Source organism: Paractinoplanes brasiliensis (assembly GCF_004362215.1).
Lineage (GTDB): Bacteria > Actinomycetota > Actinomycetes > Mycobacteriales > Micromonosporaceae > Actinoplanes > Actinoplanes brasiliensis.
Genome location: NZ_SNWR01000002.1, coordinates 1 through 57,671, shown reverse-complemented (window position 1 = coordinate 57,671; position 57,671 = coordinate 1). Strand labels below are relative to the sequence as shown.

Annotated in this window: 46 protein-coding genes, 3 rRNA genes and 1 pseudogene (1 of these 50 running past the window's edge); 27 read left to right on the top strand and 23 right to left on the bottom strand. The window is 69.0% G+C overall.

Going from position 1 to position 57,671, the window contains the following annotated elements:
* Positions 1-1,153 carry the 3' portion of an XRE family transcriptional regulator gene (locus C8E87_RS32265; RefSeq protein ID WP_239080181.1) on the top strand. It extends 287 nt beyond the left edge of the window, so 1,153 of the gene's 1,440 nt are visible here — the last part of the coding sequence; its start codon lies off the left edge, out of view; its stop codon occupies positions 1,151-1,153.
* A 288-nt stretch (positions 1,154-1,441) separates the two neighbouring features.
* A complete protein-coding gene (locus C8E87_RS32260; protein WP_133877246.1) occupies positions 1,442-2,341 on the top strand; it encodes a hypothetical protein in 900 nt (299 codons plus the stop codon).
* Positions 2,342-2,990: 649 nt separating this feature from the next.
* On the opposite strand, the gene C8E87_RS32255 is transcribed toward C8E87_RS32260, so the two are convergent.
* The gene (locus C8E87_RS32255) at positions 2,991-4,247 is read right to left on the bottom strand and encodes a sensor domain-containing phosphodiesterase (protein ID WP_239080182.1); all 1,257 of its coding nucleotides are present in this window, start codon (positions 4,245-4,247) and stop codon (positions 2,991-2,993) included.
* Positions 4,248-4,317: 70 nt separating this feature from the next.
* On the opposite strand from C8E87_RS32255, the gene C8E87_RS32250 reads away from it, so the two are divergent.
* The 3 genes and pseudogenes from C8E87_RS32250 to C8E87_RS32240 all read left to right on the top strand — a co-directional run bounded on the left by C8E87_RS32250 (position 4,318) and on the right by C8E87_RS32240 (position 6,664).
* Positions 4,318-4,842: a GNAT family N-acetyltransferase gene (locus tag C8E87_RS32250; protein ID WP_133877245.1), complete on the top strand. Its 525-nt coding sequence runs from the start codon at positions 4,318-4,320 to the stop codon at positions 4,840-4,842.
* A gap of 225 nt (positions 4,843-5,067) precedes the next feature.
* Positions 5,068-6,139: pseudogene (locus C8E87_RS32245) on the top strand (IS110 family RNA-guided transposase).
* A 36-nt stretch (positions 6,140-6,175) separates the two neighbouring features.
* On the top strand, positions 6,176-6,664 hold the full coding sequence (locus tag C8E87_RS32240; RefSeq protein ID WP_243755185.1) for a type II toxin-antitoxin system VapC family toxin: 489 nt from the start codon (positions 6,176-6,178) through the stop codon (positions 6,662-6,664).
* 10 nt (positions 6,665-6,674) lie between these two features.
* Here the strand turns inward: C8E87_RS32240 and C8E87_RS32235 are convergent, their stop codons facing one another.
* Entirely contained in the window at positions 6,675-6,869 is a 195-nt protein-coding gene (locus tag C8E87_RS32235; RefSeq protein ID WP_133877244.1) for a hypothetical protein, read from the bottom strand.
* 151 nt (positions 6,870-7,020) lie between these two features.
* Between C8E87_RS32235 and C8E87_RS32230 the strand changes: the two genes are divergently transcribed.
* The 5 genes from C8E87_RS32230 to C8E87_RS32210 all read left to right on the top strand — a co-directional run bounded on the left by C8E87_RS32230 (position 7,021) and on the right by C8E87_RS32210 (position 10,533).
* On the top strand, positions 7,021-7,200 hold the full coding sequence (locus C8E87_RS32230) for a hypothetical protein (RefSeq protein ID WP_133877243.1): 180 nt from the start codon (positions 7,021-7,023) through the stop codon (positions 7,198-7,200).
* The gene (locus C8E87_RS32225) at positions 7,197-8,129 is read left to right on the top strand and encodes a hypothetical protein (RefSeq protein ID WP_133877242.1); all 933 of its coding nucleotides are present in this window, start codon (positions 7,197-7,199) and stop codon (positions 8,127-8,129) included. The genes C8E87_RS32230 and C8E87_RS32225 overlap by 4 nt, the downstream gene beginning before the upstream one ends.
* Positions 8,113-8,637 carry an RNA polymerase sigma factor gene (locus C8E87_RS32220; RefSeq protein WP_133877241.1) on the top strand — a complete coding sequence of 175 codons (525 nt, stop codon included), beginning with the start codon at positions 8,113-8,115 and terminating at the stop codon, positions 8,635-8,637. Before C8E87_RS32225 ends, C8E87_RS32220 begins: the two co-directional genes overlap by 17 nt.
* Positions 8,634-8,852: a hypothetical protein gene (locus tag C8E87_RS32215; protein WP_133877240.1), complete on the top strand. Its 219-nt coding sequence runs from the start codon at positions 8,634-8,636 to the stop codon at positions 8,850-8,852. The genes C8E87_RS32220 and C8E87_RS32215 overlap by 4 nt, the downstream gene beginning before the upstream one ends.
* Positions 8,853-9,051: 199 nt before the next feature.
* Positions 9,052-10,533 (top strand): mannitol dehydrogenase family protein, encoded by a 1,482-nt coding sequence (locus tag C8E87_RS32210; RefSeq protein ID WP_133877239.1) that lies wholly within the window; start codon positions 9,052-9,054, stop codon positions 10,531-10,533.
* On the opposite strand, the gene C8E87_RS32205 is transcribed toward C8E87_RS32210, so the two are convergent.
* From C8E87_RS32205 to C8E87_RS32160, 10 genes are all read right to left on the bottom strand, one after another.
* A complete protein-coding gene (locus C8E87_RS32205) occupies positions 10,519-11,214 on the bottom strand; it encodes a phosphatase PAP2 family protein (protein WP_133877238.1) in 696 nt (231 codons plus the stop codon). The genes C8E87_RS32210 and C8E87_RS32205 overlap by 15 nt on opposite strands.
* 30 nt (positions 11,215-11,244) lie before the next feature.
* The gene (locus tag C8E87_RS32200; protein WP_133877237.1) at positions 11,245-11,922 is read right to left on the bottom strand and encodes a phosphatase PAP2 family protein; all 678 of its coding nucleotides are present in this window, start codon (positions 11,920-11,922) and stop codon (positions 11,245-11,247) included.
* Between the two features lie 130 nt (positions 11,923-12,052).
* Complete coding sequence (locus tag C8E87_RS32195; RefSeq protein WP_133877236.1) at positions 12,053-12,565, bottom strand: hypothetical protein; 513 nt, start codon at positions 12,563-12,565, stop codon at positions 12,053-12,055.
* A 10-nt stretch (positions 12,566-12,575) separates the two neighbouring features.
* Positions 12,576-14,144 (bottom strand): hypothetical protein, encoded by a 1,569-nt coding sequence (locus C8E87_RS32190; protein WP_133877235.1) that lies wholly within the window; start codon positions 14,142-14,144, stop codon positions 12,576-12,578.
* A gap of 63 nt (positions 14,145-14,207) precedes the next feature.
* Positions 14,208-15,524, bottom strand: a complete 1,317-nt coding sequence (locus C8E87_RS32185; protein ID WP_133877234.1) for a family 4 glycosyl hydrolase — start codon at positions 15,522-15,524, stop codon at positions 14,208-14,210.
* The gene (locus C8E87_RS32180; RefSeq protein WP_133877233.1) at positions 15,514-16,542 is read right to left on the bottom strand and encodes a carbohydrate kinase family protein; all 1,029 of its coding nucleotides are present in this window, start codon (positions 16,540-16,542) and stop codon (positions 15,514-15,516) included. Before C8E87_RS32180 ends, C8E87_RS32185 begins: the two co-directional genes overlap by 11 nt.
* 69 nt (positions 16,543-16,611) lie before the next feature.
* Positions 16,612-18,843: an alpha-xylosidase gene (yicI, locus tag C8E87_RS32175; protein ID WP_133877232.1), complete on the bottom strand. Its 2,232-nt coding sequence runs from the start codon at positions 18,841-18,843 to the stop codon at positions 16,612-16,614.
* Positions 18,844-18,880: 37 nt separating this feature from the next.
* Positions 18,881-19,762, bottom strand: a complete 882-nt coding sequence (locus tag C8E87_RS32170) for a carbohydrate ABC transporter permease (protein ID WP_133877231.1) — start codon at positions 19,760-19,762, stop codon at positions 18,881-18,883.
* A complete protein-coding gene (locus C8E87_RS32165) occupies positions 19,759-20,643 on the bottom strand; it encodes a carbohydrate ABC transporter permease (protein WP_133877230.1) in 885 nt (294 codons plus the stop codon). Before C8E87_RS32165 ends, C8E87_RS32170 begins: the two co-directional genes overlap by 4 nt.
* Before the next feature lie 56 nt (positions 20,644-20,699).
* Positions 20,700-22,010 (bottom strand): ABC transporter substrate-binding protein, encoded by a 1,311-nt coding sequence (locus C8E87_RS32160; RefSeq protein ID WP_133877229.1) that lies wholly within the window; start codon positions 22,008-22,010, stop codon positions 20,700-20,702.
* A gap of 1,422 nt (positions 22,011-23,432) precedes the next feature.
* Between C8E87_RS32160 and C8E87_RS32155 the strand changes: the two genes are divergently transcribed.
* Complete coding sequence (locus C8E87_RS32155; protein WP_133877228.1) at positions 23,433-23,861, top strand: DUF4362 domain-containing protein; 429 nt, start codon at positions 23,433-23,435, stop codon at positions 23,859-23,861.
* Here the strand turns inward: C8E87_RS32155 and helR are convergent.
* The gene (gene helR / locus C8E87_RS32150) at positions 23,851-25,956 is read right to left on the bottom strand and encodes an RNA polymerase recycling motor ATPase HelR (protein WP_133877227.1); all 2,106 of its coding nucleotides are present in this window, start codon (positions 25,954-25,956) and stop codon (positions 23,851-23,853) included. The two genes, C8E87_RS32155 and helR, sit on opposite strands and share 11 nt — an antisense overlap.
* A 99-nt stretch (positions 25,957-26,055) precedes the next feature.
* Here helR and C8E87_RS32145 point away from each other — a divergent pair, with 99 nt between their 5' ends.
* The gene (locus C8E87_RS32145) at positions 26,056-26,499 is read left to right on the top strand and encodes a helix-turn-helix transcriptional regulator (protein ID WP_133877226.1); all 444 of its coding nucleotides are present in this window, start codon (positions 26,056-26,058) and stop codon (positions 26,497-26,499) included.
* A gap of 10 nt (positions 26,500-26,509) precedes the next feature.
* Positions 26,510-26,920, top strand: coding sequence for a VOC family protein (locus C8E87_RS32140; protein WP_133877225.1), 411 nt, complete (start codon positions 26,510-26,512; stop codon positions 26,918-26,920).
* On the opposite strand, the gene C8E87_RS32135 is transcribed toward C8E87_RS32140, so the two are convergent.
* Together C8E87_RS32135 and C8E87_RS32130 are read right to left on the bottom strand one after the other, a co-directional pair.
* A complete protein-coding gene (locus C8E87_RS32135) occupies positions 26,904-27,911 on the bottom strand; it encodes a LacI family DNA-binding transcriptional regulator (protein ID WP_133877224.1) in 1,008 nt (335 codons plus the stop codon). The two genes, C8E87_RS32140 and C8E87_RS32135, sit on opposite strands and share 17 nt — an antisense overlap.
* Positions 27,912-28,029: 118 nt before the next feature.
* A complete protein-coding gene (locus C8E87_RS32130) occupies positions 28,030-30,915 on the bottom strand; it encodes a glycoside hydrolase family 3 protein (RefSeq protein WP_133877223.1) in 2,886 nt (961 codons plus the stop codon).
* 218 nt (positions 30,916-31,133) lie between these two features.
* On the opposite strand from C8E87_RS32130, the gene C8E87_RS32125 reads away from it, so the two are divergent.
* Positions 31,134-31,766 carry a DUF7002 family protein gene (locus tag C8E87_RS32125; protein ID WP_133877222.1) on the top strand — a complete coding sequence of 211 codons (633 nt, stop codon included), beginning with the start codon at positions 31,134-31,136 and terminating at the stop codon, positions 31,764-31,766.
* A gap of 67 nt (positions 31,767-31,833) precedes the next feature.
* On the opposite strand, the gene C8E87_RS32120 is transcribed toward C8E87_RS32125, so the two are convergent.
* On the bottom strand, positions 31,834-32,205 hold the full coding sequence (locus C8E87_RS32120) for a hypothetical protein (RefSeq protein ID WP_133877221.1): 372 nt from the start codon (positions 32,203-32,205) through the stop codon (positions 31,834-31,836).
* A 237-nt stretch (positions 32,206-32,442) separates the two neighbouring features.
* Positions 32,443-34,344: a beta-galactosidase gene (locus C8E87_RS32115; RefSeq protein WP_133877220.1), complete on the bottom strand. Its 1,902-nt coding sequence runs from the start codon at positions 34,342-34,344 to the stop codon at positions 32,443-32,445.
* A gap of 123 nt (positions 34,345-34,467) precedes the next feature.
* Here C8E87_RS32115 and C8E87_RS32110 point away from each other — a divergent pair, with 123 nt between their 5' ends.
* The 12 genes from C8E87_RS32110 to C8E87_RS32055 all read left to right on the top strand — a co-directional run bounded on the left by C8E87_RS32110 (position 34,468) and on the right by C8E87_RS32055 (position 46,848).
* A complete protein-coding gene (locus C8E87_RS32110; RefSeq protein WP_166661355.1) occupies positions 34,468-36,177 on the top strand; it encodes a polysaccharide biosynthesis tyrosine autokinase in 1,710 nt (569 codons plus the stop codon).
* 100 nt (positions 36,178-36,277) lie between these two features.
* Positions 36,278-37,201, top strand: a complete 924-nt coding sequence (locus tag C8E87_RS32105) for a siderophore-interacting protein (protein WP_133877218.1) — start codon at positions 36,278-36,280, stop codon at positions 37,199-37,201.
* Positions 37,202-37,332: 131 nt separating this feature from the next.
* The gene (locus C8E87_RS32100; RefSeq protein WP_133877217.1) at positions 37,333-37,749 is read left to right on the top strand and encodes a response regulator; all 417 of its coding nucleotides are present in this window, start codon (positions 37,333-37,335) and stop codon (positions 37,747-37,749) included.
* 96 nt (positions 37,750-37,845) lie between these two features.
* Positions 37,846-38,040 carry a Flp family type IVb pilin gene (locus tag C8E87_RS32095; protein WP_133877216.1) on the top strand — a complete coding sequence of 65 codons (195 nt, stop codon included), beginning with the start codon at positions 37,846-37,848 and terminating at the stop codon, positions 38,038-38,040.
* A gap of 111 nt (positions 38,041-38,151) precedes the next feature.
* A complete protein-coding gene (locus tag C8E87_RS32090) occupies positions 38,152-38,511 on the top strand; it encodes a TadE/TadG family type IV pilus assembly protein (RefSeq protein ID WP_203721026.1) in 360 nt (119 codons plus the stop codon).
* Positions 38,499-39,725, top strand: a complete 1,227-nt coding sequence (locus C8E87_RS32085; RefSeq protein WP_133877214.1) for a TadE/TadG family type IV pilus assembly protein — start codon at positions 38,499-38,501, stop codon at positions 39,723-39,725. Before C8E87_RS32090 ends, C8E87_RS32085 begins: the two co-directional genes overlap by 13 nt.
* Positions 39,726-39,745: 20 nt before the next feature.
* On the top strand, positions 39,746-40,546 hold the full coding sequence (cpaB, locus tag C8E87_RS32080; protein ID WP_133877213.1) for a Flp pilus assembly protein CpaB: 801 nt from the start codon (positions 39,746-39,748) through the stop codon (positions 40,544-40,546).
* Entirely contained in the window at positions 40,543-41,733 is a 1,191-nt protein-coding gene (locus C8E87_RS32075; protein ID WP_133877212.1) for a CpaE/TadZ family protein, read from the top strand. The genes cpaB and C8E87_RS32075 overlap by 4 nt, the downstream gene beginning before the upstream one ends.
* Entirely contained in the window at positions 41,730-43,127 is a 1,398-nt protein-coding gene (locus C8E87_RS32070) for a TadA family conjugal transfer-associated ATPase (protein ID WP_133877211.1), read from the top strand. The genes C8E87_RS32075 and C8E87_RS32070 overlap by 4 nt, the downstream gene beginning before the upstream one ends.
* Positions 43,124-44,089 carry a type II secretion system F family protein gene (locus C8E87_RS32065; RefSeq protein WP_133877210.1) on the top strand — a complete coding sequence of 322 codons (966 nt, stop codon included), beginning with the start codon at positions 43,124-43,126 and terminating at the stop codon, positions 44,087-44,089. Before C8E87_RS32070 ends, C8E87_RS32065 begins: the two co-directional genes overlap by 4 nt.
* Before the next feature lie 2 nt (positions 44,090-44,091).
* Complete coding sequence (locus tag C8E87_RS32060; RefSeq protein ID WP_133877209.1) at positions 44,092-45,003, top strand: type II secretion system F family protein; 912 nt, start codon at positions 44,092-44,094, stop codon at positions 45,001-45,003.
* 186 nt (positions 45,004-45,189) lie between these two features.
* The gene (locus tag C8E87_RS32055; protein ID WP_239080725.1) at positions 45,190-46,848 is read left to right on the top strand and encodes a GAF domain-containing sensor histidine kinase; all 1,659 of its coding nucleotides are present in this window, start codon (positions 45,190-45,192) and stop codon (positions 46,846-46,848) included.
* Positions 46,849-46,893: 45 nt separating this feature from the next.
* Here the strand turns inward: C8E87_RS32055 and rrf are convergent.
* The 6 genes from rrf to C8E87_RS45880 form a co-directional block, all read right to left on the bottom strand.
* A 5S ribosomal RNA gene (gene rrf, locus C8E87_RS32050) occupies positions 46,894-47,010 on the bottom strand.
* 109 nt (positions 47,011-47,119) lie between these two features.
* Positions 47,120-50,243, bottom strand: a 23S ribosomal RNA gene (locus C8E87_RS32045).
* Between the two features lie 422 nt (positions 50,244-50,665).
* Positions 50,666-52,186 (bottom strand): 16S ribosomal RNA (locus C8E87_RS32040).
* Together the 16S, 23S and 5S rRNA genes form the textbook arrangement of a ribosomal RNA operon.
* Before the next feature lie 929 nt (positions 52,187-53,115).
* Positions 53,116-54,024, bottom strand: coding sequence for an IS982 family transposase (locus C8E87_RS32035; protein ID WP_133876609.1), 909 nt, complete (start codon positions 54,022-54,024; stop codon positions 53,116-53,118).
* Between the two features lie 159 nt (positions 54,025-54,183).
* A complete protein-coding gene (locus C8E87_RS32030; RefSeq protein ID WP_133876609.1) occupies positions 54,184-55,092 on the bottom strand; it encodes an IS982 family transposase in 909 nt (302 codons plus the stop codon).
* A gap of 381 nt (positions 55,093-55,473) precedes the next feature.
* Positions 55,474-55,782: a hypothetical protein gene (locus tag C8E87_RS45880; protein WP_239080517.1), complete on the bottom strand. Its 309-nt coding sequence runs from the start codon at positions 55,780-55,782 to the stop codon at positions 55,474-55,476.
* On the opposite strand from C8E87_RS45880, the gene C8E87_RS32025 reads away from it, so the two are divergent.
* The gene (locus C8E87_RS32025) at positions 55,681-57,198 is read left to right on the top strand and encodes an amidohydrolase (protein WP_239080516.1); all 1,518 of its coding nucleotides are present in this window, start codon (positions 55,681-55,683) and stop codon (positions 57,196-57,198) included. The genes C8E87_RS45880 and C8E87_RS32025 overlap by 102 nt on opposite strands.
* Positions 57,199-57,671: the final 473 nt, after the last annotated feature.

Genomic DNA, 57,671 nt, shown 5'->3' with positions numbered 1-57,671 from the left:
GGGACTGGGCCTTCCCACGGTGAAAGGCGGGCGCCGGTTGCCGGCCGACGCGCTCGAATCCCTGGTCGGCCTGCACCGCGAGCTCAACCGGCTGCTGACCGAGCAGAGCGCCACCCCCGAGGTCGCCCGGCGGGCCAACGCTCAACTGCGGGTCGACATGCGGGAACGCGACAACTACTTCGCCGAGATCGAACAGGCGGCGGCGAAGGTGCTGCGGTCGGTGAAGCACGCCACCGGTCCGCTGAGTCAGCGCGGCATCCTCGACATCGCGGCGCAACTGGGCTTCTCGTTGCACTACGTGAACGACCTGCCCGGCTCGACACGCTCGGTCACCGACCTGGCGGGCCGGCGCATCTACCTGCCCCAGGTTGCGAGCGGCAAGGGACACGACCCGCGGGCGGTGGTGCTGCAGACGCTCGGCCACTTCGTGCTCGGCCACCCCGAACCGGCCGACTACGGCGACTTCCTGCGCCAGCGGGTCGAGGCCAACTACTTCGCGGCGGCGCTGCTGATGCCCGAGAACTTCGCCGTCGAGTTCCTGCGCGAGGCCAAGGCCGACCGGGCGCTCGCGATCGACGACTTCCGCGACGCGTTCGGCGTGTCCTACGAGACGGCGGCGCACCGGTTCACCAACCTGGCGACCCACCACTTCGGCATACCCGTGCACTTCACGCGGGTGCACGAGAACGGGATCGTCTACAAGGCGTACGAGAACGACGGGGTGCGCTTCCCGTCCGACGTCACCGGGGCCATCGAGGGGCAGCCGATCTGCCGCAAATGGGCGTCGCGAACGATCTTCCAGGCCGAGGACCCGTACTCGTCGTTCTACCAGTTCACCGACACGTCGGCCGGCACGTACTGGTGCACGGTCCACATCGAGTCGACGCGCTCGGGGGAATTCTCGGTCACGGTCGGCACCCCGTACGAGCATGCGCGCTGGTTCCGGGGCGGAGACACCACCCGCCGTACGGTGTCCCGCTGCCCCGACCCCGACTGTTGCCGCCGCCCACCCGCCGCCCTGGTGCGACGCTGGGCCGGGAACGCCTGGCCGAGCGCCCGCGTCCACTCCCACCTGCTCGCGGCCCTGCCCCCGGGCACGTTCCCCGGCGTCGACGCCCAGGACGTCTACGAATTCCTCGACCGCCGCGCCTGAGTTGCCCAGCCGGCGCACCACCGGCGCGTTCGCCACACCCCGCCGCCGCCTCCTTCCTCCTCCCGCCCGGCGCGGCGTCACCGCACCTCGCTCGTCGCCTCCACCACCCATCCCGTCGCGGCATCACCTGTCCGTCGCCGCTCCCAGCGCCACCACCATCCGGTCCCGGCATCACCTGTCCGCCGCCGCTCCCAGCGCCACCACCATCCGGTCGCGGCATCACCCCCACCCCCAACCCGTCCCGGCACTCGCCCGCGGGCCCTTGATCGACGTGCTTAAGATGCGGCGATGATCGCGCGGGTGGTGGCAGGGGCCGTGGCGTGGGCCGCGGCGGCGTTGTGGGCGTACGGGATGGCTGTTCTGCAACCGCTCTGCGAACCAGGGTCGGCCTTCTGGGAGTCCGCCGAGAACAATTCCTATTGGGCGCGGGACGTCCGGTGGGGCGCGATCCTGGCAGTGACCGCGGCGCTGTGGGCCGCCACCAGAGGCGTCGCGGCCCCGGTCGTCGGCGTCGGGTGGCTCGGCGCTGACCTGGCCTTCGACCGCATGGATCCCGGCACGGCCACGGTCACGGCCTCGGCCGCCGGCGTGGGGCTGATCCTGACCGCCGTGGTGGTGTTCCTCGGCCGGCCACCGGCCCGGCGCCGCGGACTGGTGTGGGCGGCGCTGGCCTGCGTGCTGGCCGCGGGCCTGGTCGCCCGGCTGGAGTCCCCGACCGACACCGAACCGCAGCTGGGGCCCTCCCGGCTGGCCGCGTTCGCTGTGCTGGTGGCGGCGGCCGCGTTCTGCCTGACGGTCGCCCGCTACCCCTGGTGGGCCACCGCGGGGATCGTCGCGTTGCTGGCGCCGGTCGCCGTTCCCGGTGCACCCCTGTGGGTGTCGTTCCTGCTGCTGGTGACAGCCGCGGCCGGGATCCTGGCGCTGCGCCGCCCCGGGGTGAGGGTGGGCGTGCTGGTCGCGACGCTGGTGACGGTGCCGATCAGCCTGGTTGCCGTGCTTCTGCTGCTGCTCCAGGCCGCACGCCCGTTCACCGCGCTGGCCGGCAACGAGCCGATCAACGGCGCTGACTCCGACCCGTCCCTGGTGCTGTCGGCGGTGGCGACCGCCCTGGTCTGCTTCGCCATCGTGCGACTGTGCTCAGCCGGTGTCACGCGCGGCTCCTCAGCCGGGGTCGCACGCTTCTCCTGACCGCAGCCGCGCGGCTTCGTCGGCCGGCGCCGCATTGCCGCCCGGGCCGCGTAGCTCGTGCTGGGTCGCGTAGCTCGTGCTGGGTCGGGCGCTTCTCCCGACCCGCAGTCGAGTTCCTCCGCCGACACCGCGTTGCCGGCCCCGAGCCGCGCAGCTCTCGGGCGGGGCCGAGCGCTTCTCCCGACCCGCAGTCGAGTTCCTCCGCCGGCACCGCGTTGCCGGCCCCGAGCCGCGCAGCTCTCGGGCGGAGTCGGGCGCTTCTCCCCAGCCGGCTGCCGCGTGTCCTCACATCGGGCTTCGCGCGCGCCTGCTCAGCCGACATCGCGCCCACCCCCAGCTCCCGGGCCCGGCGCGTTTCGACATCCGGCGCCGACGCGCTTCTCCGCCAGGCGGCTTCGCGCGTTTCCACGTCCGGCTTCACGCACTTCTCCACGTCCGGCTTCACGCGCTTCTCGTCCCGCGGCTTCGCCCCCACCTCCTCGTCCTCAGGCTTCGCTCGCGTCTTTTCGGGCGGGTTCACGCGTCTCTTTGAACCGGCTTTGCGTGCGTCTCCCCCAGCCGGGTTCACCCCTATCTCCCCGGCCGGCTCAGCGCCGCTTCCGCAACCGGGTTTCCCGCTGCCCTGACATCCGGGTTCGGAAGCGGGTGATCAGCTGGGGAGCAGTTCGGGCGTACGCGCGGGGGCCAGCCAGTGCAGCAGTGAGCGTGCGGCCTCCACGACCAGCGCGCGGTCGTGGGTGAGGGCGAAGTCGAACCGCCGTTCGCCCTCGGGGCCGTCGTCGCCGAGGTCGTGGGCCACCAGGGCGGCCGCGCGGTGGGGACCGACCACGATCACGTTCCATTCGCCGCGTAGCAGGTCGCCGTCGCCGAGGCAGGCGCCCCGCACGCCGGGGACGGGTTCGTCGGTGAGCCCGCTGCCGATCGCGGCGACCAGCGGGCTGCTCACCGCGATCCGGCCGAAGCGGCGCGCGGTGGCCGCCGTGAAGTGCCGGGCGTCCTGGAAGCAGGCCAGCAGCACGGTGGGTTCGCCGCCGTCGCCGGCCAGCGCCTCGAGGTGACGGCTCATCGGCATGAGCTGGGCCTTGGTCGTACGGGCGAGGGGCCGGCGCGCGCTCACGATGGTGAACGGGGTGCGGTCGTCGTCGCGGGGCGGCGCGATGAACGGCAGCGACGTCGTGGGCCCGGCCGCCGGGGGCAGGGGCGCCGGACGACCGAAGTGCCAGCCCTGCCCGACGGTCGCGCCCATCGTACGGGCCACGGCCAGGTGCTCCTCGGTCTCGATGCCCTCGGCCAGCACGATCGCGCCGCTCGCCTCGGCGTACGCAGCGACCGCCGCCACCACCCGGGCGGTGTGCGGGTCGCCCGGCGCGTGCAGCATCGCCATGTCGAGCTTGACCACGTCGGGGTGCAGGAACGGCATCAGCGCCAGGGACATCGGGTCGGCGCCGACGTCGTCGAGGGCCACACCCCAGCCGGCCGTCCGGCACGCCGCCGCTGCCGTCAGCAGACCCGACGGGTCGACGGCGATGGCGCGCTCGGTCATCTCGGTCACCACGCGCAGGCGGTCACGGGCGCTTTCCACTCCCGGCGCCAGGTCGGGCGGGCAGGCCATGCGGGAGGCGGCCGGTTCCATGTTGACGAACCAGCTCAGCCCCGGGTCGAGCCCTGCCGCCAGGGCGCTCCGATAGGCGCGGGCCCGGCAGATCCAGTCGAGCTCGGCCTCACGCCCGAAGTGCCGGGCCGCCGCGAACAGAGCGGCCGGCGATTCCCACGGACTGCCGGCCGGGCCGCGGCTGAGCGCCTCGTAGCCCAGCACCCGGCCCGTGGTGAGCTCGACCAAGGGCTGGAACAGGGTGGTCACCGCGCGTCGGTCGAGGACGTCATGAATGTCGGGCACGTCGGACATATCGGCTTCTTTCTCCGCAGTCTTAAGACTCGGCTACACCCGGCCGGCGGCGGCTGCTTAGGGTCTGATCATGCTTACCCTCGTGCCGCCCACGGTCACCCTGCACAAGTCCTGGATCGCGGCCCGCGACGAATGGCCGCCCGGGGCACACATGGACGGTCACGGCGTACGGGAAAATGACGACGTCGACTCCGAGCCCGGGTTCGCCGCGTGGGTGGCGGGGTTGCACGCTCAGGCCGACCCGTCGGTCCCGCCCGCCCCCGGCTGGGTGCACTGCACGTACCGCTGGATCGTCGAGGACGACGAGTACCTGGGGTCGATCGCGCTGCGGCACACGCTCAACCAGCCGCTGCTCGACGCCGGCGGTCACATCGGCTACGGCATCCGCCCCTCGGCCCGCCGCCGCGGACTGGCCTCGTGGGCGCTGACCCGAACCCTGGAAACCGCCCGTACGATGGGCCTCGAACGCGTGCTGATCGCCTGCAAGCCGGACAACGTCGCGTCGGCCCGCGTGATCGAATCCCACGGCGGCGTCTACGAGGACACCCGAACCACCGGCCCGCACACAGTCAAGCGCTACTGGATCACCCTCTGACAGAGATGATGTTTGTGAGCACCTCCCGCCGAGGTTTGACCCACCCTCTGACTGACTTCGGGTCCTTAACGGGATTTGTCGGCCTCGATCGGGAGGTGCTCGTGCACTCATCAGGCGTGGCGTTGTGACTTCATAGGAGCCTGGCCAGAGGCCCCATCTCTGTCTTGTCCGCGTTGCCCGGCTGGTGCGTGCCGCCCTGCCCCAGTCACGAACGACAGGACGACGATGCCCTCCATTACACCTGATGAAGCCGCGATCGACGTCTTCGGTGGGGTCGACACCCACCAGGACACCCACACCGCCGCCGTGATCGACCAGATCGGCCGGGTCCTCGGCACGCAGCAGTTTCCTGCAGACGCGGCCGGCTACACCGCCCTGCTGGCCTGGATGCGCGAGCACGGCCGACTCAACCGGGTCGGGATCGAAGGCACCGGCGCCTACGGCGCGGGACTGGCCCGTCTGCTGCGCGCCGAGCAGGTGGCCATGATCGAGGTCGACCGCCCGGACCGCAAGACCCGCCGGTTCCAGGGCAAGTCCGACCCGATCGACTCGATCCAAGCCGCCCGGGCCGCCCTGGCCGGAGAACGCACCGGCACCCCCAAACAGCGCGACGGCCGCGTCGAAGCGCTGCGTAACCTGCGCGTAGTCCGGCGCAGCGCGGTCGACCAGCGCGCCGACACCCAACGCCAAATCAAGGCCCTGATCGTCACCGCCACCGACGAGCTACGCGCCCGGCTACGCGGTCTGACCATCACGAAACTGATCGCCACCTGCGGAAACCTGCAACCCGACCCAGCCAACTCGGCCGCCCCGTCCACCGCCACCGAGCTTGCATTGCGCAGTCTGGCCCGCCGCCACCAGCAGCTGTCGGTCGAGATCACCGACCTCGACGAGCTGCTCGAACCTCTCGTCGCGGCGATCAACCCCGGCCTGCTGGCCGCCCACGGCGTCGGCGCCGAGGTCGCCGGGCAACTGCTGGTCAGTGCCGGCCAGAATCACGACCGGCTCGCCTCCGAAGCGGCGTTCGCCATGCTCTGCGGCGTCGCCCCGATCCCCGCCAGCTCCGGCAAGACCACCCGGCACCGACTCAACCGCGGCGGCGACCGGCAAGCCAACGCAGCCCTCTACCGCGTCGTCCTCGTCCGCCTGCGATGGGACCCCCGCACCCGCGACTACATGCAACGACGCACTAAAGAAGGCATGTCCAAAAAAAGAAATCATCCGATGCCTGAAGCGGTACGTCGCCCGCGAGCTCTACCAGCTCATCACCAAAAACGATCTTGAACTTGCCGCTTGACATCTATAGGAGCATCCGAGCGGTTCGGACAGCTCGGTGGAGTCGACCTCGACGCACCGGCCCGGCAACCCCACCGCGAGCAGCGGACTTCGGCGAGTGACGATCGTCCTCGACACCAACGTCGTCTCCGAACTGATGCGGTCAGCTCCCGCGCCGGCTGTACTCGCCTGGCTGCGGCAAACGTCCAGCACCGGCCTCCACACCACGGCAGTCACAGTCGCCGAGATCCGCTACGGCATCGCGCGGCTCCCCGACGGCCGCCGTAAACACGACCTGCACCAGGCAGCCAACGAGATCTTCGCCGCCTTCCCTCGCCAGGTCCTGCCCTTCGACCTTGCCGCGGCCACTGCCTACGCCGAGGTGGTCGCCCGCCGGGAAGCAGACGGCAACCCGATCGACGGCTTCGACGGCCAGATCGCCGCCATCTGCCGAGCGCAGGTCGCGACGCTGGCCAGCCGCAACACCAAAGACTTCGTCAATACCGGGATCTCGCTCATCGACCCGTGGCAAGAGATGACCGTCTGACGTCACCAACTCAATCGTCCGTCGGCACACCACGGACTCGCGGCTGAGACAGCCCCGCCGCCTCGGCCAACTGTGAGCCCCTGATGGCAGCGAACATCTGTTCCCGCATCTGCTGCCGCCGAGCCACGCGGCCGCTGCTGTCCCAGTCGGGATCAAGGGCGCAAGCCTTGGCCTTCACGTCCCGCCAGGTGGATGCCTCGGTCATGACTCCTTTTCAACCTTCAGGTCGGTCCGGTGCTCAGCAGAGCGGGTGTCGGCCAATCGGTCTCGCCGAGGTCGAGCAAACCAAACCTATGGCTGCTCGACCCAACACTTCGGCCGCCGGTCCGTGGTACTGGGTGGAAGGGGTGAGACGGATGATGGATCTGTATCTGCTCGCGACGTTGCGGATGAAGGAGCGGCTGCGCCAGGCCGAGCTCGCACAGCTGAGGCCGTCGGTGAGCCGGCCGCGGATTGTGCTGGCGCGGTGGCTGATGGCGGCGGCGCGGCGGCTGTGGCCGGAGGCCGGACGCGAGATGGCGGGAGCGATCCGATGAGCGACGAGCAGGGCGTCGTCGAGGGCCGGGCGGTGCTCGACCTCAGCCACCTGACCAGTGCGGACGAGCTGGCGGCGATCACCCGGATCAGCGCGGTCGGTGCGGTCGTGCTGCCCGAGGCGCTGGCCGGGGCGTACGCGGGAATCCCGGTCTCGGAAGTGGGGGCCACCGTCTTCGTGCCGGACGGGTTGAGGGCCCGCGTGCACGTGGGGACGATGGTGGTCGGGGGCGACGCTGTCGGGTCCGCGGGCGAGGTCCTTGTCGTGGTCGGCGTCCTGCTGATCACCGGGCCGGTCACCGGCGAGATGCCGAGCCGGATCAGCGTGGTCGGGTCGGTCTTCGCGCCGAGCGGCAGTGAGGCCGCGCTCGGCCGGGTGTTCGGCGGCGGCGTCGGGACGATCACCTACTACCGGTACGAGGAGGGCCGGTCCGCGCCGCACATCAAGATGCTCAGCGGCCAGGTGCGGCTGACCGGGGCGGCGCTGGCCAACCACGGCGGCGACCCGAGCGACATCCTGGTCGCGGCCGGGCAGGCGGTCATCACCGGCGAGGTGGGGACGATCGGGTACGCCCAGATCTTCGCGGCCGGGCAGCTGATCGCCCCCGTGGCGGCGCAGGCAGAGCTGGAGAGCCGGCTGGACGCGCAGGGCCAGACGCTGTGGTACCGCTCCGCCGACCCGCGTGTCCTGCACGACGACGTCGAGCTGGGCCCGGACTATTTCCGCCTGCTCGACCACCCGGTCAGCCTGATCGCGCTGGGCGACCTGACGATCGGCGCCGGGGTCACGGCCGAGCTGCTGCGCGACAACGTGGCCGACATCGTCGCGCTGGGCGACGTGTACGCGCCGGCCGGGGCCGTGCCGGCGGTGCAGGTGCTGGCCACGGACCTTTACGGCCGGATCCGGGTCGCTGATGGACCGCGGGGCTGAGTTCCGCCGGCTGTACGACGCGCACCGGACAGCTGTGCACGCCTACTTCACCGCGCGTACCGGCGACCGATGGCTGGCCGCCGACCTGATGCAGGAGACGTTCCTGCGGGCGTGGCGCCGGTTCCCCGAGCTGTCCGGCCGGGCGGACGACGGGCAGCGTGCCTGGCTGTTCACGGTGGCCCGCAACCTGGCGATCGACGAGCACCGGCAGACCCGTACGCGGGCCGCGACCGACGCCGCTCTGCGCGCCGAGCCGACCGAGGCGGCCGAGCCGGCCAGCGCCTCGGTGCTCGGCGCGGAACGGGTCGCCGTGGTGGCCGACCTCATCAAACGCCTGCCCGAGGAGCAGCGGATCACGCTGACCCTGACCGCTGCCGGCGGGCTGAACAGCACCGAGACAGCCACCGCGCTGGGTGTCCCGGCCGGCACCGTCCGCTACCGGTTGTCGGTGGCCCGCCGGACCCTGGCAGAGGCCCTCAGCGCCTACGACGAGACGGAGCACCCATGAACCTCGACGACGCTCTGCGCCAGTGGGCCGCCCAGGAGGTGGAGCTGCCCGCCCCGGTCACCGACGACATTTTCCGGCGGATAGTCGCGGCCCCGCAGCCGCTGGACCCACGCTGGTGGAGCAGCTTCTCGGGCCGGTTGGCGGCCACCGTGGTGGCGAGCACCCGCCCCCGCGTCCCGGCTCGGTGGCCGTCAGGCAGCCCAGGTCTCGTCTGACCGGTTGTGGAAAACGGGCATGGCGAGCGCGAAATCGGGCATCGAACTACGGCGTGTACTGCGTGGCCACGCAGTCTGCACTGGGCCGGACGCGACCCGCTGCCCTCAGAAGATTCCGCAAGCCGGACGCCGGTGACCTGGAGGGTGCGATGGGATGCTGAGGGTCATCCCCGATCCACTGCCGGGAGGAAGAGCGACCATGCTGCCCCTCAACGCCGAGACCCTGCGTCACCTGCCCGACGGACTCGCCGTCCCCTCGTACGATCGGGGCGCGCTGAGCACCGGCATCGTCCACTTCGGGGTGGGTGGTTTCCACCGCGCGCACCAGGCGATGTATCTGGACCGGCTGATGAACGAGGGCAAGGCCCTGGACTGGGCGATCTGCGGGGTCGGGGTGATGCCGGCCGACCGGCGCATGCAGCAGGTGCTCGACGCCCAGGACGGGTTGTACACGCTGGTGGTCAAGGCGCCCGACGGCACGCTCGACGCCCGGGTGATCGGCTCGATCAAGGAGTACCTGTTCGCGCCGGACGACCCGGAGGCCGTGATCGAGAAGATGGCATCACCCGAGGTGCGGATCGTGTCGCTCACCGTCACCGAGGGTGGCTACAACTTCAACGCGGTCACCGGCGAGTTCATGGCCGGCAACAAGGACATCCAGCACGACCTGGCCCAGCCCGGCCTTCCCCGTACGACGTTCGGGCTGATCACCGCGGCGGTCCAGCGCCGCCGTGAGCGAGGGCTGCCGCCGTTCACGATCATGAGCTGCGACAACATTCAGGGCAACGGGGACGCGGCCCGGCGCAGCTTCGTCGCGTTCGCCTCGCTGCGGGGGGACGACCTGGCCTCGTACGTGGAAAGCAGTGTGCTCTTCCCCAACAGCATGGTCGACCGGATCACGCCGGTGACGACGGACGACGACCGGGCCGAGGTCGCCAAGCACTTCGGGATCGAGGACGGCTGGCCCGTGGTGTGCGAGCCGTTCACCCAATGGGCGCTGGAGGACAGCTTCGGCAACGGGCGCCCGCCGTGGGAGGACGCCGGCGTGCAGGTGGTGCCGGACGTCGAGCCGTACGAGTTGATGAAGCTGCGCCTGCTGAACGCCTCGCACCAGGCGCTGTGCTACTTCGGCTACCTGTCGGGCTACCGCCTCGTCCACGACGTCACGCGTGACCCTGTGTTCGCGAAGTTCCTGCTCACGTACATGGAAAAAGAGGCGGAGCCGACGCTGGAGCCCGTGCCCGGCATCGACCTGCGGGAATACCAGCACCAGCTGATCGACCGGTTCTCCAACGCCCAGGTCAAGGACACCGTGGCCCGGCTGTGCGCGGAGAGCTCCGACCGTATCCCGAAGTGGCTGCTCCCGGTGATCCGGCACAACCTCGACGCGGGCGGCGACATTCTGCTGTCCACGGCCGTGGTGGCGTCGTGGGCCCGGTACGCCGAGGGGGTCGACGAGCAGGGTGAGCCGATCGAGATCGTGGACGGGCTGCGCGACAAGCTGACCGCGGCGGCCCGGCGGCAGCACGAGAACCCGGTGGCGTTCATCGAGGACCGTGAGGTGTTCGGCGACCTGATCGAGAGCGAACGGTTCGTGTCGGCGTACCGGTCGGTGCTCGCGTCCCTGCACTCGCGCGGCGCCAAGGCCACCCTCGACGCGCTGGTGTCAGGAAGCCTTTAGCCGCGAGGTCCGCAACCGGGCCGGCACCGCCCAGCCGACGGCCCGGTTCAGCACCTCCCGCGCCATGACCACGACGCAGGCGCAGCCGTTGAGGAACGACGCGGTGACGTCGGTCGGGTGATGCATGCCGCGGTACAGGCGGGCGAGGGCGACCGCGACCGGGATCAGCACCAGCAACCACACCAGGCGTTTGGCCCACGTACGCCGCAGCAGCGTGAACAAGAGGAACGCGAGCCCGACGTACAGGGCGACGGCGGCCGAGGTGTGCCCGGACGGGAAGCTGGAAGTGGGCGGCGAGTCGTCCATGCGGTGCACGCCCGGACGTTCCCGATCGATCACCAGCGTCGTGAACAGGAAGACCAAGGCCTGGGCGCTCACCGCCAGGCAGAGATAGAGCGGTTCCCGCCAGCTTTTCAGCTTCCAGCGCAGAATCGCGGCGGCCACCCCGGTCACGGCGATGATCACCGGGGTGCTGCCGATCAGGCTGGCGATCTCACTGAGCACGTTGAGCGGCGCGGTGCGGTGAGCCTCGAGGGCGCGGTTGATGTCGTCCTCGACGGTGAGCGGCCAGGCGTGCTCGGCCACGCGGGTCACCAGCAGGCCGAGGCCGACCATCACTCCGAAGAGGACGGTGACCGGCAGCAGCAGACGCCGGGCTACTTGCCCGATGACGGGAGGCATGGCCGCCCCCGTACCCGATCCGGCCGAATCTCATACCTGGGCGTCGATGAGCTTCCGCGAGCGGCGGTACGAGAACGCGGCTGTCGTCGCCGCCACCACGGCCAGGCCCAGCAGCCAGCCGCCGACCACGTCGCTGAGCCAGTGCACGCCCAGGCCGATCCGGAACAGCCCGGTGAGCACAGGAATCACGACACCCGCGGCCAGCAGGAGCCGCCGGCGCCGCACGGCGGGCCACAACGCCATCACGACGACCGCCGCACCGAGCGCGTTGTTCAGCGCGTGCCCCGACGGGAACGAGTACCCGACCGCGGTCGCCACCGGATCCAGGAACGCCGGGCGCTCCCTTTCGAAGAGCAGTTTCAGCAGTACGCCGAGCAGCCCACCGGCGATCATCGTGATCGCGACCCACCAGGCCTGCGGGCGGGCCCCGCGCCGGACCAGCCAGATGACCAACGCGAGGGCCGCCGCGCGCCACGTCCACGGGTCGAAGACCAGGCACCACCACCACATGAAACCGGCCCAGCCCGGGTGCGCCGCCGAGAAGTCGTGCACCGGCACGCTGACGTCGCGGTCGAGCGCGTGCAGCCAGCCGACGTTGCCGACGACCAGCGCGGCGATCACGGCGAACGGCACGAGCAGCACAACGGCCCCGGTGGCGGCCACCGCCAGCCGGATCTCAAGGGCGTGTTCCCGGTTCTCATCACGCATGGGACCAAGTCATACCCCGGCGGCGGCGCTCCTCACATCCCGGTCAGAGGACGCCGGCACCTCGGCCGGGCGCGCGGGATCTGCAGGCTCACGGCGAGCAGACCCGAGCACAGCGATGCCGACGGCCCTGTCAGCTCGAGCGCTTCCCCTTCTTCCCCGGCCGCCCGTAGTGGATCGTGAAGTTGTTGACGCTGTCATCCCCCTGAATGACAACATCGGAGTCGTAGGCATTGCGAGAACCCGGGGCGGCCGGGCCGGCCCCTCGGGAGCCACGAACCCGATCCGGATCAGCAGGGGTGTGCCCGGCCTGAGCGCCCGGCACCCCCTCGGCATCGCGAACCTCCCTCGCAGGCGCCCCGGCAATGCGATCCTCCTGCGCCGGCCGCTCGGGATCGCGGCCCCCGCTTGTCGGAAACTCGGCACTACGGTCTTCCCGCGTCGGCGACTCGGCGTCGCGGCCCGCCTCAGCCGAGCGGCCACGGAACCACACAGCGACCGAGACGGCGGCCACCGTCAGCGCCAGCAGGAAGCTGCCCACGCCGGCATACTGATCGGCGTCCCCCAGACCGACCGCGACGAAGAAGACACTCGCCCCCACCAGCACAATCACGAAAACGGCGGGCAACCACCACTTCTTGACCACGCCAAACCCCTCAAATCGTGAAATAGGGCCAGAATTCCTTGTCCTGTTCAGCCGGTTCGGTCGGCGGGGGCGCAGGGGCCGCCGGCGAGATCGGACGCGGCGGGGTCGCTATGGGTACAGGAGCCGGAGGGTCCTCGGAGGTCCAAGGATCTCGCGTGGTCCGCGGCGTTCCGGGAGTGGAGGAGGCCAGCCCTTGCGGGCTTCGCGGGGCCGGCGCCCGGGTTCCGGGGTTCGAAGGGGTGGGGATCGCCGGGTTTTGCTCTGTTGGCGAGGTCACCGGCGCCAGGGGGTGGGTGGAGACGGCTCGGGCCAGTGCGACGTCGAGCTTCTTCAGGGAGCCGCCGAGCCTGGTGGCCAGGTCGATCTCGCTGCGCCGGCTGATCGTGTTGCCGTAGCCGACCATGACCGCTGAGGCCAGGTCGACGGAGGCCCCGCGGAACGAATGCGTCACCGACGTGTTCCGGTGACCCAGGTCCGGCGCGCCGGCCAGCAGGTCGCGGGTTTCCAGGTCGCCGACGGCGGTCAGCATCGTCGCGGCCGGGTCGGAGGCGTGGGGACCGCCGCGGAACGCCGCCGCCAGTTCCCCGATCAGCTCCGGCCGTTCGTTGAGCATCTCGGCGAGCGGGATCACCGTCTCCCGTACGTGGTAATGCGCTCTCACCCGCAGTTTCGCCCCGTCGCCCTGGTTGACCAGCTTGGAACGGTGCGAGTCGACCGACACGTACGGGGAGATCTCCCTCCGGTACGCCTGGACGCCGTCCTCCCGCGGCGGCCCGGCCAGGTGGCGCAGCCGGTCCTTCAACGCGCCGACGGCCCGGTCGGAGGGGTCGGCCATCACGTCGGCGAAACGCTCGACCGCGAGCGGGTCCCGGTACAGGCTCTTGCAGTCCAGGGTGACCCTGCGGACGTGATAGTGGTCGACCGCGTCGAGGTGGCAGTCGTTGGCCTGCACCACCACGTCGGAGTCGGTGGTGCTGACGTGGCCGGGGCCGAAGTGCGTCCTCCTCTCGCGCACGACCAGCTCACCGTGTCCTGGCGCCGCGACGTCGAGGAACATCGGCGGCAACTCGGCAGGGGGTTCGAGCTCGAGCAGGCCGGCCAGCTCGCCGACACGGGCGACCAGGCCTTCGAGCGCCGCCGGGGTGGCCGGCCCTCGCCGTTCCGCGTCGGCGACAGCGGTGGCGACCCGCTGCGCGGCCCTCACCACCCGTACGGATTCGCCCGGCTCGCCGTCGCCGTCGTCCTGTTCGATGTTCGTCCGCAACGCCTTGATCGCCGCGTTCACGTGTTTGAGCCGCTGACCGGTGGTCTGCCGGCTGAGTTGCGCGACGGTCCGCCGCAGCGCAGCCCAACCGGTGGCTGAGGCTCCCTCCCGGGATGGCTGCACGGGACGGGACAAGGCATCTGTGGAGGGCGACGCCTGCGTCCGGCGCCTGGAGGAGAACGCGTCGCGCAGGTCCAGCCAGGAGAGGTCCGCGGAGGTGGCGCCGGCGGCACGCTCCTCGGGTGGCGCGGCTGTGGCAGGGTGCACGTCTTCGGTCCGCGGCGTTTCGCGGGATCGATAAACCTCGTACCGCATGTCGACATGGTGCCACCGGCCGGCGGCACGCAGGCGCGCACGCCGCAATCGGACAGCCCGCGCTCAGCTCAAATACCGCAACTCCGGCAGCGCCTCCTGATAGCCGGCGATCAACCGCCGCGCGACCGGCACCGAGTCGATCAGCGGGTGGGAAGCCATCGCGCGCACGGCCACCGCCCGCGACCCGGTGACCGCCGCCTCCAGCACCGCCCGGTCGGTGGCCTTGATCCGCCGCACCAGGTCGGCCCCGCCCGCGAACAGCGACGTCGGCAAGGGCCGCGCCCCCGAGCCGTCCACGACGCAGGGCACCTCGACCACGGCTTCGTCGTCCAGGGCGGGCAGCGTCCCCCGGTTGCGCACGTTCAGGATCAGCGGCGTGGGCGTGCCGGTGGCGATCGCCGACATCAGCGCCAGCGCCACACCCTCGTACCCGCCGCCCTCGACGGACTCGGCGTCGCGCGTCCCCAAGCCTTCGGTCGCCATGTACGTCGCGTCGCGTTCCCGCCGGGCCTCCTGCCAGGCCTCCAACGCAGTCCCCCCGGCCGTCAGCAGCCGCGCGTAGACGTCGCGTTGCCGGCGCAACAGGAACTCGCCGCGCGTTTCCGGCGCCGCCAGCAGATCGCGCACCACGGCCGCGTGGTCGTAGTAGTAGTGCAGGTATTCGTTCGGCACCGCCCCCAGCGCCCGCAGCCGTTCCGCCCCGAAGAGCTGCCCCTCCTCGAACGACTCCACGAGCGACGGCGAGGCGAGCAGCCGCGGCAACAGATCAACCCCGTTCCCCCGTACGGCGGTCAGCCAGCCGAGGTGGTTCAGCCCGGCGTACTCGATCTCCACCTCCGACGGGGCGACGTCCAGGGCCCGCAGCACCCGCCGTACCAGGGCGGACGGCGAGTCGCAGATCCCGATGACCCGATCGCCCAGGTGCGCCGCCATCGCCTCGGTGACCAGGCCGGCCGGGTTGGTGAAGTTGATGACCCACGCGCCGGGCGCGACCAGGCTGATCCGCCGTGCGATGGCCCGGGCGACGGGCACTGTCCGGAGCCCGTACGCTATCCCGCCCGCACCCACCGTCTCCTGCCCGAGCATCCCCTCGCCGAGGGCCACCCGCTCGTCGATCACCCGCCCTTCCAGCCCGTGCACGCGGATCGCGCTGAACACGAAGGACGCCCCGGTCAGCGCCTCGGTCAGGTCGGTGGTCGCCTCGATCCGCGGCCCGCCGCCGAACCCGCGCAGCACCCGCACCACGGCCGACAGCCGGGTGGCGTCGACGTCGTGCAGCACGACCTCGTCGACAGGGGATCCGGGCCCGCGCAGGGCGCCGTAGACGAGCGGCACCCGGAACCCGCCCCCGCCGAGAATGACCAGTTTCCTACGAGACATGCGCATCCGAGAGTCGTGCCACTGTCGCTCCCGCGCGGCGCACGGTGCGTTGTTCCCCGCCGGGGATCACGTCGTCGAGGAAGGAGTAGCGCTCGGAAAGCGACGGCGTGCCGGACGCCTGCCGCCACCAGTCGGCGATGTCGCCCCACCCCGGGGCCGACAGCGAGCCGCCGAAGTGTTGCACTGAGAGCCCGGCGATCAGGTTGGCGAAAGCCAGGCTCTGCGCCAGCGGCCACTCGCGCAGGGTGCCGAGGATGAACCCGGCGGTGAACACGTCACCGGCGCCGGTCGGGTCGAGGGCCGGCACCGGCACGCCGGGCACGTGCACGGTCTCGCCGGTGCGTGCGTCGTGGGCCAGCACCCCGTCGCCGCCGCAGGTCACCACCACGACGGGGGCCAGCCCGGCGAGCCGGCGCAACGCCTGTTCCGGTGTGGAGGCGCGGGTGTACTGCATGGCCTCGACCGCGTTGGGCACGAACGCGTGGCAGTCCTCGAGCATGTCGAGCACCTCGGCCGGCCATTCGGCGCTGGCGTCCCAGCCGACGTCGGCGAACACCAGCGTGCCCGCTTCCTTGGCCCGGCGTACCCAGGGCAGCCGATCCTTGGTCAGGGAGACCGAGGCGGCCCGGCAGGCCGGGAGCTCGCCGACCAGGCCGTCGGCCCCGACCGGCAGCGGGTGGCCGTGGGTGATCATGCTGCGGTCGCGGTTGTAGGCCAGCGACACGGTGACCGGCGAGTGCCCGTCGATGCGCCGGGACGCCGTCAGGTCGATGCCTTCCTGCTCACACAGGATGTGCGCGCAGAAGTCCCCGTACGCGTCGGTGGCCAGCGCCGTGCCGAGGCCGGTGCCGAGGCCGAGCCGGGCAGCGGCGACGGCCAGGTTCGCGATGCCGCCGGGGCACGAGCCCATCCCCGACGCCCACACCTCGGTGCCCGGCTGCGGCAGGTCTTCCAGGCCCGTGAAGATGATGTCGAGATAGACGACACCGGGGACGAACAGGTCCAGTTCCGGAGTCATCTCGAGATCCTATGCGAGGTCAGCCGTGGTGGGGCCGCTCCGGGACAGCGACCCCACTCACTCTGTCGCCTACCCCGCGACCCAGGTGGCCTCCCCCGCCGCGAGGTCCGCCGAACCGCCGCCGACGATCTCGACGCGCCAGGGCAGCTCGGGGCCGTCCCGGTCGACGCGAACCGCCGTGCCGTCGCGCGTCACCGTGAAGACCGATTCCCCCACCCGTACGGTCGTGGCGCCCTCGGCCGGGTCGAACAGCCGCAGCGTGACGCCGTCGGCGTAGTCGTAGTCGGGACGGTCGGTGCGGTTGCCGATCGGCAGCACCGCCCCCGGCCTCACGAGCAAAGGAACGCTGTCAAAACCGTGGGTCTCGCGCATCCAGCGCGGCCCCTCGACGACCTCGCCGGTCGTGAAGCGCGTCCACAGCCCGGCCGGCACGTAGTAGTCGACCTCCCCGCCCTCGCTGAACACCGGCGCCACCAGCAGGTCACCGCCGAGCAGGTACTGCCGGTCCAGATGCGTCACCGCCGGGTCGTCCGGGAAACCCACAATCATCGGGCGCATCACCGGCAGGCCCTGCTCGTGCGCCTGCCGGGCCGCCTCGAACAGGTACGGCATCAGGCTGTACTTGAGGTGCGTGAACGAGCGCAGCACCTCGACCGACTCGTCGTCGAACAGCCACGGCACCCGGTACGAGTGGTTGCCGTGCAGCCGGCTGTGCGACGACAGCAGGCCGAACGCGATCCACCGCTTGAACACCGCCGGGTCGGGACGGCCCTCGAAACCGCCGATGTCGTGGCTCCAGAACCCGAAACCCGAGCTCATCAGCGACAGGCCGCCACGCAGGCTCTCGGCCATCGACTCGAAGGTGGCCGAGTTGTCGCCGCCCCAGTGCACCGGGAACTGCTGCCCGCCGACGGTGGCCGACCGCGCGAACAGCACGGCCTCGCCCTCACCCCGATGTTCGCGCAGCACGTCCCAGACGACCTGGTTGTAGAGCTGCGTGTAGTAGTTGTGCATCCGTTCCGGGTCGGAGCCGTCGTGCCACACCACGTCGGTCGGCACCCGCTCGCCGAAGTCCGACTTGAACGCGTCCACCCCCATCTCGACCAGGGCCGCGAGCTTGCCCGCGTACCATTCGCGCGCCGCGGGGTTGGTGAAGTCGACCAGCGCCATGCCGGCCTGCCACCTGTCCCACTGCCAGACGTCGCCGTTGGCCTTCCTGACCAGGTAGCCGTTGGCCAGGCCCTCGGCGAACATGGCCGAGCGCTGCGCGATGTACGGGTTGATCCAGAGACAGGTCCGCAGGCCCCGGTCGTGCAGCCGCTTCAGCATGCCCGGCGGGTCGGGGAAGATCGCCGGGTCCCACTCGAAGTCGCACCAGTGGAACTCGCGCATCCAGAACGTGTCGAAGTGGAACACGCTGAGCGGCAGGTCCCGTTCGGCCATCCCGTCGACAAAACTGGTGACAGTTTCCTCGTCGTACGGGGTCGTGAAGCTCGTCGTCAGCCACAGGCCGAAGGACCAGGCCGGGGGCAGCGCGGGACGGCCCGTCAAGGCGGTGTACTTGCGCAGCACGTCGGCCGGGGTGGGCCCGTACACGACGAAATAGGACAGCGTCTGCCCGGCCACGCTGAACTGGGTGCGCGAGACCATCTCGCCGGCCACCTCGAACGACACCTTGCCGGGGTGGTCGACCAGCACGCCGTAACCCCGGTTGGTCAGGTAGAACGGCACGTTCTTGTACGCCAGCTCGCTGCTGGTGCCGCCGTCCTCGTTCCAGATGTCGACGCTCTGGCCGTTCTTGACGAACGGGCCGAACCGCTCGCCCAGCCCGTAGACCGCCTCCCCCACCCCGAGGTCGAGCTGCTCGTGCACGTAGTGCTCGCCGTCGGCCGTGTCGACAACGCCCATGCCGCGCCAGCCGCTGCCGGTCAGCCGCCTGCCGTCCGCCTCGAAATCAAGACCCCACTGCTCCCCCGTACGAAATCTCGCCGTGAGACGCCCCGAGGTGAGCTCGCTGTTCCCCACGCTCACGTCGTGGTCCTCGACGGTGATCGCGAAGTTCGGTCCCGTCGGAGCGCCGCCGAGGAAGTGCCCGAGCGTCACCTTGAGCACGTCGGGCATCGGCGCCTCGACCGTGACCGTGATCAGCGGCGTGTCCAGGGTGTCCGACCGGCTGCGGACCGGCTTGGTGGTGGCGTACGCGGTCAGGGTCTTCTCGCCGGCCTGCGTGTCCCGCAACTGAACCGGGTGCAGGACGGTCAGGCCCTTGCGCTTGAGCCAATACCCGTCGGTGAACTTCATGAGCGTCCTTTGCTTCTTCACGAGCCTTCGGCGAGGGCTATTTGATGGCGCCGGCGGTGATGCCGCGGGTGAGGGTGCGCTGGAAGACGAGGAAAAAGATCATGGCGGGGAGGATGCCGATCAGGCCGGAGGCGCTGGTCATGGTGGCGTCCATCAACCGGTCGCCCTGCAGCACGCCGAGGGCCACCGGCACGGTCTGGTTGTCGTTGGAGACGAGGAAGACCAGCGGCAGGAAGAACTCGTTCCACGTCCAGATGAAGAAGAACGTGAACAGCACGCCGAGGGTGGGGCGGCTGACCGGCACCACGACGCTCCACAGGGTGCGCAGCTTGCCGGCGCCGTCGACGTCCGCCGCGTCCAGCAGCTCGGTCGGGAACTCCTGATAGACCGAGGTCAGCAGGTACGTGCCGAACGCGGCCTGGATGACCGTGAAGATGACGACGATCGCGATCAGGCTGTCGTAGAGCCCGGCCTCCTTGGACAGGAAGTACAGCGGATAGACCAGCACCTCCTGCGGCAGCAGGTTCGCGACCAGGAAGAACACCAGGAACCAGAGCCGGCCCTTGACCTTGCCGATGCCCAGCGCGTACGCGTTGAGGACCGACAGCAGCACCCCCAGCACCGCCACCGTGAAGCTGGTGACGAAGCTGTTCCAGAGCTTCTGGCCGAAGTCGACCCGGTTCCAGAAGTCGACGATGCCGTCCCAGTAGAGGCTCGCGGGCAGCGACAACGGGCCGCCGCCCGCGTAGTCGGCCGGGCTCTTGACGGCGTTGATCGCGATGATCAGCAGCGGGGCTGTCACGATCAGCAGCAACGCGAGCAGGGCCGCGAGGATGACGAACCTCAGCGGATTTGCCCTCTTCGCCGCCGCGATCGCCGGCTCGGTCTCGCGTTTCGTCCTGTTTGCCGTGAGGGTCATGCTTTACGCTCCGCGCGGTTCTGCAGGCGCAGGAACACGATGGACAGCGCGATGATCAGCACGGTCAGCACCGTGGAGATCGCCGACCCGTACCCGACCTGGGCTTTCTCGAAGAAGTTCTTGTAAGCGAAGTACGACGGCACGAGCGTGGCGTTGCTCGGCCCGCCTCCGGTGAGCACGAAGATCGGACCGAAGATCTTCAACGCCGCGATGGTGGTCGTCACCAGCACCACGTAGAACTCCGGCCGGATCAGATACACCGTGATCTTGCGGAATCGCTGCCACCAGGTCGCGCCGTCGAGGTCGGCCGCCTCGTACAGCTCCGGGTCGACCCGCTGCAGGCCGGCCATGAACATGACGATCGGATAGCCCAGCTGGACCCAGATCATGATGCCCATGACGCTGTACAGCGCCGAACCCGGCTCGCCCAGCCAGTTGTGGGCCAGCCCGCCCAGCCCGATCGACTCGAGAATCTTGTTGAGCGCGCCGTAGTCGGGATGCAGGATCCAGCCCCACACGATGCCGGTGACCGCCACCGGGATCACCTGCGGCAGATAGAACCCGCTGCGGAACAGCGACGCCCACCGGTTGCTGAACTTCTTGGCCACGTAGTCGAAGAGCACCGCGGCCAGGAACAACCCGAGCAGCGTCGGCACCACGGCCATGGCCAGAATGAGCAGCAGGATGTTGCTGAACGAGCCCCAGAACAGCGAGTCCTCGAAGAGCCGGGTGTAGTTGTCGAAGCCGATCCAGCGCTGCTCGCCGACCCCGTTCCACTTCGTGAAGCTCGTGTAGACGGTCATCACCAGCGGCACGACGATGACCAGAAGACTCGCGAGCACGCCCGGGATGAGGAAGGGCCAATACCCCTTACGCCTCATGGTTTTCCTTCTTCCTGTACGCGGGCGGGCATGCGTGATGCCCGCCCGCGCCCGGGTCACTTGCCGAGGTCGGCGAGGTTCTCGTCGTACGGCTTCTGGATCTCGGTCAGGACCTGGTCGGGCGTCTTCGAGCCGTTGATCAGGCCCTGCACGCCCGCGACCAGCACGTCGTAGTAGCCGGGGGCCGGCCAGTCCGGATAGAACGCCAGGCCGTCCTCACCCGAGATCTTGTTGAAGTTCTCGATGAGCTCCTTGTTCTTGGGATCGGTGATCGCCGCCGTGTCGGCCGCCACCGGCACACCGCCGTTGTTGCCGAGCAGCGCCTGGATCTCCGGCTTCATGGTGATGTCGATGAAGTCGTACGCGAGGGCCTTGGCCTTGCTCTTCTCCGGCACCACCCAGAGGTTGCCGCTGGAGCCCGGGTGCAGCTTGTTGCCCGGGAACAGGAACGTGCCCCACTCGAAGTTCTTGATCTCGTTGACGAACCGCCCGTACCACCACGACCCCGAGATCATGATCGGGAACTTGCCCTGCGTGAACGAGACACCCATGTCCTCGGCCTTGATGCCGGCCGAGTTCTTGGCGATGTAGCCCTTGTCCACCCACTGCTTGAAGGTGTCCGCGCCGTACTTCAGCTGCGGGCCCTTGAAGTCGACCTTGTTCTTGTAGAGCTGGTAGTCGTCGACCCAGGCCCGGTCGGCCTTGCTCAACGCCAGCGAGTACAGGATCTGCTGAGCCGGGTACTCGGCGCCGCCCACCGCGAGCGGGGTGACCTTGTTCTGCACGAACGTGTCCATCACCTTGGTGAACTCGTCGAGCGTGGTGGGCACCTGCAGGTTGTGCTTCTTGAACAGGTCCTTGTTGTAGTAGACCTCGACATACTCGGCGTAGTTGGGGATCCCGTACGTCTTGCCCGAGCCCATGATGCCGTCGTCGTCGTATTTCGTGGTGGTCTGCAGGCTCGAGTTGAGGGCCTTGTCCCAGCCGCGCTTGCTCGCCTCCTCGGTGAGGTCGGTGAGCAGCCCCTGCTTCGACAGAAGCCCGGCCGTGGCATTGCCCTTGTTGTACTCCATGATGTCCGGGGCGCTGTCCGAGTTCAGGATCATCTGGGCGTTCTGCTGGATCTGCTCGAAGCCCTTCTCCTCGAACTTGACCTCGACACCCGGGTGCGTGCTCTTGAACTCCTCAATGGCCTTGTTCCAGGCAATGCCCATTGCGCTGGTCGGCCCCTCGTAGTGCCAGAGCGTCAGGGTCTTGGCGTCGGCGCCTTCGCTGCTGTCGTCACCACCCCCACCACAGGCGGCAAGAGCAAGCGAGACGGCCATCATCAGTGCACCGGCCGAGAGGCCGGCTCGCGATCGATTCATGTCTTTCGTCCTCCGGGAGGATTCCGTCGAAGCGCTTCGACGATGCCGGGGTAGAGCCGTGGTGCTCAGATAGAGGCGCGGTGCTCGGGTTGAGCCGTGGCGCTCGCACCCCTTCCGGGCCGCCGCACCACCACCCACCCCGCCACCTGCTCTTGTCGAAGCGCTTCGACGCGGGACTTTGGGAGGAAAAGTAGGCGCGCCCCCACCCGCGTGTCAACGGTGTGACAAAGACATTTCCAATCCGCAGCCCAACGTCGCCGCACTCCGCCCGCGCATCCCCGCTTCCGCCCGGCCCCGCGCCTCACCGCCCCGGCGGGCGCGACTCACCTCCCGACCCGGCCCCGGGCACGGCAGCCCCACCTCCCCGCCCTGGCCCCGCAGCCCCGCTTCCCGCTCCCGCCCAGCCAGCGGCCTCGACTACCGGACCCTGCCCGCGCCTCACCTGCCAGCCCCAGCCAGAGCCTTACCGCCACCAGACCGGCGTCTCACCTCCCGAACCCGGCCCCACGGCCCACCCCTGCCCGGCCCGGCCCGACCCCAGCCTCACCTCCGCCCGGCCCCGCAGCCTCACTTCCGGGCTCACTTCTCACAGTCCGCTTCTCATGCCGTCTGGCGTCCTAGGAGGCTAGGTCGAAAACCATGACGGCGGGGCCGAGCGGCAAGGCGGGGCCGAGCGGCAAGGCAGGGCCGAGCGGCAAGGCGGCACCGACGGCAAGGCGGCACCGAGCGGCGACAAGGCGGAATCGGCATGACGCGAAAGCCACACCCTCGCCCCGCTCCAGGGCCTACGGGCCAGCCCATATCCGTACAGAGGAGTACTCACGTCTGTGCAGCGGTCGACGCGACCCGCGCGAGCGGTCAGGACCGGCTGGGGCGAGGCCGTCTGCAGCTCGGTGAGTCCATCAGCGGGAGGGCAACTGGGCGTAAACCGCTTGCTGGACGAACGACGGCGGACGGAACGTCGGTTGGGTGGAGTGAGATCGCAGCTCAACCATTGGGCGAGCGCGCCGATTGAGGTGACATCCGATGCGGCGTGGTGGCCCACTTGCGCTCGCTGCATTTGATGAGCAGGGTGGTCGTTCCAGGACTCTGGTCGCGGTGACTACTCAAGGCCGTTATCAGGCTGCGGCTGAATGGAACTCGCTGTGCTGTGGTCCGGGTTGGAGCGTCTCTGGGAAGAGAGGGTTTGCGGCCGGACCCCCGACCGACGAGTTTTACTCAGCCGCAGCCTGGTAGCGGCCCCGAGTGGTCACCGCGACCAGAGTCTCAGGGCGACCAAGGTAATTCGCCGGCCATCAGCCGGCGGCGGAACGACCATGGGTGACGGTCGAAACCCGGTGGGCGCGTCCAAGCCGCCACGGGTGACCGATGCAGGCGCAACCGGGTGACGGTTCCCAGCGTCCAACCGGGGTGAGACGACTCGTGGCACTCGCTCCCCGGCTCTTCGCGGCCGCCGCCTGCGGTGGCGCCCCGACCTCAGCGGCGCCCAGCCCGTCGAAGGCCCAGTACACCGTCAAACCCAACACGACGCTGAGACCCGGGTTGGGGGTGACCGACTGCGGCACCTTCACGCTGGCGCAGGGCGAGCAGCTGCCCGATCAAGCGGCCCGCTGCTTCGCCGACGAGGCGGGGGCCGGCCATCGTGCGCTCCTGAAGCTCACCCGGCCCACGGTGGAGGGCGCCCCGATCCATGTCACGTACACGTCGGGGGACGACGGGCGTACCGAGGTGGTCACGGATTCGCGGGCAGACAACTTCGGGCCGAGGACGGTGACCACCGAGGACTGTCAGGGGCCGAAGCCGGGTCCGTACGGCATCGACTTCACCTCCTGCGTACGGGTCACGAAGTGAGAATCACCAGTTGCCGGGTCGCGCGGGTCATCGCCACGTAACGGTCGACGGCCCCGAACTGTGCGGGGTTGACCAGGATGACCAGGTCGAACTCCAAGCCCTTGGCCAGCACCGGAGTCAGCGAGCGAACCCGCGCCGAAGGCCACGAGAACGTGGGATCGCCGATGACGCAGGCGACACCGTCGCCGGAGGACAAGAGGGAGCGCAACTCCGAGGTGGAGCCGTAGTGCACGGGCAGGCCGCCCTCGCGGATGGAGGTGGGGACGTTGGCGTCGGGCAGGACGGCGCGGATCACCGGCTCGGCCGCGGTCATGATTTCGGACGGCGTGCGGTAATTGATCGTCAACGAGGCGAGGCGCAGGCGCTCGATGCCGACGCGGTGCAGGCGTGACGACCACGACTCGGTGAAGCCGTGCCGTGCCTGGGCCCGGTCGCCCACGATCGTGAAGCTGCGCGACGGGCAGCGCCGCAGCAGCATCTGCCATTCGGCGTCGCTGAGTTCCTGCGCCTCGTCGACGACGATGTGCGCGAACGGGCCGGCCAGGCGGTCCACGTCGGAGCCGGGCAAACCCGCCTCGTCGATCAGCACCTCCCGCAGGTCCTGCTGCACCAGCATCTGCATGAGGCCCTCACCGTCGTCGTACTCGTGGGAGGCGATCAGGTCGTCGATGACGCGGGCGTACGAGCGGCGCTGCGTGTCCACGGCGGCGGCCCGGCGGCGTTCCTCGCGGGAGGTCTCCGGGTCACCGACGCGCTGGTGGGCGGCGTCGAGCACGGGCAGGTCGGAAACGGTCCACGCCCTCGGGTCGGGGCGTTGCAGCGCGCGGATCTCGTCGGCGTTCAGCCAGGGTGCGCATTTGCGCAGGTAGGCCGGCACGGACCAGAGATCGGCGACGATGTCGAGGGGTTCCAGGATGGGCCAGGCCCGGTTGAACGCCGCGAGCAGTTCACGGTTGCGCAGCAGGCTCCGGCGTACGAGGTCGGAAGGCTCTTCGCCGTGGTATTTGGACAGCAGGATCGTGAGCAGTTCCTCCCACACCTGGCCGCGGCCCTCGTTGTGCGGGGTGCCGGGACCGGGCGCGTCGAAGGCTTCGGCCCAGTCGTCGGCGGTCAGGTGGATCTCGTCGTCGTCGGTGGCCACGGTCATGCCCCGGGTGGGCGGCTCCTCGTAGAACCGTACGGCCGCCTCCACGGCCCGTACGATCCCGGCGGTTGACTTGAGGGCGGCGACGGCCGGGTCGGGCTCGTCGACGGCCGTCGCGCCCTCGGGCACCAGGTCGCGCAGGGTGCAGGTCTGCACGTCCTCCTCGCCGAGGCTGGGCAGCACATCGGAGACGTACGCCAGATAGGGCTCGTGCGGCCCCACGAAGAGCACCCCGCCCTGACGCCGGTGCAGGCGCGCGTCCGAGTAGAGCAGGTAGGCCGTGCGGTGCAGCGCGACCACCGTCTTGCCCGTGCCCGGACCGCCGTCGACGACGAGCGCGCCGTCCGAGCCGGCCCGGATGATCGCGTCCTGGTCGGCCTGGATGGTGCCGAGCACGTCCCGCATGCGCGCCGACCGGTTGCTGCCCAGGCCGGCGATGAACGCGGACTGGTCGTCGAGCGCCGCATGCCCGGACAGGGCGCCCGGTTCGAAAACCTCGTCCCAGTAGTCGGTGACCTGGCCGCCGGTCCACCGGTAGCGGCGGCGGCTCGCCAAGCCCATCGGGTCGGCGTGGGTGGCGCCGAAGAACGGCTCGGCGGCGGGCGAACGCCAGTCCACCAGCAGGCGCCGGCCGTCGCTGTCGGTGAGCCCGAAACGGCCGATGTACACGGGGTCGCCGCCGGACGGGACGATCCGGCCGAGGCAGATGTCGAGGCTGTAGCGGCGCAGCGCGCGCAGCCGGGCGGTGAGCCGCTGCACCTCCTCGTCGCGGTCGACGGCCTGCCTCCCCTTGCCCGCGGGCGCCTTGCGGACGGCCTCGAGGCGCTGCGTCAGGTCGACGACGGTGGCGGACAGGCTGGTGGCGATCGCGGCGAAGTGTTTCGCGTCCTCGGCGATCAGTGCCGGGTCGGCCTTGGCGGCCAGACTTCTCGGCAAATTAAACGAATCCACGCGTTTCCCCCTGTTTCGCGGTTACGGTCAGCGATTCTCCGCCAACCCTGGGGTCTTGCCGCAAGCCCCCAGGTGTGGTAGACGATGAGAGTGGGGGGAATGGCGGACAAGCACGAGCAGCGACTCAAGGACCTGAAGCTTCTCCGCCGGGTACGCGACCGCATCGACCGTGACTACGCTCAGCCGCTCGACGTCGAGGCCCTGGCCCACGGCGTCAACATCTCGGCCGGGCACCTGAGCCGCGAGTTCCGGGCCGCGTTCGGCGAATCCCCGTACAGCTATCTCATGACCCGCCGCATCGAGCGCGCGATGGCCCTGCTGCGCCGCGGCGACCTCAGCGTCACCGACGTGTGCTTCGCGGTCGGGTGTTCCTCGCTCGGCACGTTCAGCACCCGGTTCTCCGAACTGGTCGGCATGTCACCCAGCGCGTACCGCCGTTACACCGCCGAGCACGAGCAGGGTCGCGGCCTGCCGGGGTTCGTCGTCAAACAGGTCACCCGACCGATCAGGAATCGAGAAGCAACGCCTGCGCCCGGCCTCTAGCGTTGGCGGCATGGAACTCACCATTCACAACACCTTCCTTCCGGCCGACAACCCCGAGGTGTCCCTGACGTTCTGGCGCGACACCATGGGTTTCGAGGTACGCAACGACGTCGGCTACGGCGACATGCGCTGGATCACCGTGGGGCCGCCCGGGCAGCCGCAGACGTCGATCGTGCTGCACCCGCCGGCCGTCGACCCCGCGCTGACCGACGACGAGAAGCGCGTGATCGCCGAGCTGATGGCGAAGGGCAGCTACGCGAGCATCGTGCTGAGCAGCCCGAACGTCGACGAGGCGTTCGAGACCGTGCAGAAGAACGGCGCCGACGTGGTGCAGGAACCCATCGATCAGCCGTACGGGCTGCGCGACTGCGCCTTCCGCGACCCGGCCGGCAACATGGTCAGGATCAACCAGGCGGTTTAGCCGTGCTCTCCCGCTCGACGAGCGTGGGCGGGAGCAGCCGTACGGGCTCGGTGTGCCGGCCGTCGAGCAGCTTCATCGCCGTCTCGACCGCCAGGCCGCCGACGTCGTGCGCGGGGATGTCGACCGAGGTCAGGGGCAGCGGCATGTTGAGCGCCACGTCCCGCGGGCAGACGGCCACCACCGAGATGTCCGCGGGGACCCGCCGACCGCTCGCCTGCAGCTCCTCGAGCACGATCCGCAGGGCCTCCTCGTTGTGCACGACGAAAGCCGTCGCCCCCGGCAGCTGCGCGTCGATGTCGGCGAGGCAGGCCCGCACGCCCTCGCGCCCCGGCTCACAGGGGTGGGCGAGCGTTTCGAGGCCCAGCGCCGCGGAGGTCTCGGTGAAACCCGTCAAAAACCTTTCCGCGTACGTGGTACCGCGCTGATAGACCGCGGGCGAGGGCCCGACCAGCGCGATGCGGCGGTGCCCGTGGAACGACAGGTGCCGCAGGGCCTCGGCCGCGGCCGCCTCGAAGTCCAGGTCGACGCAGGCGATGCCGTCCGGGTGCTCGGGCAGCCCGATCAGCACGGACGGCTGCTTGAGGCGGCGCAGGGCCGGAATGCGCACGTCGTCGCGTTCCACATCCATCACGATGAGCGCGTCGACCATGGTGCTGTGCGCGACGCGCTCCAGCCCGGCGGTGCCCTCGTCCTTGGTCAGCAGCAGCACATCGTGGTTGTGCACCCGCGAGGCGGTGACCACGGCCGTCGCGAACTGCATGATGACCGGCACGTTGACGTCGACCCGCAGCGGCACGACCAGGGCCAGCACGCTGGTGCGGCTGCTGGCCAGAGCGCGGGCCCCCGCATGTGGGTGGAACCCGAGCTCGGCGATGGCCGCCTGCACCCGGGCGCGGGTCTGCGCCGAGATCGGGCGGCGGCCGCTGAGCACGTACGACACCGTGCTCGGTGACACCCCGGCCGCCCGAGCCACGTCGTTGATCGTCGCCATCCACCCTCCCCTGCCGGGAATCCTACTGACCAGCGGACCGGGGCGAGGCCGCCGCGGTCCACCGGTTGATCCGCCGGCGGTCCAGGGCGGGGGCAAAAGGCCTGGTCACGCGCGCACGCTATCGCAGGGCGAACTCGGCCAGCCGCACCCCCTCGCTCAGCACGAGATACACGTCATGGCGGCCGGAGGTGCGCGGCAGGGTCGCCTTCACCTTCGCGTACGAGTAGACGCCGCCCGTCCCCGGGGCGGTGGCGGCGCCGAGCAGGCGGCCGGTCGGCGAGCCGAGGCGCACCTGCACGGTTCCGGCGCCGGAAACACGGCCGGTGAACGATGTGACCCCGTTCAGCGCGGCGTCCTTGTACGCGACCCACTGCCCGTCGGCGGTCGCCCCGACAACGGTTCCGGCGGCTTTTGTCTCGTCGAGCAGCCGGACCCCGGCATACGCGTCGAAGGTCTCCGCCCGTACGGGGGAACGAAGGTTTCGGGCGGGAATCGTCTCGCCTTTCACCGGCAGGACACCCCGCACACGAATGTCGTCCGACGACGCCCCGACGAGAACGTCATAGGCCGACGACTCGACGATCCAGCGGCCCCGAGTCTGGTCCCAGCGAGCCAGATCGGACGGCTTCAGCGGCAACGTCACCGTTTTCGTCTGCCCGGCTCTCAGGGACACCTTGGTGAAACCGCGCAACTGCTTGACCGCCGTACGGTCGCGGGAGGTTCTCTGGTGCGTGTAGAGCTGCACCACTTCGTCGCCGTCGCGGGCGCCGGTGTTCGTGACGGCGACCGACACCTTACCGGCGCCGACCGACAGTTTCCCGTACCGGAACGAGGTGTACGACAACCCGTGCCCGAACGGATAGAGCGGCCGATCGGAACTGTAGAGGTACGTCTGCCCCGACGTGATGATGTCGTATTCGAGCAGATCACCGGAGACCGACGCGGGCCACGTCTGGGTCAGCCGCCCGGCCGGATTGCGGTCGCCGTAAAGCACGTCGGCCAGCGCATTCCCCGTCTCGGCCCCGGCGTGGGTCGTCCACAGAACGGCCGGCACCTCCTTGGGCAAAGCGGACACCGGGTAACTGGTCTGCAACACCACGACCGTACGCGGGTTCGCCTTCACCACGGCTCTGACCAGCGCTTCCTGCCCGGCGGCAAGACCGGTTCCGGTACGGTCGTGAGCCTCGCGCCCGTTGATCATGGGCTGGCTGCCGACCACGACCACGGCCGTGTCCGCCGCTTTCGCCGCCGCCACCGCCTCGTCGATCGCACTGCGCAGCACCTCACGCGTGAACCGTGTCGCCCCGGCCGCGTCCGGCGAGCCCAGCGACAGCCGGCCGTCCGCGCCGGCGGTCACGTAGACGTCGGGCCCGAACCAGCTCTCCGACGTCTCGTACCCGGCGTAACGCAGCACCACGCTGCCGTCGGCCTGCGGCTCGAGCTTGAACTGCTGCTGCACGAACCAGCCGCCCGGCTGCTCCTCGCGGGTCAGGAAGCCGCCGTCGAGGTAGCGGCCGTTGGCCACGTTGCGCAGCGTCACCACGTCCTGCCCCCAGTCGACGACGTCGAACTGGGCGGCGGCGTCGGCGGCCGGGGCGGTCACGGTGGCCGGGCTGTCGCCGTTGGCGGTCAGGTAACTGCCGGTGGTGACCGAACGTAGCGCGATGCGGTCCGCCCCCGAGCCGCTGACCACCTCGTTCGCGCGCTCCGCGATGCCGTCGACGGCCGTCACCTCGTACGGAAGCTTGCCGCCGTACCAATCGGTGTAGAGCTCACCGGCCAGCGGCCCGACGACCGCGACCTTGCCGCCCGGCCGCAGCGGCAGAGCGCCGCGCGTGTTCTTGAGCAGCACCATCGCGTCCCCTGCGGTCTCCCGCGCGAGTTGCCGGTGCGCCGGCGAGTTGATGACCGACGCGTCGATTCCCGCGTACGGGCCCCCACCCGGATCGAACTCACCGAGCCGGAACCGGATGCTCAGCGCGTGCCCGGCCGCCCGATCGACGTCGGCCTGCGTGAGCAGCCCCTGCGCCAGCGCCTGCTTGACCGCGGCGACCGTGGGCGCGCCGTTGGTGTCGTCGACAGTGAAGCTGTCCAGCCCGGCCTTGAGCAGCGCCGCGCTCGCCTCGGCCTGCGTCGCGAAGTAGGCCTGCGAGCCGGTCAGGTTGTTCGGCGCCCACGCGTCGCTGACGTTGAACAGCGGGTAGTCCGACCATTCGCGCAGCAGCCCGGCCTGATCCGGGTCCACTGTGGTGGGACGCCCGTTGACGAGGTTGTAGGAAGCCATCACGCCGGTCGCCGCGTTCGCGGTCAACGCCGGCTTGAACGCAGCCCGGTCGTACTCGTTGAGCACCCGCGGCGGCACGTTCGACGAGGTGGTGTCGCGCCGCGTCTCGTTGTTGTAGGCCAGGTAGTGCTTCAGCGTCGGAGCCGTCTTCAGGTGGTCCGGGTCAGGACCCTGCAACCCTTTCCCGTACGCGGTGGAGATCGCCCCGGTCAGGTGGGGGTCCTCGGAGTAGCCCTCCTCGTTGCGCCCCCACCGCGGATCGCGCAGCAGGTTCACCACCGGCGCCCACAGGTTGAGCCCGAACACGCGCGGTTTCCGCGCATGGAACCCGCGGGCCTCGTCACCGACCGCCGCGCCCACCCGTTTGATCAGCTCGGGGTCCCAGGTGCTGGCCAGCCCGACGGCCTGCGGAAAGCTGGTGCCGTCGGCGGTGACCACGGCGCCGCCGTTGTCGATGTCGGTCGACCAGGCCACGCCGTGCAGCGCCTCGGTGCCGGTCTTGAAGAAGCCGACGCCCAGGCGCGGGATCGCCGGCTGATACTGATGCAGCAGCGGGACCTTCTCGTCGAGCGTGAGCCGCCCGACGAGGTCGTCGACGCGCGCCTGCAGGGGCAGGGCGGGGTCGCGGAACGGGTAGGACGGCTCGGCACGGGCCGCGCCGGGGACGACCGGAACGGCCAGCAATCCGGCGGCCAGAACCGCCAGGGAACGCCTTCGCATGTGCGATTCACCTCAGCTACGGAATGCGCCCGGCGTGCCCTTCGTCGAAGCGCTTCGATACGGCGGCGGATCCGCCAACCATAGATGCCGGTAAATCTGGTGTCCATAGCCGCGAGCACCTCGCCGACCAAGCGGATCGACAGCCGGAAACCACCCACGCACTCACATTCGAGGCTCACGGCCGCCCGGGGCCGACGACGTCCGGCATGATGGCCGGCATGGACGTCGAGGAACTGATCGCACGCCACCCGCGGGTGTTCCACACAATGTCGGCGACCGCCTGGCCGTCGGTGCAACGGCACGGTCTGTTGTCCACGCAGCGGCTGATCGATCTGTTCGGCCTCGACGCCGCCGCACGTGACCGGCTCCTGAACGCACCTCGCAAGGAGTCCACCACTCTGCGCGCACCCGGCCTGCCACCGGCGGTGATCCGCGACCAGAAGCCGATGAAGTTCATCGCGGAGAAGATCGATCCCGGCTCGTCGCTGACGGAGTACCTCACCGCCATCAACTCCCGGGTCTTCTTCTGGGCCAGTGCCGAGCGGCTGGACCGGCTGCGCCAGGCGAAGGCGTACCGCAGCGAGGACCAGGTGATCCTGCACGTCGACACCCGCATGCTCGTCGAGCGGCACGGCGCGGGAATCGAACTCTGCCGGCTCAACTCCGGGGCGGTGACGCAAAAGAACCATCCCCCGCGCGGACACCGATCCTGGCTGCCGATCGCCGACTACCCCTACGACGACTACCGCCGCCGATACGGAAGCGACGGCGCCCTGGTGGAAGTCACCGTGCTGGACGCCGTCCCCGACGTTCTCAACCTGACCACCAGGATCGAAGGCCCGGCCGGCTGAGCCCCGGCCGCTTCCGGACGCCGAACAGTCACGGCTCCTGACTGAGCAGCAACGTGGCCGGTCGTTCTCAGCGGCCCGCACGGCGTTCGAGGACGGTTGCGACCGCGCCCGCGCCGGCGCCGGCGGCCGAGCCGGCCAGGTGCAGCACGGTGCCGATCGCGCCGAGCACTCCGGCGGTACCGGTCAGGTGCCCGGTTCCGGCACCGTTGACGAGACTGATGATCGCGAAGGCGACCATGATCGCCAGCCCGCAGAACGCGCCGACTGCGGGAGCCCAGCTGCGCCGCACCAGGCCGGCGATCAATGCGCCCGCGACGAGGATCACCAGGTTCGGCGGTGGGTAGATCGGGAACTCCGCGCCGGCCGCCCACATGAGCGCGTTGCCGGCCGCGCCGACGGCGAGGCTGATGACGGTGAGCCCGCGCGGTGTGAGTGCCATGTCGATCTCCGGTCCGTCTGCCGGCATCCATGATGGTCAGCCGCCGCGCCGAAGATCTTAGGCCCGTGGGGGAACGCGGCCAACAGTCCAGATGTGCGGAGGGACGCGAACGTCAGCGGACGGTTGGCGGATCGGGCCGGAGTGCACCGGCGAAACGGCGAAACGGCAGGTCGACGAAAGGGCGGCGGGCTTCATCGGAGTAGGAGGTTGAGCAGGATCGTCAGTCCCACACCCGGGTCACGACTCGGGGCCGGTGATGCGGTAGCCGTACGGTCCGAGGATCTGGCCGTCGACCTCGACCGGAGTCGGATTGTGGTTGATCAGGGTCAGCATCGGGCCGCGGGCGCACGCCTCCACGTGCGGGGGCAGGTTCGCGACGACCGGCGTCAGGTCGAGGGCGTTCACCACGTACGCCGTGACGGCCTCCGTTCCGGCCGGGTCGGCGACCGTGGCCAGGTGGTAGGAGCTGCCCGAGCCGTACGGGTGGTGGGTGAACGCCGGGGAACCGTCGCCGAACGTGGCCAGCGCCGAAGCGCCGTCGAGGTGCAGGACCTCGGCCAGCACTGTGCCCTCGAAGTTCAAGCCGTCACCGCGTACGGGGGCCTCACCGGGGAGCACGCCCGCGAAGTCCGTCACCGTGGCGCCGAGCACGGCACCCAGCCGCCGTGTGAAGCCGCCGGGCAGGAAGCGGTCGTGTTCGTCCACGATGTCGGTGAACGCCGTCGTGAGCAGGTGCCCGCCCGCCGCCACGTACGCGGTCAGCTCCTCCAACGACGGCGCCAGGTGCAGGCTGGGCGCGACGATCAGGCGGTAGCCGTCGAACGGTCCCTGAGCCCGTACGAAATCGGTCTGCACCCCGGCCGCCAGGAACGCGGCATGCCAGGCGCGCACCTGGGCGATGTAGTCGAGCGGCGCCGGATGGTTGGGCTGGTCGAGCGCCCACCAGCTGTGCCAGTCGAGCACGATCGCCACCTGCGCCTCCCGACCGGGCGTGGGCAGGTCTCCGAGGGCGGCGAGTTCCGCGCCCAGCTGTGAGATCTCGCGGAACGTACGGGTGGAGGGACCGCCGTGAGGAAGCATGCCGGAGTGGTATTTCTCGGACCCGGCCGACGACTGCCGCCACTGGAAGAACAGCACTCCATCGGCCCCACGCCCGACCGCCTGCATGCTCATCGCCGCCATCTGCCCCGGCGCCTTGGCCGCGTTGTTCTCGCGCCAGTTCACGTAGTTGGGCGCCTGCTCCATCAGGATCCACGGCCGGCCCGGTTTGAGCGAACGCATCAGATCACGGGCAAAGGCGCCATCCCGGTACGAGCGGGGGTCGCGCGGATCCGGGTACGTGTCATCGGCGATCACGTCCACCTCGTCCGCCCACGCCCAGTAGTCGGTGGGTTTGAAGGCGCTCATCATGTTGGTCGTCAGCGGCTGCGTGGCCCCCGACCCGCGGATGATCCGCTTCTCCATGCGCAGCAGCTCGAGCAGCATGTCGGAGCTGAACCGGCGGAAGTCGAGCACCTGCCCCGGGTTGACGCTGTAGGGGGCGTGCCGCGGCGGCAGGACCTGCTCGAAATCGGTGTAGCGCTGCGACCAGAACATCGTGCCCCAGGCCGCGTTGAGCGCGTCGACATCGCCGTACTTCTCGGTCAGCCAGCGTCGGAACGCGGCCGCCGCCTGATCCGAGTAGTCGTAGGCGACGTGGCAGCCGAGCTCGTTGTTGAGGTGCCAGAGCACCACGGCCGGGTGATTCTTGTAGCGCTCCACCGTGGTCCGTACGAGATCGGAAGCGAGCCGCCGATAGTCGGGCGACGTCGGGGCGTAGTGCTGCCGGCTGCCCGGCCAGCGGGTCACGCCCGAGGCGCTCTCGGTCAGCACGGCGGGGTATTTCGTGGTGAGCCACGGAGGCGGCGAGGCGGTGCCGGTGGCGAGGTCGACCGCGACACCCGCCTCGTGCAGCAGGTCGATGACCTGGTCGAGCCACTCGTAGTCGAAGACGCCCTCGTCGGGCTGGATGCGCGCCCAGGAGAACACGCCCACAGTGGCCAGGTTCACGCCGGCCTCGCGCATGAGCCGGACGTCCTCGGCCCAGACGTCCGCGGGCCACTGCTCGGGGTTGTAGTCCCCGCCGTAGAGAATCGGCATGCCTCCATCCTTGCCGGTAACCGACAGACCGGCCGCTGGCGGCCCGTGTCGTCACCGCCGTAGGCTGCCGGTGAGGCGGCATCGCGGGAGGGCGGACCCGGCATGACGACGGATGGCAGGCCTGTGCGGCTTCTGCGTGGGTACGGCTGGTGGATCGTCCTGGTGACCGTTTTGATCACTGCCGGGGCGTACGGGGTGAGCCGCCTCGAGAAACCCGGCCACCGCTCGACGGCCACCGCCGTGGTCAGCCCGCGGCTGCGTCCCGGCATCGACGTGGTGCCCGCCAACCCGGGGACGGAACGCGAGATCGCCCGTTCCGGCACGGTCCTGCGCGAGGTCTCCGAACAGCTCGGCATCAGCCCCGAGGAACTGACCCGCGGCCTGACGGTCGAGCCTGCCGCCGGCGGCGGGGCCGCGGTCGTGTTCACATACGACCACAGCAACGCCGCCACGGCACAACAACGGGCCCAGGCCATGGCGGCCGAATACGTGCGCTACCGCAACAGCAGCGTCAGCCAGTACGGCATCGCGGCCTCGCTCGTCTCGCCGGCGACCCGGGCCGAGGAGCAGCGCCGCCCGCTCTGGGCCTACCTGGTGGCGGGCGCGGTGCTGGGCCTGCTGCTCGGGCTGCTGTCGGCGGTGTGGCTGGCCCGTCGCCGCGACCGGATCCGCGGGCGGGCCGGTTACGAGCGGGTGACCGGGGTGCCGGTGCTGGCCACGATCCCACGGGCCCGGCGGTCGCGTGGGCCAGGCGCGCCACTGCCGGTGCTGTTGCGCGCCCCCGACTCCGCCGACGCCGAGGCCTACCGGTATCTGCGGGCCCGGCTCGACCCGCGGCTGCACGGCCCGTCCACCGTGCTGGTCACGAGCGCGCGGGAGGGCGAGGGCCGCAGCACCACGGCGGCCAACCTGGCAGTCGTCCTGGCCCAGGCCGGTCGCCGGGTTGTGCTGGTCGACACCGACGTCCGCCGCCCCGCCCTGCACCTGATGTTCGACCTCTCCCGCGACCGTGGGCTGACCAACGTGCTGGCGGGCCGGCACTCGCTGGGCGAGACCCTGGCCGCCGGCGCGATCGTGAACCTGCGGGTGCTGGCGGCCGGCGCCGACCGGGAAGGCAACAGCGACCTGCTGGCCGCGGGCGGGCTGACCGGCCTGCTGCACGAGCTCAAAGGCCAGTGCGACGTTGTCGTGCTCGACTCGCCGGCGCTGCTCAGCGTGTCCGACGGCCTGGGGCTGGCCGCTCACAGCGATCAGGTGCTGCTGGTCACCGACTATCGCCGCACCACCCGGGCCGCCGCCGTACGGGCCGCGTCGGAACTCGAGCAGGTCGCGCCGGGCAAGGTGGCCGCTGTGCTGGTCGGGGTGCCGGAGCGGGACGGGGGGTTGATCCCGCGTACGCGTGCGGGTCGTGCCCCTGGTGTGGCCGCTTCGCCGATGGCTGATCGGTTCGACATTCTTGAGGGGCCGGCCGAGGTGGGGCTGAAGGAACCGGCCGCTGTCCCTGTGCTGGGCGCTCCCCCTTCCCCTGCGCCTGCGCCTTCCCCTGCGCCTGGGGCTGCGCCTGCGCCTGGGCCTGCGCCTGCGCCTTCCCCTGCGCCGACGTCGAAGGCCAAGCCGCCTCGCCCAGCTCGGGCAAAGGTGGCGATTCCGAAGCCGCGCGTCTATTCGTCGGCTGCCGCGGCCGATGCGGAGGCGAACGGTTCCCGTGCGGAAGCGAACGACGCCCGTGGGGAAACCAACGGCGCCCACGGGGATGCGAATGGTGACCGTGGGGAGGCGATGGAGGCCGCCGAAGTGGTCGCCCGGCCCGACGACGCGTCCGCCGGGCGGTAATCGCCGGACCGCCAAAGGCAACGCCCCGCTGGTCAGCTCCCGAACGGACAGGTTAGGTTAGGCGTACCTTACGTTTGGGACGTTGCTCAGGAGGCCACCCGTGACCCAGACCGTCGACCTGGCCGCCGGCACGATGCCGTGGCGCTTCTTCGCCACCGAGGTGCGGGCGGTGCGCCGGCTCAGCCCCCATTTCGTGCGGGTGACCTTCACCGGCGACGACCTGGACCTGTTCGCCGACAACGGCTACGACCAGCGCATCAAGCTGATCCCGCCGCTGCCCGGTTCGGGCCTGGCCCACCTGCCGACGGGCGCGGACTGGTACACGCAGTGGCGTGAGCTGCCCGCGGAACAGCGCAACCCGATCCGGACGTACACGGTGCGCGCGGTCCGCCCCGAGCTGCGCGAGGTCGACATCGACATGGTGCTGCACGGCGTCGACGGGCCCGCGTCCCGGTTCGCCGTCGAGGCCGCTCCGGGCACCCCGGCGTACCTGATGGGTCCGAACGCTCTTTTCGACGGCCCGCACGGGGGCATCGACTTCCACCCGCCCGCGCACACCGACTGCCTGCTGCTGGGCGGCGACGAGACCGCGGCGCCGGCCATCGCCTCGATCCTGGAGCGGCTGCCGGCCGACGCGCGCGGCGAGGCCCTGCTCGAGGTGCCCTCGGCCGCGGACGCTCTCGAGCTGATCGCGCCCGCGGGTGTCCGGGTCACCTGGCTCGCCCGCGACAACGCCGCCCACGGTGAAAAGCTGGTTCCCGCCGTACGCGCGGCGACTCGGCGCATCTTCGGCGAGGAACGGCCGGGGCCGGCTGTCGAGATCGAGGACGTCGACGTCGACCACGACATGCTCTGGGAGGTCCCGGAGGAGGTCGTGGACGTCAGCCGCTTCTACGCCTGGCTCGCCGGCGAGGCAGCGATGATCAAGACATTGCGCCGCCACCTGGTCGCCGAGTGCGGGGTCGACCGCAAGCTGGTGGCGTTCATGGGTTACTGGCGCCTGGGACGCGCCGAGGGTAACTAGGCCAGTTTTCCGCCGAATTCCTCCGGTGGGGTGGCCTCGTCGCCTAGCGTTCTGGTGAGGCCACGCCGCGCGTGCGGCCCGCAGCAGAGCCGCACCCCCGTACGGCTCGCCCGAGCCCGAGGGGAGAGGCGATGTGGAACACCTCGGCGCCGCAGCAAGGCCCGGTCGTCCTGCTGGTCGAGGACGATGAGGACCTGCGCGAGATGACGTCCCAGATGCTCGAGCTGCGCGGGTTCAGGGTGCTGGTGGCCACCGACGCGGTCAGCGCGATCACCACGTGCCGGGTACACGAGGGCAAGATCGACGTCCTGATGACCGACCTGGGGCTGCCCGGGGTGTCGGGTGGCGAACTGGCCCGGTCGGCCTGCGCGGTCCGGCCCAGCATGGAGACGGTCTACATGTCCGGCATGCCACAGGAGATCGCGATCCGCCGGGGCATCATCAAGCGCGGCGCGCCCTTCATCGCCAAGCCGTTCACGGCCGACCAACTGGCGAGCATGTTGCGCTCGGTTCTGGCCCAGCGCAACAGCAACGCCCCCGCACCCTGACTGTGTGTGCTCGCGGCTCAACTCTGCGCGGCGACCCCCGATACGTATGGCGCAGGCGCGGGACTCCGGGCCTGAATCTGACCGGGGGGACCCACCATGCTGCCGTTTCACTATGTCGCCGCGCACCTGACCGCTCGCCTCACCAGGAAGAACGACGAGGGCGCCACCGCCGTCGAGTACGGCCTGCTGGTCATGCTGATCGCGATCGCCCTGATCGCCGGCGCCACCCTCTTCGGCGGCAAGATCAGCGACCTCTTCACGACGGTCGGCAACAAGCTTGTCGTCACGTGACGATCTGAAAGGCCGGTAGCCACGACCGTGCGAACCGCCAGCCGTTCCCACCTCCGCCCCGAGCCACGTGCCGCACACAGGCCGGCCCGGGTCGAGGAGGGCGCAGCCGCGGTGGAGTTCGCCATCGTGCTGCCGCTGATGCTGCTGCTCGTCTTCGGCGTCATCGACTTCGGGCGGGCACTGCAACAACAGACGCTGCTCAGCGCCGCCGTCCGGGAAGGGGCCCGGACCGCGGCGCTGAACGGCTCCCCCGCGACGATCCAGGCCAGAGTGCGGGGGATGGCGGGCACGAACGCCACCGTCACCAGCACCCTGTGCACCAGCAGCTCGACCACCACCGCCGATGCGACGGTGACGGCGTCACAGCCCTTCACTGCTGTGACACCCATTTTCGTTTTCATGGCCATGTTCGGGCCTTCCTCGAGCATCACCACCCTCACGGCCACCGGGGTGATGTCGTGCACCGGCTGATCCGCCGTGTCCGGCGTACGCACGCGTCCGAGCACGGCGTGGTCGCCACCATGCTCGCGGTGCTGCTCGGCACCGGTGTCTTCTTCGGCGCCGGCGCGCTGGTCATCGACGTCGCGCAGCTCTCGCTGGAGCGCACCGAGCTGCAGTCCGGCGCGGACGCCGGCTCCTGGGCGATCGCGATGCGGTGCGTCCGCAACAGCGCCGACTGCACCACCGCCGCCCAGAACGCGGTGGCCCAGACGTACGCGGTCAAGAACATCAAGCGGCGCCTGGTCGACTCGCAGATCTGCCTCACCGGCGTACCGGGTCAAGCCTGCTCGGCGTGGAACAGCCCCACCGCCTGCCCGCCCACGTCGGTCACCGGCGGCAAGTCGGTCGAGGTACGCACCAGCACCCGCATGTCGAGCGGCTCGACGCTGCTGCCACCCACCTTCGCCGGCAAGCTGTCGGGCACCCCTTACGCCGGCGCCAAGGTCGGCGCGTGCGGCCGGGTCGCGTGGGGTCCGCCCAGCATCACCAAGGTCTTCGCGCTCGGCATCTCGCTGTGCGACTGGCAGCGGATGACCGGCAACGGCACCGTTTTCTACGGCCCGTTGGCCGGGTTGACGGGCCAACTCGGCCTCTTCCCCTTCCTCGGGCTGCCCGCGCCGAACGCCTCCGCCGAAGGGGCCGTCGCCCAGGTGGTCTCCGTCTCGGCCGCCGGCCTGCCGCTGCCCTCCTGCACCACCCCGATCAACCTCACCAAACCGCGCGGCTGGACCTGGCTCTACGACAACAACATGAACCCGCCCGACGCCAACTGCGAGCTCAGCCTCAAGGTCGGCGACGAACCCCGTGGCTTCGCCCTCTCCGGCCTGCTCGCCGGACTGCCCTGCCGCAACCGGCTACAGACCCTGTACGCCACCCGTCAGCCGGTCCTCGTCCCCATCTTCGACGACATCGAGCCGGCCCTGCTCTCCCTCACCCCGTCGTACCGGATCGCGGGTTTCGCGTCGTTCGTCGTGACCGGTTACGACGCGCTGATCCCCGGGGTGACGCAGGCCGCGGCCAACCTGCTGTCGCCCGGCGGCGTGCCGTCCCTGCTGCAGAAGGCCCTGTGCACCGTCTCCGCCTGCGCCTACGGCTACTTCACCAGGACGGTCGTGCCCGTCGACAACCCGCTCTTCGGCAGCGGCGCTGATTTCGGGGCCACGGTCATCGGGCGTACGGGATGAACGGGCCGAGGGGGTAGGGCATGCTCCGCCGAGTCGTCTTGCTGGGTGTCGCCGCCGTGCTGGCACTGCTGAGCGCGATGGCGGTGGTCGTCTACGCGCGCGGCGCCGACCGTCGTGCGGTCGAGGGCAAGCAGGGCACGTGGGTGCTGCTCGCCACGGCCACCATCGCGAGCGGCACGACCGGCGCGCAGATTCGCTCCCGGCGCCTGGTGCGGCAGGTGCTGATGCCCGCCGAGACCGTGCCGTCGGGTGCGCTGACCCGGCTCGACCCGGCGCTCGACGGCAAACGGCTCAACGCCGACCTGGCGCCCGACCAGATGCTGCTGAGCCGGCAGTTCGAGGAGGCGGCCAAGCCCGACGCCGAGCCCACGGCTACCTTCCGGGTGCCACCGGACCGCCTCGCCGTCAGCGTGCAGCTGGGCATCGCACCGCAGGTCGCGGGCAACGTCAAGCGCGGCGACCGGGTGGCTGTCTTCCTGACGGTGCCCAAGCAGGAGACCGAGACCACCCCGCAGCGAACCAGCGTGCTGCTGCCCCGGGTGACCGTTCTCAGCGTCGGCGAGAGCGCGGAGCCCGGCCCGTCCTCGATCGTCGTGCAGCCCAGCGGCGCCGCGGCCGTCATGTCGACCGTGGTACCCACCCCCGCCGCGGGGGCCACCGAGCAGCTGACCCGTTACGTGGTGACCCTGGCTGTGACCACGGGCCAGGCCGAGGAGCTGGTCAACGGCTACAACCGTGGCCTGCTGCACCTCGGTCTGCTGGGCGCCGAGGCGACCGTCACCGCGGCGCCGTCCGCGGCTGTGAGCGGGGCGGCCGGATGAGCCTGTACGTCTATCTGGAACCGGACCGCGAGGTGCTGGCGCAGCGCGGGCCGGAGTTCCAGTCCGCCGGCGGCTCGATCGTGTACAGCATGGCCGAGCTCGAGGCCCACCTGCCGCGCTACCCGGAGACGTTGCTGGTGCTCATGGGCGCCTCCGTCGACCTCGACGAGGCGCTGATGTTCACTGCCTACCAGCGGCTGCAGCGGCCGTTGATCGGCGTCGTGCTGGTGCGCCGCGGCATCGAGCCGCGCGAGATCATCCGGTGCCTGCAAGCCGGCGTACGGGATGTGGTGCTGGAATCGGACTGGGACGGCGTTCGCCAAGCGACCAGCCGCTCGGTCGACATCTCGAAGGCGCTCAGCACGACGATGCGCTCAGGCGCCGAGACCACCCCGCACGGGCGCATCATCACCGTCTTCGCCGGCAAGGGCGGCTGCGGGCGCAGTTTCGTGGCCGTCAACCTGGCCGTGGGACTGTGGGCCGGCGGCGCTCGCCGGGTCCTCCTCGTCGACCTGGACCTGCAGTTCGGCGACGTGGCGATCATGCTCAGGCTGCCGCCCGACCGCAGCATCGCGGAAAGCATCGCGATGGCGGGCCGCCTCGACGAGCCCGGGCTGCGCTCGATCGTGACCCCGTACCGCCCCGGCATCGACACGCTGCTCGCCCCCGGCAGTCCGGCACAGGGGGAACACGTACGGCGGGAATTGGTACTGGAGATTCTGGACGTGGCACGGCCGCACTACGACTTCATCGTGATCGACACCCCCGCCGTCGTGACCGATCAGGTGCTGGCCGCGCTCGACGTCTCGGACAGGTTCATCCCGATCGTCACGCCCGACCTGCCGACGCTCAAATCGGTGCGGCTGACCGTCGAGATGTTCGACATGCTGGACTACCCGCGCGACCGCAGCCTGCTCGTCCTCAACCGGGCCAAAGCCCAGGTCGACCTGACCGCGGCCGACATCGAGGAGGCGATCGGCATGCCGTTCGCGACGCTCGTGCCGTCCAGCCGTGACGTGCTGCTCTCGGTCAACCAAGGCGAGCCGCTGCTGCTCACCGACCCGCTGCACCCGGTCAGCCGGGCCATCCGCCAGCTCGCCGACCGCTGCGCGGGCACCGATACCGAGCCCGTCGTCACACGCGGCCTGTTCGGGCGCCCGCGCAAGCCCAAGAAGGTCACGCGATGAGCCTGTCGGCCCGCCTCGGCATGTACGGCAGCCGGGGCGGCGGCGAGGAATCGCAGGAGCCGGTCGAGGAGCCGGCCGGCCGCGGGTCCGGGGCCGGCCAGCGCTATCGAGCGGCCGGGCGGCAAGCCGCGGACCCGGTTTACGACGTGCGTCTGCGGATCCAACGACGCCTGGCCGACGAGCTCGGCCCGACCCTGTACGCCAGCCGCGGCAGCGACGAGGCGCTCGACGCCCGGGTCCGCGAGGTGCTGTTCGAGCTGCTGGCCCGTGAGGAGACCCCGCTCTCCGGCGGCGACCGGGCCCGCATCGTCAAGGAGGTCACCGACGAGGTCCTCGGCCACGGCCCGATCGAGGCGCTGCTGCGCGACCCGTCGGTCACCGAGGTCATGGCCAACGGGGCCAAGAACATCTATGTGGAGCGTTTCGGCCGGATCGAGCGCACCGAGGTCGAGTTCGACGACGACGCCCACCTGCGCCGCATCATCGACCGCATCTGCGCCCGCGTCGGCCGTCGCGTCGACGAGGCCAGCCCGATGGTGGACGCCCGCCTGCCCGACGGCAGCCGCGTCAACGCCATCGTGCCGCCGATCGCCCTGGACGGCGCGTCGCTGACGATCCGCAAGTTCTCGGCCACGCCGCTGACAGCCGGCGACCTCATCTCGTACGGCACCCTGACCCGGCCCGCCGCCGAGTTCCTTGAGGCCTGCGTACGGGGTCGCCGCAACGTGCTGGTCAGCGGCGGCACCGGCTCCGGCAAGACGACGATCCTCAACGTGCTGTCCAGCTTCGTCCCGCCCGACGAACGGATCGTGACGATCGAGGACGCCGCCGAGCTGCGTCTGGGGCAGGATCACGTCGTACGGCTGGAATCCCGCCCCGCCAACGCCGAGGGCCGGGGCGTCGTCAGCGCCCGTGACCTGGTCCGCAACGCGCTGCGGATGCGCCCCGACCGGATCGTGGTCGGCGAGGTCCGCGATGCCGCCGCCCTCGACATGCTGCAGGCCATGAACACCGGCCACGACGGCTCGCTGACCACGCTGCACGCCAACACGCCCCGCGACGCGCTGTCCCGGCTCGAGACGATGGTGCTGATGGCGGGCATGGACCTGCCCAGCCGCGCGATCCGCGACCAGATCGCCTCCGCCGTCGACCTGGTCATCCAGATCACCCGCTTCAAGGACGGCTCACGCAAAGTCACCCACATCACCGAGGTCGTGGGCATGGAGGGCGACACCATCACCCTGCAAGACCTTTTCCTGTACGACCTGAGCGCCGAGACGCCGGCCCACCTGGCTCAGCTGCGAGCGACCGGCATCCGCCCCCGGTTCGTCGACGCGCTCGCCATGTACGGGGTGACGCTGCCGGCCACGATGTTCGGTGGGCAGCACCGGTGAACGCCGCTCGCTGGGTCGTCGCCCTGCCCGCCGCGGGCGCCACGTTCCTGCTGTTCGCCGTGCTCCTCGAACGGTTCTTCGGCCGCACGCCGACGCAGCGCCGCCTGGCCGCCCTGCGGCAATACACCCACGGCGACAAACAGGTCACCGAGCCCCTGCTGCGCCGGCTGCAGCACGGGCTCGGGCAATATGTCGAGCGCTCCCCCGCCCTGACCGCTCTCGCCGCGCGGGCCGAGCCCAAACTGGACGCGGCCGCCACCGGGCTGGCGCCCAGCGAATGGATGGCCATCCGGTTCCTGATCGGCGTGCTGGCCGCACTCGTCGGCATGCTGCTGCTCCCACCGATGTTCGGGCTGCTCGCCGGGGTCGTGCTCGGCTACCTGCTGCCCGGCATGCTGCTCACCATGCAGATCGACAGGCGACGCAGACGGTTCGCCGACGACCTGCCCGGCATGCTGCAGCTGACCCTCAGCGCGCTGCGTTCCGGCTTCACCCTGCAGCAGTCGGTCGAGGCCGCGGTCCGCGACGACGAGGGACCGGTCGCCGAGGAGTTCGGCCGGGCGCTGTCCGAGACCCGGATCAACGGCGAGTTCGAGGACGCCCTCGCACGCGCCGGTGAACGGGTGCGGAGCGCCGAGCTGACCTGGCTGGTGATGGCGCTGCGGCTGCAGCGCGAGACCGGCGGGAGCCTGGCCGAGGTCATGCAGACCACCGCCGACACCATGCGGGAACGCGCCTACCTGCGCCGCCACGTACGCAGCCTGTCGGCCGAGGGTCGCATGTCGGCGTACGTGCTGATCTGCCTGCCGATCTTCACGACGGCCGTCCTGTTCCTGGTCCGGCGCGACTACCTGATGCCGATGTTCCAGCAGACCCTCGGGTTGGTGCTGGTTGGCGTGGCGGTGCTGATGCTGGTCCTGGGCTCGGTGTGGCTGCGCGCGGTCACCCGGATCGAGGTGTAGCGGTGAGCGGGCCCGCCCTCGTCGCGCTGGCCGTGCTGGGATCGGTGCTGGCGGTCGCTCTCGCCGCGGCGGCGGTGGCCGCGCCACCCAGCCGGCGCCGACGCATGCTGCGGATCCTGCGCTCCTACGACCGCAGCCGGAACGCGGCACGCGCGGTGGCCGCGCCGTTCGGCGGTCGTCTGCGCCCGCAGGTGGTGTGGGCGCTGCAACGGCTGGGCGACCTGGTCACCCCTTCCCCCGTACAGGTCCGGTTGCTCCGCCACCTCGACTTCGCGGGCAACCCGGCGGCGTGGCCGCTCGACCGGGTGATCCGGGGACGCATCGTCGGCGGCCTCGTGCTGGGCCTGGTCTTCTACGTCATCGCCCACGGCATCGCGCTGCGGTACGGGCTGCCCGGGGCGGTACTCGGCGTGCTCCTGGGGCTGCACATCCCCGACCTGCTGGTCTACAACGCGGGCGTGAAAAGGCAGCGGGCGATCACGCTCTCGCTGCCCGACATGCTCGACGCCCTGGTGATCGGCGTCGAGTCCGGCCTGGGCCTGGACGCGGCGATGGCTCAGGTGGCGCACCTGCTGCGGGGGCCCATGCCGGACGAGATCAACCGGGTGCTGCAGGAGATGCGGCTGGGGGTGTCCCGCTCGAACGCTTTGCGGGCGTTGGCGCGGCGCACCACCGTACGGGATCTCAAGACGCTGGTGACGGCTCTGGTGCAGGCGGGCGAGCTGGGGATCGCGGTGGCGGGAATCCTGCGCGAGCACGCCGCCGACCAGCGCACGCGACGTCGTCAGCGGGCCGAGGAGCAGGCTCAGAAGGTTACGGTGAAATTGCTGTTCCCGGTGCTGTTCTGCCTCTTCCCGGTCATCTTCATCGTCGTTCTCGGCCCGGCCCTGATCAGAATCTCGGGCAGCCTCTGAGCGATCTCGCCCGCTTCCCTCGCCTCCACCCGGCTGGCCTCCACCCGGCTGCCCTCCGCGGCTTCCCCCGCCTCCACCCGGCTCCCCTCCACGCGGCTCCCCTCTACGCGGCTGCCCTCTACGCGGCTGCCCTCCGCGCGCTAAGGAACGGACATATCCGGTCGATAAGTAAAGGTGTCATCTGTCGTGATCGGCTCCGAGGCCGACGAAGCGGCCAGGCTCGCCGCGCTGCACGAATACTGCCTGCTCGACGCGCCCGCCGATGAGGAGCTGACCACCGTCGTACGGGTGGCTGCCCTGATCGCCGGGGTGCCCACCGCCACCCTCAACCTGATCGACGAGACACGGCAGTGCCAGCTCACCACACACGGCTTCGAGGGCGGCGACTCCGCCCGCTCCGACTCGATGTGCGCCATCCAGTTCCGCAAGGGCCGTTTCGTGCATGTGCCGGACGCCTCGGAGCATCCCCTCTACCGCGACAACCCGTGGGTCAACGGCCGCATCGCCGACGTCCGCTTCTACGCGTCCGCGCCGCTGATCACCCCTGACGGGTATGCGCTGGGCACCCTCTGCGTCTTCCACGAACAGGTCAAGGAGCTGACCGACGAGCAGTGCGCCCGGCTGACCGATTTGGCCGACGTCCTGGTGGCCCTGTTCGAACGACGCCGGCAGGCCCGCCTGAAGGAACGGCTCGCCGTCGAGGCCGAGCACCGGAAACGGTTCATCACCACCGTCCTGGAGACGATCGACGTCGGGGTGGTCGTCTGCGATCACACCGGTCACGTGACGCTGCTCAACCGGGCGGCCCGCGAATGGCACGACTCGGACGCGGACGTGTCGCTGGACCCGTCCGTGCTGCCCGACCGCTACGGCCTGTTCGACGCAGAGGGTGGCAACCGGCTGACGCCCGACCAGATCCCCCTGTTACGGGCCTTGCGCGAGGGCCGAATCGAGAACCAGGAGATGACCGTACGGGTTCCGAACCGTCCGCCGATCAAGCTGAGCTGCTCGGGCAGCCACCTCGTGGACGACGCCGGCCGGGTGTTGGGCGCGGTGGTCGCGTTGAACGACGTGACCGCCGACCGCGCGTACCGCGAGAAACTCGAACGGGCCGGGGCCGAGATCAGGGCCCGCGGTGAGAAGCTGGCCGCGGCCATGGTGGAGCTGCGCCGCTCGAACGAGGAGCTCGAACAGTTCGCCGGGGCGGTCAGTCACGACCTCGTACGCCCGATGGCCGCCGCGCACGGTTTCCTCCACCTGCTGATCGGCGAGTACACCGGCGAACTCGACGACCGGGCCTCGAAGTGGCTGACCGGCGCGCTCCGTTCGGTCGAGCGCATGCAGAAGCTGGTCGACGCCCTGCTCCGGTACGCGAGGGCCGGCCAGACGCCGTACCAGGCCGAGGCTGTGCCCTTGGGCGAAGTCGTGCTGGACGTGCTGGCGGACCTGCGCACGGCCACCGAGAGCAGCGGCGCCCAGATCTCGGCTACCGACGACCTCCCCACGGTTCAGGGTGATCCTGTGTTGCTGCGGCAGCTCTTCCAGAACCTGATCGACAACGCGATGAAGTATCGGCACCCGGACCGGCCGTGCCGCATCACCGTGAGCGCCTTGGCTTCTCCCGATCAGTGGATCGTGCGGGTGGCCGACAACGGGATCGGCATTCCACCCGAGCAGCGGCGGCGCGTGTTCGAGATGTTCGCTCAGGTCGACCCGAAACAACAGAAGGGGTTCGGGATCGGGCTGGCCACCTGCTCGCGCATTCTGGAACGTCATCAGGGCACGATCTCGCTCGAGGAGACGCCGGGTGGCGGCACGACGGTTCTGCTGCGACTGCCCAAATGACAGTAGGCCCACCCCGTTCGGGGTGGGCCTACTGTTTCACGTTGAGTCCGGCGGCGTCCTACTCTCCCACACCCTCCCGAGTGCAGTACCATCGGCGCTGGAGGGCTTAGCTTCCGGGTTCGGAATGAGACCGGGCGTTTCCCCTCCGCTATGACCACCGAAACAGCTGTCAGCATCGCGAAGTCAACCAGCGAACCCCCGGCCTTCACGCCTGGGGTACGGGCTGTTCGTTTGCTGTGAATCACACAGTGGACGCGCTCATATGTTTAGGGTGGTTAAGCCCTCGGCCTATTAGTACCGGTCAACTGAACCAGTTACCTGGCTTACATCTCCGGCCTATCAACCCAATAGTCTCTTGGGAGCCTTACCCACTCAAGGTGGTGGGATACCTCATCTCGAAGCGAGCTTCCCGCTTAGATGCTTTCAGCGGTTATCCCTTCCGAACGTAGCCAACCAGCCGTGCCCCTGGCGGGACAACTGGCACACCAGAGGTTCGTCCGTCCCGGTCCTCTCGTACTAGGGACAGCCCTTCTCAAGTATCCAACGCGCACGGCGGATAGGGACCGAACTGTCTCACGACGTTCTAAACCCAGCTCGCGTACCGCTTTAATGGGCGAACAGCCCAACCCTTGGGACCTGCTACAGCCCCAGGATGCGACGAGCCGACATCGAGGTGCCAAACCATCCCGTCGATATGGACTCTTGGGGAAGATCAGCCTGTTATCCCCGGGGTACCTTTTATCCGTTGAGCGACACCGCTTCCACACGCAAGTGCCGGATCACTAGTCCCGACTTTCGTCCCTGCTCGACCCGTCAGTCTCACAGTCAAGCTCCCTTGTGCACTTACACTCAACACCTGATTGCCAACCAGGCTGAGGGAACCTTTGGGCGCCTCCGTTACCCTTTAGGAGGCAACCGCCCCAGTTAAACTACCCACCAGACACTGTCCCTCGACCCGATCAGGGCCGCAAGTTAGATACCCAAACCCAACAGAGTGGTATTTCAAGATTGCCTCCACCCGAACTGGCGTCCGAGCTTCACCGGCTCCCACCTATCCTACACAATTAAATTCGGATACCAATGTCAAGCTATAGTAAAGGTCCCGGGGTCTTTCCGTCCTGCCGCGCGTAACGAGCATCTTTACTCGTACTGCAATTTCGCCGGGCCTGTGGTTGAGACAGTGGGGAAGTCGTTACGCCATTCGTGCAGGTCGGAACTTACCCGACAAGGAATTTCGCTACCTTAGGATGGTTATAGTTACCACCGCCGTTTACTGGCGCTTAAGTTCTCCGCCTCGCCCTCACAGGCTAACAGGTCCCCTTAACGTTCCAGCACCGGGCAGGCGTCAGTCCATATACATCGTCTTACGACTTGGCATGGACCTGTGTTTTTAGTAAACAGTCGCTTCCCCCTGCTCTCTGCGGCCATACCACGCTCCACCAGCAAGTGGCTTCACGCGTCCGGCCCCCCTTCTCCCTAAGTTACGGGGGCAATTTGCCGAGTTCCTTAACCACAGTTCACCCGTCGCCTTAGTATTCTCTACCTGACCACCTGTGTCGGTTTAGGGTACGGGCCGCTCAGAACATCGCTAGAGGCTTTTCTCGGCAGCATAGGATCACTGACTTCACCTGAAACGGCTCGGCATCACGTCTCACCCTCAATGGACTACGGATTTGCCTATAGTCCGGGCTACACGCTTACCCCAGGACAACCACCGCCTGGGACCAGCTACCTTCCTGCGTCACCCCATCACTAAACTACTACCACCCGAGATCCCGGACTCCACTCTCGCCGGCCGAAACCATTGAAAGCTTTGCGCGGTTAGTACAAGCAGGTTCGTCTTGGGCGTTCTTTTGCGGGTACGGGAATATCAACCCGTTATCCATCGACTACGCCTCTCGGCCTCGCCTTAGGCCCCGACTCACCCAGGGCGGATTAGCCTGGCCCTGGAACCCTTGGTCATCCGGCGGAAGAGGTTCTCACTCTTCATTCGCTACTCATGCCTGCATTCTCACTCGTGCAACCTCCACGGCTGGGTCACCCCGCCGCTTCCCTGGTAGCACGACGCTCCCCTACCCACCCACACCACTGCACAACAAGACAAGTCCTGTTGCGGATGAATGTGTGAGTGCCACAGCTTCGGCGGTGTGCTTGAGCCCCGCTACATTGTCGGCGCGGAACCACTTGACCAGTGAGCTATTACGCACTCTTTAAAGGATGGCTGCTTCTAAGCCAACCTCCTGGTTGTCTAAGCGACCCCACATCCTTTTCCACTTAGCACACGCTTAGGGGCCTTAGCTGGTGATCTGGGCTGTTTCCCTCTCGACTACGAAGCTTATCCCCCGCAGTCTCACTGCCGCGCTCTCACTTACCGGCATTCGGAGTTTAGCTGATTTCGGTAAGCTTGTAGGCCCCCTAGACCATCCAGTGCTCTACCTCCGGCAAGAAACACACGACGCTGCACCTAAATGCATTTCGGGGAGAACCAGCTATCACGGAGTTTGATTGGCCTTTCACCCCTAACCACAGGTCATCCCCCAACTTTTCAACGTTGGTGGGTTCGGTCCTCCACGCAGTCTTACCCACGCTTCAACCTGCCCATGGCTAGATCACCCCGCTTCGGGTCTAGAACACGCGACTGTAACGCCCTCTTCAGACTCGCTTTCGCTACGGCTACCCCACACAGGTTAACCTCGCCACGTGCCACTAACTCGCAGGCTCATTCTTCAAAAGGCACGCCATCACCCCGCCGCATTGCTGCAGCTAAGGCTCTGACGGATTGTAGGCGAACGGTTTCAGGTACTATTTCACTCCCCTCCCGGGGTACTTTTCACCATTCCCTCACGGTACTCGTCCGCTATCGGTCACCAGGAAGTATTCAGCCTTACCAGGTGGTCCTGGCAGATTCACAGCAGATTCTAGGAGTCCGCTGCTACTCGGGTGCTCTTCAACAGAGGTCATGAATTTTCGCCTACCGGGCTCTCACCGTCTACGGCCAGCTTTCCCACACTGTTCGACTAACCCACAACTTTGTAACTCCGCCGGCGCGTGTCAGCACGCCAAAGAAAAGTCCCACAACCCCGGATACGTAACCCCTGACAAGTATCACACGTATCTGGTTTAGGCTCGATCCGCTTTCGCTCGCCACTACTCACGGAATCACTGTTGTTTTCTCTTCCTACCGGTACTGAGATGTTTCACTTCCCGGCGTTCCCCTCACATACCCTATGTATTCAGGCATGGATGACACGACATGACTCGTGCCAGGTTTCCCCATTCGGACACCCTGGGATCACAGCTAGGTTGACAGCTCCCCCAGGCCTATCGCGGCCTCCCACGTCCTTCATCGGCTCCTGGTGCCAAGGCATCCACCGTTCGCCCTTGACAACTTAACCACAGAAAACAAGATGCTCGCGTCCACTGTGCAATTCTCAACCAACGACCAACCCACAACCTCACAGACCCCACCAGCCCAACAATGTTGGCGGTATGAAATCCAGGTCATGCCTGGTGCTGAAAAACAACCAAACCCCGTCTCCAGGGTCCCCGCGGCTTTCGCAGCACGGGCGCCGGACCATGCCGGCTTCGGGTTGTTCTTTCAGATACCCAACAGGGTGCTCTCTCGTGTCGCCTTCCCCAGCCGCATTCTTCCGTCCGCTTTCCTTGCCCGCCGGTACCGAAGCACCGAGCCGGCTGTACTCGCTGGAAGAACCGTTGCCGGTTCGGACTGGCCAGTGTCTCCGCCTATGAGCACCCCGCCACCACGTTCGGGTGGCGTGGGCTACTGGACCGCTTTCACGGTCGAGTTGCTCCTTAGAAAGGAGGTGATCCAGCCGCACCTTCCGGTACGGCTACCTTGTTACGACTTCGTCCCAATCGCCAGCCCCACCTTCGACGGCTCCCTCCCACAAGGGGTTAGGCCACCGGCTTCGGGTGTTGCCGACTTTCGTGACGTGACGGGCGGTGTGTACAAGGCCCGGGAACGTATTCACCGCAGCGTTGCTGATCTGCGATTACTAGCGACTCCGACTTCACGGGGTCGAGTTGCAGACCCCGATCCGAACTGAGACCGGCTTTTTGGGATTCGCTCCACCTCACGGCATCGCAACCCTTTGTACCGGCCATTGTAGCATGCGTGAAGCCCTGGACATAAGGGGCATGATGACTTGACGTCATCCCCACCTTCCTCCGAGTTGACCCCGGCAGTCTTCGATGAGTCCCCGCCATAACGCGCTGGCAACATCGAACGAGGGTTGCGCTCGTTGCGGGACTTAACCCAACATCTCACGACACGAGCTGACGACAGCCATGCACCACCTGTCACCGGCCCCGAAGGACCCCGCATCTCTGCGAGTTTTCCGGCGATGTCAAACCCAGGTAAGGTTCTTCGCGTTGCATCGAATTAATCCGCATGCTCCGCCGCTTGTGCGGGCCCCCGTCAATTCCTTTGAGTTTTAGCCTTGCGGCCGTACTCCCCAGGCGGGGCGCTTAATGCGTTAGCTGCGGCACAGAGAACCGGAGAGGTCCCCCACACCTAGCGCCCAACGTTTACAGCGTGGACTACCAGGGTATCTAATCCTGTTCGCTCCCCACGCTTTCGCTCCTCAGCGTCAGTATCGGCCCAGAGACCCGCCTTCGCCACCGGTGTTCCTCCTGATATCTGCGCATTTCACCGCTACACCAGGAATTCCAGTCTCCCCTACCGAACTCGAGCCTGCCCGTATCGACCGCAGGCTTGGGGTTGAGCCCCAAGTTTTCACGGTCGACGCGACAAGCCGCCTACGAGCTCTTTACGCCCAATAAATCCGGACAACGCTCGCGCCCTACGTCTTACCGCGGCTGCTGGCACGTAGTTGGCCGGCGCTTCTTCTGCAGGTACCGTCACTTGCGCTTCGTCCCTGCTGAAAGAGGTTTACAACCCGAAGGCCGTCATCCCTCACGCGGCGTCGCTGCATCAGGCTTCCGCCCATTGTGCAATATTCCCCACTGCTGCCTCCCGTAGGAGTCTGGGCCGTGTCTCAGTCCCAGTGTGGCCGGTCGCCCTCTCAGGCCGGCTACCCGTCGTCGCCTTGGTAGGCCATCACCCCACCAACAAGCTGATAGGCCGCGAGCCCATCCCAGACCGAAAAAACTTTCCACACACACAACATGCGTCAGTGTGTCGTATCCGGTATTAGCCCCCGTTTCCGAGGGTTATCCCAAAGTCCAGGGCAGGTTACTCACGTGTTACTCACCCGTTCGCCGCTCGAGTACCCCCGAAAGGGCCTTTCCGCTCGACTTGCATGTGTTAAGCACGCCGCCAGCGTTCGTCCTGAGCCAGGATCAAACTCTCCAACAAAAACTTGGAAAACCGTCCCGGCAACATGTAATGCTGCCAAAGGAATCCACAACCAAACTTCCCGAAAGAAGCCGGCCGGGGTATAACTAATTGGCACTGGCTTATCAAGCACCCTGTTGAGTTCTCAAAGAACAACCACACCCGGCCAACCGCACCGGGGCACTCGCAAAACTTTACCCGCTGCTTTCCGTTCCGCCAAATCCGGGTCAGACCCGAATTCGCCGTGCCCGAATCGCTTTGGGCACCACCATTCAACAGAATCCCCGGAGCCCCGTGAACGGGCACACCGATCAACCCTGCTGGGTTCAGTGGTTTCCTCCAGGACGGCCGCGCCGGACCTCCGAAGAGTCCCGCTCGCTCGCCCGTCTCCCTGGCGGCTCGGAAAACAATACCCGGTCTTCCCCCAGCCGCCAAATCGGCCCCCCATGGTGTGCATCACCCCAGCTGAAGCCACAGGTGACAGGCGCACACCAACCAGCCTACGTCCGGCAGGAGAACCCACTCCCCTGCGCGATGGCGTCACCGCCCTGCCAACCCACCGGCCGGAGCCTCGACGACACCCAGGCGTCCCATCCGCCGCACGATGAACCGCTCCTACCGGGCCACCCACCCGGGGTTAACCGCTTCTAGCTGGCCCACCCACCCGGGGGTTGACCACTCCCAGCCGGCCCACCCACCCGGGGCTGACCACTCCCAGCCGGCCCACCTAGGTGTCAACGGCTCCTAGCCGCCCACCCACCCGGGGGTTGACCACTCCTGACCGGCCCACCCACCCGGGGTTAACCACCTCTAGCCGCCCGGCCACCCCAGCGGTACGGCACCTACCACCAAAGCCGCCCACCCAGGGGTCTGGTGGAGCTATCCGGCCCACCCGCCCGGGGTAGCGGCAGCCTAGATCGTTGACCGGAAATTGTGTGCTGGTGGCGGGGTCAGTGGTCGTAGGCGATTAGTGAGCGTTTGACCGGTGCGTCGATGGTCCAGTTGTGCCAGATCACGGCGTTGAGGGCGAGGAGGCGTTGCAGGACGCGGGTCCAGAGTCCGGCGGGGACACGCGCGTTGTGGTGTTCGAGGCCGAGCTGGTTTTTCAGGGTCCAGATGATCGCTTCGATGCGTTGGCGCAGCCAGTTCGGGAACGGGCGCGGGGTTTTCTCGTCCCGGCGGGCCGGGCGTACCAGGGTCAGGTCCAGGTCGTCGAGGAATTCTTCGACGTCGGCGCCGGAGAGGCCCTTGTCGGTGACGATGATGCTGCCGGGTTCGGGCCGGTTGATCGGCTGGCGGGTCAGGGTCTGGCGGGTCTGTTCGCGTTCGCCGGCCAGTTTCGGGTTCGCCAGGCTGAACCCGGTGACCGTGCCGTCCGGGGTGGTGATCAGCAACAGTTTCGTGCCCCAGTACCAGCGGGAGTGCGCTGATTCGTAGCCGTAGCCGGCGTAGCCGAACAGATCCGAGCGTTGCGCGGTGGTCTTGGACTGCCCGCACCCGATCGGTGTGGCGTCCATCAGGCGCAGCGGTTCGGCGCTGCCCGGTGTCCGCCCGGCGAGCCAGCGCAGGGCTGCTTCGAACAGGTCGGCTGCGTTCTTGAGGCGTTCGTTGTATTCGCTTTGGCTCAACAGGCGGGGGAACAAATGCCCGACCCTGCCCGGCGCGGCACGTAGCCAGTGGTGTTCGTCGTTGTAGCGCAGCAGAACCTGCGCCACCGCCAGGCAGCACAGTTCCGCGTCGGTGACCAGCGGTGGCCTGCCAGGTCCCCGCCGGGCCCGGCGGGGGCGTGAGGCCGGGATGATCCGGTCGTCGAGTTCCACGTACAGTGCGATCAGAAGAGTGTCCAGGTCGGCGTCCAACACGGCTTCCTTGTGAGGTTCGACGTTCGGGTAAGCAACGCCGATCATGGACACTCTTCGTCTTTACGTCACGAACCCGGCCGTGCGTGTCTCCACCAGCACCGAATTTCCGGTCAACGATCTAGATCGTTGACCGGAAATTGTGTGCTGGTGGCGGGGTCAGTGGTCGTAGGCGATTAGTGAGCGTTTGACCGGTGCGTCGATGGTCCAGTTGTGCCAGATCACGGCGTTGAGGGCGAGGAGGCGTTGCAGGACGCGGGTCCAGAGTCCGGCGGGGACACGCGCGTTGTGGTGTTCGAGGCCGAGCTGGTTTTTCAGGGTCCAGATGATCGCTTCGATGCGTTGGCGCAGCCAGTTCGGGAACGGGCGCGGGGTTTTCTCGTCCCGGCGGGCCGGGCGTACCAGGGTCAGGTCCAGGTCGTCGAGGAATTCTTCGACGTCGGCGCCGGAGAGGCCCTTGTCGGTGACGATGATGCTGCCGGGTTCGGGCCGGTTGATCGGCTGGCGGGTCAGGGTCTGGCGGGTCTGTTCGCGTTCGCCGGCCAGTTTCGGGTTCGCCAGGCTGAACCCGGTGACCGTGCCGTCCGGGGTGGTGATCAGCAACAGTTTCGTGCCCCAGTACCAGCGGGAGTGCGCTGATTCGTAGCCGTAGCCGGCGTAGCCGAACAGATCCGAGCGTTGCGCGGTGGTCTTGGACTGCCCGCACCCGATCGGTGTGGCGTCCATCAGGCGCAGCGGTTCGGCGCTGCCCGGTGTCCGCCCGGCGAGCCAGCGCAGGGCTGCTTCGAACAGGTCGGCTGCGTTCTTGAGGCGTTCGTTGTATTCGCTTTGGCTCAACAGGCGGGGGAACAAATGCCCGACCCTGCCCGGCGCGGCACGTAGCCAGTGGTGTTCGTCGTTGTAGCGCAGCAGAACCTGCGCCACCGCCAGGCAGCACAGTTCCGCGTCGGTGACCAGCGGTGGCCTGCCAGGTCCCCGCCGGGCCCGGCGGGGGCGTGAGGCCGGGATGATCCGGTCGTCGAGTTCCACGTACAGTGCGATCAGAAGAGTGTCCAGGTCGGCGTCCAACACGGCTTCCTTGTGAGGTTCGACGTTCGGGTAAGCAACGCCGATCATGGACACTCTTCGTCTTTACGTCACGAACCCGGCCGTGCGTGTCTCCACCAGCACCGAATTTCCGGTCAACGATCTAGGGCATCGCGGGATTGGTTGGGGGTTGTCCACAGGCCCGGCGAATGGGTCGGCGGCGTTGTCCACAGGTTCCGCACGAGAGGCTCCGAAGGTGTGGGATGTAGGGGCCTCGCGCCAAGGCGGCGCGTGGTGTTGGGGTGGACGGAGCTGCTCATGACTCATGCTGACCTGGTCTTTGCTGGGGGGAACGTCTTTGTGGGCGGGCTCGGCCGACCGAGCTCGAACCCGCCGCCCGACGAATCAGGCCGGCCCGGCCGTTCAGACGGGCAGGGCGGGAGCGGGCAGGGCAGGAGCGGGCAGGGCAGGAGCGGGCAGGGCAGGAGCGGGCAGGGCAGGAGCGGGCAGGGCAGGAGCGAGCAGGGCAGGAGCGAGCTTCTCGGCGCCTCCGGGCGGACGGGCCGGGGCAGCGATGGCGGAGACCAGGGTGCCTCGTGGCTGGCGGTCAAGGATGGGCGGGTTCTGGCCGTGGGCGGCGCCGAGCTGCGGGAGTTGGTCGGGCCGCGGACTGAGGTTGTCGACCTGGGTGGGCGTCTGCTCGTCCCGGGGTTTCAGGATGCCCACGTCCACGCGGTGATGGGCGGGGTTGAGCTGGGGCAGTGCGATCTCACTGGCACCACCGACCGGGATGAGTACCTGCGGCGGGTTCGCAAGTATGCGGAGGCTCACCCGCGGGCCGAGTGGATTCTCGGGGGCGGGTGGTCGATGGAGAGCTTCGAGCACGGGATTCCGGATCGGCGGCTGCTCGATTCCGTCGTGGCGGATCGGCCCGTGTTTCTGCTCAACCGTGATCACCACGCCGCCTGGGTGAACACGGTGGCTCTCGAGCGGGCCGGCATCACCGCTGACACGCCCGACCCGGTCAGTGGGCGGATCGACCGGGAGAGCGACGGCACCCCGGTCGGCGCGTTGCAGGAAGGCGCCATGGAACTGGTCGACGTGCCGGACGCCACGGCCGCGGAGAAGTACGAGGGGCTGATGCGGGCTCAGCGTCTGCTGCTTTCGCTGGGCATCACGGGCTGGCAGGACGCCATGCTCGCAGCCGCGAACGGATACGCGGACGTCTCGGAGGCGTACGCGCAAGCCGCGCGGGACGAGACGCTGATCGCGACGGTCGTCGGAGCCCTGTGGTGGGACCGGGATCTCGGTGTGGAGCAGGTCGCCGAACTGGTCCGGCGCCGGCGGGAGCTGACGGTCGGGCGGCTGCGCTGCGACACGGTGAAGCTGATGCTGGACGGCATCGCGGAGAACTTCACGGCGGCCATGACCGAGCCGTACCGGGATGCCTGCGGACATGCCACGTCGAACCGGGGCATGTCCTTCATCGATCCGGAGGCGCTGCCCCGGTATGTGACCGAGCTCGACCGGCTGGGCTTCCAGGCACACTTTCACGCGTTGGGCGATCGCGCCGTACGGGATGCGCTCAACGCGATCGAGGCGGCACGGAACGCCAACGGGCCGAGCGACACCCGCCCCCACCTGGCGCACCTGCAGGTGGTGCATCCGGACGACGTGCCGCGGTTCGCGCAGCTGGGGGCCACGGCGAACATGCAGCCGTACTGGGCTGCGCACGAACCGCAGATGGACGAGCTCACGATCCCGTTCCTCGATCCGGCCGCGGTGGCGCGGCAGTATCCGTTCGGGGACCTGTATCGCAGCGGGGCACGGCTGGCCGGGGGCAGCGACTGGCCGGTGAGCACCCCGGACCCGCTGCGGGGCATTCACGTGGCGGTCAACCGGGTGCTGCCGGAGGGGGAGCGGGAGCCGTTCCTGCCCGGCCAACGGCTTGATCTGGCGACCGCCTTGACGGCGTACACGGCGGGTTCGGCGTACGTGAACCGGCGGGACGACTCGGGGACCTTGCGACCGGGGTTCCGGGCGGACCTGGTCGTGCTCGATCGCGACCTGTTCTCGCGGCCGGCTGAGGAGATCGGAGAGGCGAGAGTCGAACTGACGTACGTGGACGGCCGGCGCGTCCACGGCTGACGGCGACGCGTTGGGCGGTGACGACGCGGGCCTGAGCCGGCTACGACGGGAACCGGCGAACCGCCCACGGCCAAGGCCCCCAGTCGCCCCGCGGGAACGGCAACCCGACCACTACGGCACCGTTGGCGCAGCTGGAGCTCGCCACGGGGACGGCGGGTCGACCACTTGCGGGGCCGCAGACACGGCCACAGCCAAGTCTGCCGCGCCTATGCGGGAACCGTAGACCGACCACGGCGGGGCCACGGACACAGCCACAGCAGAGCCAACACCGCGGCCGGGGTTGACCCGCGGGGCCACGGACACGGCCGGGGTTGACCCGCGAGGGCCGCGGAGTCGGCCGGGGTTCGGCCGCGAGGCCGCGGAGACCGCTGGGGTTCGGCCGCGAGGCCACGGAGACCGCTGGGGTTCGGCCGCGAGGCCACGGAGACCGCTGGGGTTCGGCCGCGAGGCCACGGAGACCGCTGGGGTTCGGC

Bases quoted from the DNA above. Each gene is read 5' to 3' on its own strand.
- C8E87_RS32095 (WP_133877216.1), top strand. From the start codon at position 37,846: ATGCTGCCGTTTCACTATGTCGCCGCGCACCTGACCGCTCGCCTCACC.
- C8E87_RS32165 (WP_133877230.1), bottom strand. From the start codon at position 20,643: ATGAGGCGTAAGGGGTATTGGCCCTTCCTCATCCCGGGCGTGCTCGCG.
- C8E87_RS32190 (WP_133877235.1), bottom strand. From the start codon at position 14,144: ATGCGGTACGAGGTTTATCGATCCCGCGAAACGCCGCGGACCGAAGAC.
- C8E87_RS32145 (WP_133877226.1), top strand. From the start codon at position 26,056: ATGGCGGACAAGCACGAGCAGCGACTCAAGGACCTGAAGCTTCTCCGC.
- C8E87_RS32135 (WP_133877224.1), bottom strand. From the start codon at position 27,911: ATGGCGACGATCAACGACGTGGCTCGGGCGGCCGGGGTGTCACCGAGC.
- C8E87_RS32225 (WP_133877242.1), top strand. From the start codon at position 7,197: ATGAGCGACGAGCAGGGCGTCGTCGAGGGCCGGGCGGTGCTCGACCTC.
- C8E87_RS32210 (WP_133877239.1), top strand. From the start codon at position 9,052: ATGCTGCCCCTCAACGCCGAGACCCTGCGTCACCTGCCCGACGGACTC.
- cpaB (WP_133877213.1), top strand. From the start codon at position 39,746: ATGCTCCGCCGAGTCGTCTTGCTGGGTGTCGCCGCCGTGCTGGCACTG.
- C8E87_RS32220 (WP_133877241.1), top strand. From the start codon at position 8,113: ATGGACCGCGGGGCTGAGTTCCGCCGGCTGTACGACGCGCACCGGACA.
- C8E87_RS32250 (WP_133877245.1), top strand. From the start codon at position 4,318: ATGCTTACCCTCGTGCCGCCCACGGTCACCCTGCACAAGTCCTGGATC.
- C8E87_RS32205 (WP_133877238.1), bottom strand. From the start codon at position 11,214: ATGCCTCCCGTCATCGGGCAAGTAGCCCGGCGTCTGCTGCTGCCGGTC.
- C8E87_RS32070 (WP_133877211.1), top strand. From the start codon at position 41,730: ATGAGCCTGTCGGCCCGCCTCGGCATGTACGGCAGCCGGGGCGGCGGC.
- C8E87_RS32255 (WP_239080182.1), bottom strand. From the start codon at position 4,247: ATGTCCGACGTGCCCGACATTCATGACGTCCTCGACCGACGCGCGGTG.
- C8E87_RS32215 (WP_133877240.1), top strand. From the start codon at position 8,634: ATGAACCTCGACGACGCTCTGCGCCAGTGGGCCGCCCAGGAGGTGGAG.
- C8E87_RS32230 (WP_133877243.1), top strand. From the start codon at position 7,021: ATGATGGATCTGTATCTGCTCGCGACGTTGCGGATGAAGGAGCGGCTG.
- C8E87_RS32235 (WP_133877244.1), bottom strand. From the start codon at position 6,869: ATGACCGAGGCATCCACCTGGCGGGACGTGAAGGCCAAGGCTTGCGCC.
- C8E87_RS32160 (WP_133877229.1), bottom strand. From the start codon at position 22,010: ATGAATCGATCGCGAGCCGGCCTCTCGGCCGGTGCACTGATGATGGCC.
- yicI (WP_133877232.1), bottom strand. From the start codon at position 18,843: ATGAAGTTCACCGACGGGTATTGGCTCAAGCGCAAGGGCCTGACCGTC.
- C8E87_RS32115 (WP_133877220.1), bottom strand. From the start codon at position 34,344: ATGCCGATTCTCTACGGCGGGGACTACAACCCCGAGCAGTGGCCCGCG.
- C8E87_RS32100 (WP_133877217.1), top strand. From the start codon at position 37,333: ATGTGGAACACCTCGGCGCCGCAGCAAGGCCCGGTCGTCCTGCTGGTC.
- C8E87_RS32125 (WP_133877222.1), top strand. From the start codon at position 31,134: ATGGACGTCGAGGAACTGATCGCACGCCACCCGCGGGTGTTCCACACA.
- C8E87_RS32260 (WP_133877246.1), top strand. From the start codon at position 1,442: ATGATCGCGCGGGTGGTGGCAGGGGCCGTGGCGTGGGCCGCGGCGGCG.
- C8E87_RS32180 (WP_133877233.1), bottom strand. From the start codon at position 16,542: ATGACTCCGGAACTGGACCTGTTCGTCCCCGGTGTCGTCTATCTCGAC.
- C8E87_RS32120 (WP_133877221.1), bottom strand. From the start codon at position 32,205: ATGGCACTCACACCGCGCGGGCTCACCGTCATCAGCCTCGCCGTCGGC.
- C8E87_RS32140 (WP_133877225.1), top strand. From the start codon at position 26,510: ATGGAACTCACCATTCACAACACCTTCCTTCCGGCCGACAACCCCGAG.
- C8E87_RS32200 (WP_133877237.1), bottom strand. From the start codon at position 11,922: ATGCGTGATGAGAACCGGGAACACGCCCTTGAGATCCGGCTGGCGGTG.
- C8E87_RS32075 (WP_133877212.1), top strand. From the start codon at position 40,543: ATGAGCCTGTACGTCTATCTGGAACCGGACCGCGAGGTGCTGGCGCAG.
- C8E87_RS32130 (WP_133877223.1), bottom strand. From the start codon at position 30,915: ATGCGAAGGCGTTCCCTGGCGGTTCTGGCCGCCGGATTGCTGGCCGTT.
- C8E87_RS32185 (WP_133877234.1), bottom strand. From the start codon at position 15,524: ATGTCTCGTAGGAAACTGGTCATTCTCGGCGGGGGCGGGTTCCGGGTG.
- C8E87_RS32170 (WP_133877231.1), bottom strand. From the start codon at position 19,762: ATGACCCTCACGGCAAACAGGACGAAACGCGAGACCGAGCCGGCGATC.